The sequence below is a fragment of the Winogradskya humida genome (genome assembly GCF_016862215.1).
Taxonomy (GTDB): domain Bacteria; phylum Actinomycetota; class Actinomycetes; order Mycobacteriales; family Micromonosporaceae; genus Actinoplanes; species Actinoplanes humidus.
In genome coordinates this window covers 56,109-113,779 of record NZ_BOMN01000113.1, presented here as the reverse complement: position 1 = coordinate 113,779, position 57,671 = coordinate 56,109, and the positions used below count along the sequence as shown (strand labels likewise).

General features: G+C 67.8%; 49 protein-coding genes and 3 pseudogenes (2 of these 52 cut by a window edge). 13 read left to right on the top strand and 39 right to left on the bottom strand.

The genetic code is table 11. From position 1 onward, the window contains the following. The 11 genes from Ahu01nite_RS39500 to Ahu01nite_RS52150 form a co-directional block, all read left to right on the top strand. Window positions 1–328, top strand: the 3' end of a protein-coding gene (locus Ahu01nite_RS39500; RefSeq protein ID WP_203841870.1) for a hypothetical protein. The gene continues 344 nt to the left of window position 1, outside the view; the window shows 328 of its 672 coding nt (coding positions 345–672); the start codon falls outside the window, past its left edge; the stop codon is at window positions 326–328. Continuing rightward, a complete protein-coding gene (locus Ahu01nite_RS39495; protein ID WP_203841869.1) occupies window positions 325–627 on the top strand; it encodes a hypothetical protein in 303 nt (100 codons plus the stop codon). Before Ahu01nite_RS39500 ends, Ahu01nite_RS39495 begins: the two co-directional genes overlap by 4 nt. A 2-nt stretch (window positions 628–629) precedes the next feature. After that, entirely contained in the window at window positions 630–869 is a 240-nt protein-coding gene (locus Ahu01nite_RS39490; RefSeq protein ID WP_203841868.1) for a hypothetical protein, read from the top strand. 98 nt (window positions 870–967) lie between these two features. After that, entirely contained in the window at window positions 968–1,333 is a 366-nt protein-coding gene (locus Ahu01nite_RS39485) for a hypothetical protein (RefSeq protein ID WP_203841867.1), read from the top strand. Then, complete coding sequence (locus Ahu01nite_RS39480; protein WP_203841866.1) at window positions 1,330–2,388, top strand: NlpC/P60 family protein; 1,059 nt, start codon at window positions 1,330–1,332, stop codon at window positions 2,386–2,388. Before Ahu01nite_RS39485 ends, Ahu01nite_RS39480 begins: the two co-directional genes overlap by 4 nt. Before the next feature lie 134 nt (window positions 2,389–2,522). After that, window positions 2,523–3,746, top strand: coding sequence for an alpha/beta hydrolase (locus Ahu01nite_RS39475; protein ID WP_203841865.1), 1,224 nt, complete (start codon window positions 2,523–2,525; stop codon window positions 3,744–3,746). Window positions 3,747–4,335: 589 nt separating this feature from the next. Beyond that, window positions 4,336–4,839, top strand: coding sequence for a MarR family winged helix-turn-helix transcriptional regulator (locus Ahu01nite_RS39470; RefSeq protein WP_203841864.1), 504 nt, complete (start codon window positions 4,336–4,338; stop codon window positions 4,837–4,839). Between the two features lie 22 nt (window positions 4,840–4,861). Next, window positions 4,862–5,560 carry a DUF981 family protein gene (locus tag Ahu01nite_RS39465; RefSeq protein ID WP_203841863.1) on the top strand — a complete coding sequence of 233 codons (699 nt, stop codon included), beginning with the start codon at window positions 4,862–4,864 and terminating at the stop codon, window positions 5,558–5,560. 979 nt (window positions 5,561–6,539) lie between these two features. Further along, window positions 6,540–7,004, top strand: a complete 465-nt coding sequence (locus Ahu01nite_RS39460) for a hypothetical protein (RefSeq protein ID WP_203841862.1) — start codon at window positions 6,540–6,542, stop codon at window positions 7,002–7,004. Between the two features lie 48 nt (window positions 7,005–7,052). Beyond that, window positions 7,053–10,832 (top strand): DUF4365 domain-containing protein, encoded by a 3,780-nt coding sequence (locus tag Ahu01nite_RS39455; protein WP_203841861.1) that lies wholly within the window; start codon window positions 7,053–7,055, stop codon window positions 10,830–10,832. Between the two features lie 22 nt (window positions 10,833–10,854). Continuing rightward, the gene (locus tag Ahu01nite_RS52150) at window positions 10,855–11,637 is read left to right on the top strand and encodes a DUF8453 domain-containing protein (RefSeq protein ID WP_498370811.1); all 783 of its coding nucleotides are present in this window, start codon (window positions 10,855–10,857) and stop codon (window positions 11,635–11,637) included. 381 nt (window positions 11,638–12,018) lie between these two features. On the opposite strand, the gene mobF is transcribed toward Ahu01nite_RS52150, so the two are convergent. Beyond that, entirely contained in the window at window positions 12,019–16,314 is a 4,296-nt protein-coding gene (gene mobF / locus Ahu01nite_RS39445; RefSeq protein ID WP_203841859.1) for a MobF family relaxase, read from the bottom strand. Window positions 16,315–16,525: 211 nt separating this feature from the next. On the opposite strand from mobF, the gene Ahu01nite_RS51540 reads away from it, so the two are divergent. After that, the gene (locus Ahu01nite_RS51540) at window positions 16,526–16,996 is read left to right on the top strand and encodes a hypothetical protein (RefSeq protein WP_203841858.1); all 471 of its coding nucleotides are present in this window, start codon (window positions 16,526–16,528) and stop codon (window positions 16,994–16,996) included. A 17-nt stretch (window positions 16,997–17,013) separates the two neighbouring features. Here Ahu01nite_RS51540 and Ahu01nite_RS51535 read toward each other — a convergent pair whose 3' ends face one another. From Ahu01nite_RS51535 to Ahu01nite_RS39380, 13 genes are all read right to left on the bottom strand, one after another. Continuing rightward, complete coding sequence (locus Ahu01nite_RS51535; RefSeq protein WP_275411815.1) at window positions 17,014–17,145, bottom strand: hypothetical protein; 132 nt, start codon at window positions 17,143–17,145, stop codon at window positions 17,014–17,016. 554 nt (window positions 17,146–17,699) lie between these two features. Continuing rightward, window positions 17,700–18,041, bottom strand: a complete 342-nt coding sequence (locus Ahu01nite_RS39435; protein WP_203841857.1) for a hypothetical protein — start codon at window positions 18,039–18,041, stop codon at window positions 17,700–17,702. A 533-nt stretch (window positions 18,042–18,574) separates the two neighbouring features. Continuing rightward, entirely contained in the window at window positions 18,575–18,739 is a 165-nt protein-coding gene (locus tag Ahu01nite_RS39430) for a hypothetical protein (RefSeq protein ID WP_203841856.1), read from the bottom strand. A 635-nt stretch (window positions 18,740–19,374) separates the two neighbouring features. Further along, window positions 19,375–20,520: an FAD-dependent monooxygenase gene (locus Ahu01nite_RS39425; RefSeq protein WP_203841855.1), complete on the bottom strand. Its 1,146-nt coding sequence runs from the start codon at window positions 20,518–20,520 to the stop codon at window positions 19,375–19,377. Between the two features lie 483 nt (window positions 20,521–21,003). After that, window positions 21,004–21,540 carry a hypothetical protein gene (locus tag Ahu01nite_RS39420; protein ID WP_203841854.1) on the bottom strand — a complete coding sequence of 179 codons (537 nt, stop codon included), beginning with the start codon at window positions 21,538–21,540 and terminating at the stop codon, window positions 21,004–21,006. Window positions 21,541–21,832: 292 nt separating this feature from the next. Beyond that, entirely contained in the window at window positions 21,833–22,120 is a 288-nt protein-coding gene (locus tag Ahu01nite_RS39415) for a hypothetical protein (protein WP_203841853.1), read from the bottom strand. A gap of 7 nt (window positions 22,121–22,127) precedes the next feature. After that, on the bottom strand, window positions 22,128–22,652 hold the full coding sequence (locus tag Ahu01nite_RS39410; protein ID WP_203841852.1) for a hypothetical protein: 525 nt from the start codon (window positions 22,650–22,652) through the stop codon (window positions 22,128–22,130). Window positions 22,653–22,702: 50 nt separating this feature from the next. Further along, window positions 22,703–23,254, bottom strand: a complete 552-nt coding sequence (locus Ahu01nite_RS39405) for a hypothetical protein (RefSeq protein WP_203841851.1) — start codon at window positions 23,252–23,254, stop codon at window positions 22,703–22,705. Between the two features lie 173 nt (window positions 23,255–23,427). Beyond that, the gene (locus Ahu01nite_RS39400) at window positions 23,428–24,027 is read right to left on the bottom strand and encodes a hypothetical protein (protein ID WP_203841850.1); all 600 of its coding nucleotides are present in this window, start codon (window positions 24,025–24,027) and stop codon (window positions 23,428–23,430) included. 1,315 nt (window positions 24,028–25,342) lie between these two features. After that, a complete protein-coding gene (locus Ahu01nite_RS39395; RefSeq protein ID WP_203841849.1) occupies window positions 25,343–25,531 on the bottom strand; it encodes a hypothetical protein in 189 nt (62 codons plus the stop codon). A 954-nt stretch (window positions 25,532–26,485) separates the two neighbouring features. Further along, entirely contained in the window at window positions 26,486–26,956 is a 471-nt protein-coding gene (locus Ahu01nite_RS39390; protein ID WP_203841848.1) for a hypothetical protein, read from the bottom strand. A 77-nt stretch (window positions 26,957–27,033) separates the two neighbouring features. After that, on the bottom strand, window positions 27,034–27,462 hold the full coding sequence (locus Ahu01nite_RS39385; RefSeq protein ID WP_203841847.1) for a single-stranded DNA-binding protein: 429 nt from the start codon (window positions 27,460–27,462) through the stop codon (window positions 27,034–27,036). A gap of 492 nt (window positions 27,463–27,954) precedes the next feature. Next, window positions 27,955–29,004, bottom strand: coding sequence for a bifunctional DNA primase/polymerase (locus Ahu01nite_RS39380; protein ID WP_239159494.1), 1,050 nt, complete (start codon window positions 29,002–29,004; stop codon window positions 27,955–27,957). Between the two features lie 721 nt (window positions 29,005–29,725). Here Ahu01nite_RS39380 and Ahu01nite_RS39375 point away from each other — a divergent pair. Next, window positions 29,726–30,130 carry a hypothetical protein gene (locus Ahu01nite_RS39375; protein WP_203841846.1) on the top strand — a complete coding sequence of 135 codons (405 nt, stop codon included), beginning with the start codon at window positions 29,726–29,728 and terminating at the stop codon, window positions 30,128–30,130. Window positions 30,131–30,221: 91 nt separating this feature from the next. Here Ahu01nite_RS39375 and Ahu01nite_RS39370 read toward each other — a convergent pair whose 3' ends face one another. The 25 genes and pseudogenes from Ahu01nite_RS39370 to Ahu01nite_RS52080 all read right to left on the bottom strand — a co-directional run. Further along, window positions 30,222–30,503, bottom strand: a complete 282-nt coding sequence (locus Ahu01nite_RS39370; RefSeq protein ID WP_203841845.1) for a hypothetical protein — start codon at window positions 30,501–30,503, stop codon at window positions 30,222–30,224. 75 nt (window positions 30,504–30,578) lie between these two features. Next, on the bottom strand, window positions 30,579–31,427 hold the full coding sequence (istB, locus tag Ahu01nite_RS39365; protein ID WP_275411814.1) for an IS21-like element helper ATPase IstB: 849 nt from the start codon (window positions 31,425–31,427) through the stop codon (window positions 30,579–30,581). After that, window positions 31,424–33,085, bottom strand: coding sequence for an IS21 family transposase (gene istA / locus Ahu01nite_RS39360; RefSeq protein WP_203841844.1), 1,662 nt, complete (start codon window positions 33,083–33,085; stop codon window positions 31,424–31,426). The genes istB and istA overlap by 4 nt, the downstream gene beginning before the upstream one ends. A 416-nt stretch (window positions 33,086–33,501) precedes the next feature. Further along, entirely contained in the window at window positions 33,502–34,314 is an 813-nt protein-coding gene (locus Ahu01nite_RS39355) for a hypothetical protein (protein WP_203841843.1), read from the bottom strand. A gap of 310 nt (window positions 34,315–34,624) precedes the next feature. Next, on the bottom strand, window positions 34,625–36,421 hold the full coding sequence (locus Ahu01nite_RS39350; protein WP_203841842.1) for a ParB/RepB/Spo0J family partition protein: 1,797 nt from the start codon (window positions 36,419–36,421) through the stop codon (window positions 34,625–34,627). A 333-nt stretch (window positions 36,422–36,754) separates the two neighbouring features. Then, window positions 36,755–37,669: a DUF4192 domain-containing protein gene (locus tag Ahu01nite_RS39345; protein ID WP_203841841.1), complete on the bottom strand. Its 915-nt coding sequence runs from the start codon at window positions 37,667–37,669 to the stop codon at window positions 36,755–36,757. A gap of 229 nt (window positions 37,670–37,898) precedes the next feature. Continuing rightward, window positions 37,899–39,293, bottom strand: coding sequence for a hypothetical protein (locus tag Ahu01nite_RS39340; RefSeq protein WP_203841840.1), 1,395 nt, complete (start codon window positions 39,291–39,293; stop codon window positions 37,899–37,901). Between the two features lie 91 nt (window positions 39,294–39,384). After that, a complete protein-coding gene (locus tag Ahu01nite_RS39335; protein WP_203841839.1) occupies window positions 39,385–40,536 on the bottom strand; it encodes a DUF932 domain-containing protein in 1,152 nt (383 codons plus the stop codon). Between the two features lie 420 nt (window positions 40,537–40,956). Continuing rightward, window positions 40,957–41,556 carry a hypothetical protein gene (locus Ahu01nite_RS39330; RefSeq protein ID WP_203841838.1) on the bottom strand — a complete coding sequence of 200 codons (600 nt, stop codon included), beginning with the start codon at window positions 41,554–41,556 and terminating at the stop codon, window positions 40,957–40,959. 108 nt (window positions 41,557–41,664) lie between these two features. Next, window positions 41,665–42,063 carry a hypothetical protein gene (locus Ahu01nite_RS39325; RefSeq protein ID WP_203841837.1) on the bottom strand — a complete coding sequence of 133 codons (399 nt, stop codon included), beginning with the start codon at window positions 42,061–42,063 and terminating at the stop codon, window positions 41,665–41,667. Between the two features lie 218 nt (window positions 42,064–42,281). Continuing rightward, complete coding sequence (locus Ahu01nite_RS39320; protein ID WP_203841836.1) at window positions 42,282–43,733, bottom strand: ATP-binding protein; 1,452 nt, start codon at window positions 43,731–43,733, stop codon at window positions 42,282–42,284. A 486-nt stretch (window positions 43,734–44,219) separates the two neighbouring features. After that, entirely contained in the window at window positions 44,220–44,621 is a 402-nt protein-coding gene (locus Ahu01nite_RS39315; protein ID WP_203841835.1) for a hypothetical protein, read from the bottom strand. A gap of 5 nt (window positions 44,622–44,626) precedes the next feature. Continuing rightward, complete coding sequence (locus tag Ahu01nite_RS39310) at window positions 44,627–45,130, bottom strand: DUF5983 family protein (protein ID WP_203841834.1); 504 nt, start codon at window positions 45,128–45,130, stop codon at window positions 44,627–44,629. 226 nt (window positions 45,131–45,356) lie between these two features. Then, the gene (locus Ahu01nite_RS39305) at window positions 45,357–45,671 is read right to left on the bottom strand and encodes a hypothetical protein (protein ID WP_203841833.1); all 315 of its coding nucleotides are present in this window, start codon (window positions 45,669–45,671) and stop codon (window positions 45,357–45,359) included. A gap of 111 nt (window positions 45,672–45,782) precedes the next feature. Beyond that, window positions 45,783–46,730, bottom strand: a complete 948-nt coding sequence (locus Ahu01nite_RS39300) for a DUF4192 domain-containing protein (protein ID WP_203841832.1) — start codon at window positions 46,728–46,730, stop codon at window positions 45,783–45,785. A gap of 355 nt (window positions 46,731–47,085) precedes the next feature. Further along, window positions 47,086–48,057, bottom strand: a pseudogene (locus Ahu01nite_RS39295) (DNA-processing protein DprA); the annotation flags it as partial. A 246-nt stretch (window positions 48,058–48,303) separates the two neighbouring features. After that, window positions 48,304–48,870 carry a GGDEF domain-containing protein gene (locus Ahu01nite_RS39290; RefSeq protein WP_203841831.1) on the bottom strand — a complete coding sequence of 189 codons (567 nt, stop codon included), beginning with the start codon at window positions 48,868–48,870 and terminating at the stop codon, window positions 48,304–48,306. 435 nt (window positions 48,871–49,305) lie between these two features. Further along, window positions 49,306–49,653: a hypothetical protein gene (locus tag Ahu01nite_RS39285; RefSeq protein WP_203841830.1), complete on the bottom strand. Its 348-nt coding sequence runs from the start codon at window positions 49,651–49,653 to the stop codon at window positions 49,306–49,308. Window positions 49,654–49,656: 3 nt separating this feature from the next. Then, window positions 49,657–50,340 (bottom strand): annotated as a pseudogene (locus tag Ahu01nite_RS39280) (GP88 family protein); the annotation flags it as partial. Window positions 50,341–50,584: 244 nt separating this feature from the next. Beyond that, the gene (locus tag Ahu01nite_RS39275; RefSeq protein WP_203841828.1) at window positions 50,585–51,571 is read right to left on the bottom strand and encodes a patatin-like phospholipase family protein; all 987 of its coding nucleotides are present in this window, start codon (window positions 51,569–51,571) and stop codon (window positions 50,585–50,587) included. Further along, entirely contained in the window at window positions 51,568–53,820 is a 2,253-nt protein-coding gene (locus tag Ahu01nite_RS39270; protein WP_203841827.1) for a protein kinase domain-containing protein, read from the bottom strand. The genes Ahu01nite_RS39275 and Ahu01nite_RS39270 overlap by 4 nt, the downstream gene beginning before the upstream one ends. 123 nt (window positions 53,821–53,943) lie before the next feature. After that, window positions 53,944–55,197, bottom strand: coding sequence for a hypothetical protein (locus tag Ahu01nite_RS39265; RefSeq protein ID WP_203841826.1), 1,254 nt, complete (start codon window positions 55,195–55,197; stop codon window positions 53,944–53,946). Between the two features lie 851 nt (window positions 55,198–56,048). After that, window positions 56,049–56,387 carry a helix-turn-helix domain-containing protein gene (locus Ahu01nite_RS39260; RefSeq protein ID WP_203841825.1) on the bottom strand — a complete coding sequence of 113 codons (339 nt, stop codon included), beginning with the start codon at window positions 56,385–56,387 and terminating at the stop codon, window positions 56,049–56,051. Then, window positions 56,384–57,463 (bottom strand): tyrosine-type recombinase/integrase, encoded by a 1,080-nt coding sequence (locus tag Ahu01nite_RS39255; RefSeq protein WP_203841824.1) that lies wholly within the window; start codon window positions 57,461–57,463, stop codon window positions 56,384–56,386. The genes Ahu01nite_RS39260 and Ahu01nite_RS39255 overlap by 4 nt, the downstream gene beginning before the upstream one ends. Window positions 57,464–57,668: 205 nt before the next feature. Beyond that, window positions 57,669–57,671 (bottom strand): annotated as a pseudogene (locus Ahu01nite_RS52080) (GP88 family protein); its annotated part runs 207 nt beyond the window's last position; the annotation flags it as partial.

Sequence of the window (57,671 nt, the reverse complement as noted above, 5' to 3'; positions counted from 1 at the left end):
ACTGACCGCCCTGGCAGCGGCGTGGCACGACGCCTACGACGACGCGGCACCCGCGGACAGCCCGCTGCTGTGGCACGAACGCTTGGCCCGTGCCCGGATCCGGTTGCGCGACTTCGACGACTTCACCCGCTGCCGTACCGGCGTGCACACCGACCGGCGCACGGACCTGACGTGGCCCGACCAGTGGCTCACCGATGCCGAACAGGCCGCCCTAGCTGACCTGGCCACCCGGCCTTTGCTAGATCCCAGCGATCAGCAGCCAGACGACATCGCGCCCGAGCCGGCCGCCGACGGCGGCTCGTCGGCAGGTGGGGAGCCGACGTCATGACCCAGCCCGCCGAGATCACCTCCCGCGCCGACTTCGAGCTGCTGCGCCTGAACCTGCACGAGGTCAACCAGCAGATCGACGCCCTGTACCTGCGCATCACCAATGCTGACGACGAGAACGCCGACAAGAGCGACGAGAAGGAGGAACCCGTGGCCGATCCCAGCACCGACCTCGACGTGGCCGCTGAGGAGGAAGACGAGCGTCAGCGGCGCGTGGACTACGAGACCGATGGCGAACTCGATGGCGATTACGACATCGACCTGGACCTTGACGGCTATGACGATCCTGACGCGGAGTGACAGTGAACAATCTCAACCCGACCACCACGGCACTGCCCGCCACAGACTTGTACGACAGCACTCTGAGCGACCTTCGCATCCGCATCCTGGCGCTGTCGGAACTCCTCGACGGTGCGCAGTCGCAGCGAGGGCCGATTCGCCGCCGATCTGCGCTCGGTCAACTCCATACGCAGATTCGTGGCATGGCGGCGGTTGCCAATCACGCCCTTGGTGGCTGGCCCGACTCCCCGGACCCGCAGTGAACCGCCGCGCCGCTGTAGGCGGCCTGGCCATAGCGCTTGCTGTGGCGGGGTGCACGTCGCGGACACGGCCTGATCCGGCAGCGGCCAGCTGGCCACCCGTGCCCTCGATCAGCATCGACACGGGTAACGGCCCGAACGCACCGATGGACATCGCGCCGCCACGGGCAGCACTCGACGTCGCGCTCCGGTTCGTTCACGCGTGGTCGAGGCCCGGCCTCAGCCAGCCAGTCTGGTACGCCGGCGTCCGGGACCTGGTAACCCCTGCCTACGCTCGCCTGCTCGCGGCGACCGACCCGGCGAACATCCCCGCCCACGCCGTGACCGGCCCACCGGTAGTGCGGTCATCGACCACACAGGCGGTGATCGCTGACATCCCTACCGACGCCGGAACCCTGCACGTCACCGTCATCGCAGCCGATCGCCGATGGTGGGTCGCCACCGTCATCGGGATCGGTCTGCGATGACGATCAAGACCTGGCTTGCTGTCGCCACGGTCGTGGTGGCCGCGTTATGCGCGCTGCCGTTGCTGACAGTGGTTGCCGACACCACCGCCGCCAGCGCATGCGGGCCCACAGCCGCCGGCGGCAGTGGCCGGGTCGTGCTGCGTGAACATCCCGGCCCGGTCGGGAAATGGACAAGCAGCCAGGTCGACAACGCGGCGACCATCGTCGCCGTTGGCCGGCACGAACAGATACCGCCGCGGGGATGGGTCATCGCGGTCGCGACCGCGATGACCGAATCACGGCTGATCAACACCAGCGAGGTCACCGACCACGACTCAATCGGACTGTTCCAGCAACGCCCCAGCCAAGGCTGGGGCACTCCCGAACAGCTGGTCGACCCGGTCTACGTCTCGAACAAGTTCTACACGGTGCTGCAGAAGGTGAAGGGCTGGCCGACGTTGCCGCTCACCGAGGCTGCGCAAACCGTGCAGCGTTCCGCGTTCCCCGACCGGTACGCCGACTACGAAGCCGACGCCGAGACCGTGGTCACTGCCGTGACTTCCGGAGACGCTCTGGCAATTTCCGGCGGCCGGGACCAGTGCGTAAGCGTCTGTACGGCGGCTACGTCGTCGTCCGATGGTGACAGGAGTTCCTGTGTCGGCGTGAGCACAGTGTTCGACCGGGCGAAAACGTGGCTGACGGCATGGCCTGGCGGCGGCCCCGTGCCGTACCTGTCCAGCAACGTGCCCGGCGATCTCCTGCATGGATACCGCCGCGACTGCTCCGGCTACGTGTCCATGGCTTTGGGACTATCCGGCCCTGGCCTGACCACCGTTGACCTTGCAGAACAGTCAGCCCGCATCGCCAAGGCCGAGCTGCGCCCTGGGGATCTAATGATCAACCCGGACACGGATCTGCGCGGGCATGTGGTCCTGTTCGCCGGCTGGGTGGACGCGTCGATGAACCGCTACTACGGCTACGAACAAACCGGGTCCGGCGGCACCCACTACCGATCCATTCCCTACCCGTATTTCGGCACGTACCCGATGACGCCGTACCGGGCCAGGCCGTCGTGAGGACCGCGCTGCTCGACCGCGAGCACCGACAAACAGTCACCGAAACTGCTGCTCGCCGCAACGCTGTCCCTGGTTCACGCCGCATCGGCGACGCCGGCCCGAAGAACCGTCCGAACGTCGGCCATCCATGCGCGATGCGCCCTGGCTACGCCCGGCAGTACCGAGCGACGCCTGCCTGGCCCGGCCCGTTCATGAGCGACCCGGCCCTCGCAGGCGGGATCACCCCTGCACAGCTGAAGGAGAACACCATGCACACGTCCACCACCGCCCAAGGGCTTCAGCGGCTGAGGGTCGTCGCATCACTGACGCTGCTGCTGATCACCGCTGTCCTAGCCCCGACGTCCCCGGCCCATGCGCATTCCCGCTCATCACCGAATCCCGGGCCAGCGGCCTGCAAGCGTCACGACACCAGCATCACGCTCACCCCAAAGCGCACCGCACCGCGCTACCGGGTCGCCGGGTGGCTCTGCGTACCTCGAGGCGGCGCCCGCACCGTGCAGCTGCTCGTCTCCGGATTCACCTACGACCACACCTACTGGACCGGGCTGAGCGCGTCGACGAACTGGACCGCCGGCGCCTTCGCGCACGGTGACGCCGTGTACCTGATCGACCGGCCCGGTGTTGGCGCCAGTGACCGGCCACCCGCCGCACAGGTGACCGTCGACAGAGAGGCCGAAGCGCTGCACCAGATCGCCACCGGACTCCGCGACGGCCGCATCGGCCGGTTCGCGAACGTCGTCGGCGTCGGGCACTCCTACGGGTCCATCGTTCTGGCCGCCGAAGCTGCTACTCACCGTGATCTCGACGCGCTTGTGCTGACCGGCAAGCTGGTCGACTACAACCAGCCCGGCTTGAAGGCGTTCCAGGACAGCCTCTACCCGGCCAGCTCAGATCCGAAGTTCGCCCGCTCGCGGATGCCGGCCGGCTATGTGACCACCCCGCCCGGCACCCGGGCAGGCTTCTTCCTTGACACCTCGACCGCAATACCAGGGTCGGCCCGCTGGCAGGAGATCACCAAAGCGGTCGGCACCAGCGGCGAGCGCGCCACGATGACCGCGGACGCCTACATCGCCGCCAGCCGGCAGATCACGATCCCCGTCCTGCTGATCGTCGGCAGCCACGACTCACTGTTCTGCAACACCAGCCGGCCCTGCGGCACCGGAGCGCAGCTGTGCCAGCGCACTCACGGCTTCTACTCGCCCGGCACACCGGTCGACACCCTCGTGGTGCCCGGCGCCGGGCACGCGATCGACTTGCACCGCGGCGCGGCTGCGGTGTTCACGGCGGCAAACCGGTGGATCAGCCGGACGGTGACGCGCACCGGGCCCCGTCCTGCTGTCACTACCTGCCGGCGCTGATCACCACGACTGCGGGGCCGTCCCGCGGTCGTCGCGCAGCCTGCCCCCGAAACCGAGAGGATCAAGGAGAAATCACGCCATGCACACCAACCCCGCCACCACCCATACCCATCGCGCCCGGCAGGGCTCCGGACGGCGCCTCGTGGCCTTATCTGCCAGCGCGAACACACCGCGTTCCCGATCGGCCCCCGCTGGCCGCGGCGATCATCTCTCGGACCGGGCCATTCGATCAATCTGCACCGCACGGTACTGCTGGCGTGCATGGCCATCACCACCTGGCTTGACCACCGGCACACCGCCCCCGCTGGTCGCGTCGTGCCGGTGATGACCGGCGCGGACCTGCAGAGCCACCACGACAGGCGAACTTCTCTTGAAAGGACCCCATGATGCACGCACATGCGGCTAGTCACCGGGCCGCCCGGCATACCCGACACCTGCCCACCACCACAGGCGGGCTCGACGATGCGCACCAGTTCTGGCCCGTACGCCGGCTGGCTGACTGGACCAGCGGCGATCACCACCGCCACGGCAAGACCCGGGCACAGCCGGATCCGATGGCACTCCTTGAGCAGGGCGCCCGGGACCGATGATGAGCGAAAAGCCATCGAGTGCCGCCGGCATCGCCGAACCGGCGATGCCGGCGGTACCGGATATCGCAGCCGCCGAGGCCGGGTTGGGGCAGCTGGATCGCCTCGCGCAGCTGTGCCGCACCGCGAACTTCGCCCGCCACTACCTCGAGGCCGCCGTCCTCCGCGACGCCAACCTGACCTGGACCAGCTACGACGTGCTGCACCTGACCGTCATGCACCGACCCGTCGACACCGGCGTGGTCGCCGCCCTGGCGCAGGTGTCCAAAGGCTCCGTCACCCGCTACGCCGCTGCTTTTATCAGACGCGGTCTGCTACGCCGCAGCGTCCCCACCAAAGACCGCCGCCGGTCCCTGCTCGCGCCTACCGCCGCGGGATGGGCACTCAATCAGCAGCTACGCGGCCAGCTCATCGCTGAGCTCAACACCCTGCTCGACACCCATGCTGGCGCCGGCCGGAACGACATTGACGTCTTGCGGCTCCTCATCACCGCACACCACCGATGACCTCCACCGGCCAGGAGTCAACATGATCATGTACAACACAACCATCGGCGTCGCCGCGGGCGCAGCGCTGATCCTCGTCCCGCGCTACTGGGCCTGGCTGCGCAACGAACGCATGCCCCTGCGCCTCGTGCGAGCACCGGCCGACCACCACGGCTGGGCCGCCGCGTTCGGTGTCCTCGGCCTGCTGCTGACCGGGCTCGGCGGCACCATGACCGTCACCCACCCGCTCGCCGAGGCCAAGCCCTATATCGACACCATCTTCGGCGAACCTGCCCTGATGCTCGGCGTGCTCTTGCTGGCCGCCGCTTGGCGGATCAGCCGCAGCAAACCGGTCCTGGACCCCGACCGGCTACCGGATGCGTTGGGTCCCGTCGGGGTCATCGTCTTCATCCTCGGGCTCGTCATGACCTGGTGCACCCTGGCCATCGTGCGCTTCGACGTCATCAGCGCTGCACCGTCCGAGGAACCCATCACCGGGCTGCTGCACCATCACCCCGCCATCGAGAACACGTTCTTCGCCGTCGTGCTCTACGGCCCCGCCGCGCTGGGTTGCCTGCTCTTCCCTTTCGCGGCCCGGCCCGGCAGCCGCCGCAGTTGGCAGGTGCTCTACTGGGCCTGGACCGTCGCCGGCATCGGGTTCGCGCTGTTCTCCGCGATGAACTTCTACACCTACACCGGCATGGTCGTGAACCTCACCGACGGGAGTCACTTCAGATGGTGAGGACCGGGGGCTTTCCGCCGGGAACCCAAGGGCTCGTTCTCGTATTCAGGCTGTCGCAAGTTCGTGGGTTCTGGTGATTCCGACGGTGTCCGCCAGCTCCGCTCCAGCCGTCATGGGGTTCGCAACCGAGCAGCGTCCTGGCCGGGCGGTCACCCGTAGAACGTCCGGTATTCTGTGTCGCGCTCACATAGCCGACCGCTTGTGCGACTCGCGCGGCGGTGTCCTCGCCAGCGCAGCGTCCGGCCGGCGTCGTTGATCAGCGGCACCATCCGCTCTCGCGGGCCGGAACCCCGCGACCTCTTGTCGCATCGCACGGGCAGCTTGCCGAACCGACCCAGATCCCACTTTGAGATCTAGACTTCGTACCTCGTTCACCCGCAGGCCTACGTCGGCCATCAGCCGGGCCGCTGCATAGTTGCGAGCCACGGGTGCGAACTTGCGGCAGGTGGTCGGGTTGCAGGCCCAGCCGGTGAACAACTGACGATCTCCCGCTTCGGTGGGCGGGACCCGCAGCCGGGCGTCCTTGCGCCCGCGGGGCCAGTTCATCTTGTCGAGCGGGCACTCGATCGCCCGCCCGGTCATCGCCTGCAAACTCGTTGGCTCGCGTCGGACGGCCTTGCTGACTCGACGATCCGTATCGACATCGGGCAGCTGGAGCAGATTCGAGCCTGGTTCGGCCGGCCTCTGTGGGAGATGGATCCACCGGACGCGGACGTGTTGTTCGGACGGTAGTTGCGCGGCGTCTCCAGCGGCACCAGATTCCCCCGTGCGCAATCCTTGACCGTGTATTTTTCGTTTCTTGAGCTGCGGCACAAGGTCGTGCCTACAGGTGGTGACGCCCGACAGCTCGCCAGACGCTCTCACCAGCAGCCATGCGACGTAGACGGCAGGTCAGGAGCACAACGTCCGAGAGGCCCTACATGACCATGATGGTTGTCCACCTCGCAGCGACGGCCGGCGACCAGGGTTCCCGGACCGCATGCCTGTCCGGGAAGCCGACCTAGTCAGCTCGCTCGTCTGCGAGCTGGCCGATCTCTCCGAATTCATAGCCGTCACAGCGAGCGCCGCCCGCTACGCCGATGACGTCGACATGACCGGTATCGAGCCCGCTGGGGCTTGCAACAACGGCTGCGCAGCCCACTGCCTCAACCCGCACATGGCACTGCCCTTGTTGGATGCCGCCGCCCGCGCGGAACCCACCGGCGACGACCTGACCGCGAGAACCGACCGCGCTCAAGCCGTCCGGAAGACGGCCGGCCACCTTGGTCCGCCGCACGCCGTGCACCGACGACTGCGCGAAGAAGTCCGCGTTCGTCAGAAGCGCGTTGGCCGGCAGACCCTGGACGACCGGCTGGTGGGGGCCTGTAGCGATCGGCGAGCTGAGGAAGGCCGATCCGGGGATTCCGCTCTCGAATTGCCGGACCGGCTGCACCTGTTGAACTAACGTGATGTGGCGCTCACCAATCCACGGGGCGCGTAATACCCTCGGTCGGTGATTAGTTCTCTACCCGCACCCGTCAAAGGCGACATTGGTGTTAGCGGCGTTGCTCTGATCGTCTATACGCAGCTTGGCTGGCATTTCAGACCACAGCCGATCGCGGACGTGGGGATCGACGCTCAGGTCGAGACGATGGTCGACGAGGTGCCCACTGGCCGTCTGCTGGCATTACAGATCAAGGCGGGCGGGTCATGGTTCGACGAGCTGACGCCTGAAGGCGACGGATGGATCTTTCGGGAGAGTTCGCAGAAGCATCGCCGCTACTGGCTGCGTTACCGCCTACCCGTGATCTTGGTGCTCTACGACATCGAGGCGCACGCCGCGTACTGGCAGTTGATCACCGCGGACACGGCGGTGCCGACGGGCGCGGGTTTCAAGGTGATGGTTCCTCGTGATCAGAAACTGGATGCCTCCGCAGCGGAGCCTCTTGCCGCCTTCGCAAGGCAAGCCCCGGACGATCCCTTCAGTACGTTGAGAGCGGACCTGCCTCCTTCGTGTGCGAGCTCGCTGGAGGTGCTGGCCGACACCGCGCCCGTTGTGGCGCAACAGATCGCTGAAATTCTGATAGACGGTAGAGACGACCCGGGGGCGGCCGTCCGGCGGATCCTGAGCAGCGACACACCGGTTTGGCCATGGCTGGCCTGGTCCGCCGTGAGCGAGTACGCCGGCGAGTTCGGACTGACTACGCTCGCGGCGGACTGCATGCTCCGAGCCCTCCACGCTGCTGACGATGATCCGGTATCCGGGCGGCTCGCGGCGTACGCCGGATTTCATCTGGTCAACGAGCATCCCGACCGGGCTCAGGACCTGTTCACCCAGGCTGTTGATACGCCAGACGCAGCCCTGCTCGCCGCGCTCGGCCTTGCTGCAATCGAACACGGTCAACAGAAGGGGCCTATTCCTATCCCCGCGATCGTGTCTGAGCGGTCAGAGCAGGCAGCGACTGATGCCACGATTCAGCGGTTCCTTGCCGACCATGCGGGACTCAGCGGAGACGCCGAGAGGGCGATCACTCACCACGAACGTGCCCTAGCGTTGGCCCCGCACTCTGCGGCGCAGATGCTTGCGCTGGCCGAGGCCCTACTGCGGCGGTCACAGCCGGAATCGGGCACGACGAACCTGAACGACTATCGGCGGGCCGCCCAGCTGGCATCAAAGGCCCGGGATGCGCGCCGCCGGTGCTGGGCCGACAGCGTGCCAGCCGCGACGATTCTGTTGCAATCCCTCGGGCTCAGTGGCGACGAACGCTCCGCGATCCGAGTTGCCACTCCCGGCCCCGACGGTGAGGCGACCGAGACGGAAGCGGCGTCACCGGCCCTGGCCTTTTACGCTGCCCGGCTGTGCTACGAACTCGGTGACACTTCCTCCGGTGACCAATTTGCCGACGTCATCGCTGCCGCTAACCTGCCGTCGTGGATCGCTCACTGCGCTGCGGTCAAGGCGTCGAACGGCGACACGAGCGCCGAAGAACAGATCGGACGTTGGAACGAATTTCTGGCGACCGACGCACCGGATGACCAACGCCTGGTGGCGCTCAACAACCTAGCTGATCTTGGAGTCTGGCCTCTCGCCGAACTCGACCGGCTGCAAGTCGCTGGCTATCTAACCCCGGGAACCTACGACACCATCCACGCCCAAGCTCTCTCCGTCTCCGGCCGGCACGAGGAAGCGTTCATCCTGCTGCGCCGCAACCATCAGAACAGCAGCATCACCGCCGAATCGTATGCCCGCCAACTCGCACAGCGAGACCTCATCGACGAGAGCATCCGCGTGTGCGAGGAAACGGCCCACCGGTTCGGCGACCCGCGCTTCGACCTGCTCGCCCTGGACATCCTGAACCAGGCTGGACGCATCGATGAAGTCATCGTCCGGGCCACTGAACTACTCGGCCACGACAACCTGCCCTTCAACATGCGCCACCGGCTACGGCTCAGGCTGATCGACGTCCACGGAAATCGTGAGGACTGGTTCAGAAGCGAACGCCTCGCGGCGACCGGACTCGCCGAGATACGACGCCACGTACACGGTGAGACCACGTCCGCGAGCCTCGAAGAGCCCCTCATCCCCGCTCGCGCGGACCTTGACGCCCGTCTACGCGACTACAGCTGGGCACTCATCCTCAGCAAATACCGGCGTGGCCAGATTGACGAAGCCACCGCGAAACTCAACATGCTCCAGGCATCTCCCGTCACCAGCATAGAGATCGCTACCTGGGCGGACCTGCACCGGACTCAAGGCTGGACGACAGCGACCGCGGAACAAGCGCTCTCCCTCGCTACCCAAGACGGCATCGTCACATCGGTGACCGGGCCGATTCTGCTGTCTCTTCTGCAGTCCTGCCACGACCCGTCCGCTACCGACGACGAAACCGGCGAGGTTGGTCACGGAGCCGTCGCGGTACCCGTGAGCGAAGACTTCTTAAGTCGACTCGGCGAAGCGTGGGCCAGCTTTGTCGCCCGCAACCCTCCCGGAGTGCTCACCCTCAACCTCGACGATCCGCAGTTCACCAACAAGATCGGCGATCTCTTACGTCCGCGAACCATCGGCCTCGAACAGGCGTTGACTGCGGTCCGTGCCGGCCAGTTCCCCCACGGCATCCTCAGCGCTGTAGCACGCCGGCCCTATCTACACAGCTTGGTTCAAAATGCAGCTGGCCTGTTCAATGCCGTCAACCCGCTAGCTGAAGTCCAAGACCGAGAAGTCGAGGCCGCCCGGGACGCTCTCGGACACGCCATCTCTATCGAGGGCAGCGCCCTCTATCTGGCTGCGGCGGCAACCCCGCTCTGGCCTGTCTTACGCGACGTCTTCCTGGACTTCCGCATCGCTCAACCCGCCGCGCGCGATATCCACATCAGCCATATCGCTGCCCGCGACACCGCCAATTCCGCCGGGACAATCGGCGCCGACCCACGTAGCGGAACGCTTTTCCTCGCCGCCTCTGATGACGCCACACGACAGCACGAGCTAGAAGCAAGCGCCGCGGTCCTGCGCGCGAGCCAAGAGTGTCGACCCACCGGGGTAATAGAACCCGTTCTTAACCGCGGTCCGCAGCCCGAGACGACCGAGCCGTGGCTGGCGCCGATCGACGTTGCCCTACAGCACAACATCGCCCTTTACAGCGACGACGCCGCACTACGCGCTATCGCCACATCAGTCGGTGTCCACGCCTTCGGCAGCCTCGCCCTGCTTGAAGTCCTGATGGAACGCGGACACACCGACGCCACCACAACCGAAACGGTCATCGAGAAGCTATTCCTGAGTAACGCGGTAGACCTGCCCAACATCTGGCCGCTGCTGCTCGCAACTGCCCGCCGTCCGGGCGGCACCATCACCCGACCAGTGTTGATGAACCTCACCCGCTCAGCGTTCTGGCGAGACATCGGGCAGGACCGCTTCGTCAACGCCGTCTCCGTTCTCGCTCAAGAGGTTGGCCGCGCACCGGAGCACATCGCCACTCTGACCAGTGCCATGGCCGCCGGGCTGACCACCACCTTCGGACCACCGGACCAAGTTCTCGCAATCCTGGCGACAGTGATGATCGTGCAAGCAACTGAGCTCACAGCTGACGCCGTGGCCCCCGTACTCCAAGCCGTCGTAAAGGTCGCCGGCCAGCACAGCGCTGATGTCTCAGGCCCTCTCCGACAGAACCTCGTCGCGACCTTCACCGATCCTGAGGGCGACTTCGTCATGTCTACCGGCGAAGCGGAAAGGCGCACGGACGGATTGCTCGTCTCTATGCGCGACGGCAGACAACTTGAGACAGACGATCAATGACGGCTGAATATTTGCGGCCCGCATGCGAGCCACCAGCTACATGTATCTCATCGGAGAAATTGTGATTCCGACGCATGGCCGTTACGGCAGTACGTCGCGGGTCGTAGGTGTGGTCGTGCTTGGTCTGCTGCTCCGCGCGCCATCGCCATCGCCGACTGATGGTGGTGACTCGCCGACCTGGGCGGACCAGCTCGAGGCGTGGGCAACGCTGGGCGGTGCGATTGTTGCGCTGGCCGCTGCCATTGCGACGTTCTGGCTGCTGATTCATCAGATCCGCGAGACTCGGCTGGCCCGTGGAGCGGCGCATCAAGAACGGGTTGAGGCTGCAGCCGACCGAGAACTGGCCCGTCAAGATCGCGAACTCGCTACAGCGGAAAGGCGTGATGCCGAAGCTGCCCAGGCGAGAACTGTCATCGTGGGTGGCATTTCAGCTGACGCTACACGAAAGCGGCACCAGGAAGCTCTCATCCTGCAGCGGGCCGCTGCTTGGATTGAGAACTTCGGGGCGGAGCCGGTGACGGACGTAACGTTCGTCATCTCTACGGTCAGCACGCCTAGCAACCCTGTGGATGCAACAACCAATGAGCACATGTCTGTCCTCGCCCCGAGAGAGCGGCTAGATATCTCTTGGGAGAAGCCGCGGAAGGGGGAGGCGCCACCCATAGGCATAGCTGATAGCTACTACCGAGATGAGACTGGCGGGCATCTCATTCGAGTGGAGGCGAGGTTTACAGACATTGCGGGACGCCGCTGGGTTCGTGTCAACGGCGGACTGCCGGCCCGAGTATTCGATCGGCAACCGTGATCTCATCGAACGATGGCTGGTCTCCGAACGGTCTGTGGCCGCCGACCTTCCGATGGGGTCGGAGGCCGCTAATTCCTGGCGTAGTCCGCAAACGGCATGGGCTTCGGTGGTGTCGAGCATGTCTTCGATGGGTTGAATGTGGCCGCGGCGGTAGAGGTCACTAGCGTGGGGGTCGGCGGCGTAGCGGGTGGCGTCGATGACATCATGCAGGTCTTCGGCATCGACGAAGACGGCAGCGAACAGGCACGTGCCGGGGTGCTGGTGCACGCGGATGAATGCTTCGTCGACGAATGCGACCGGGTGTGCGGTCATGGCCGGATCCCGTTCCGCCGGCAGACAAGCACGGTGATCCAGCAGGTCGTGCGGTCACGCAGGCGGGTTTCAGGCATGGTCTGCCTCCGGCTCGGAGCGGTCGAACGGTGGGTCGAGCTCGGGGTCCTCGAGGACGCGTTGCTGTGCTGCCTCGGCGTGCGCGGTGAGGTCGTGGGGGACGGGCCGCGCGTGGGGTTGCGGGCGGGTGGCGTCGATAGCGCGGACCCGGGCCGCGGTCGCGCGGACAGTGTCGGCAAGGCTGCTTGCATCGTCGGCGAGGTTCTGTGCACGGCGGGCGGTTTCGGCGGCGGCGGCGAGTCCGGCGTAGCGGGTGGGTAGCGCCTCGGTGTACCAGCCGGTCCACGTCTGGTGCTGGCCTTCGAGGTCGTGAACGCGGTCGCGGGCGGTGTCGATGCGCCCGCGCGCGGAGGTAAGCCGGCCCTGCAACTCGTCGACGGTGGTGTCGGCACGGAGTGCATCGGTCTTGGCATGCTGGTGGCTGATCGCAGCCCGGGTCTGCAGGGGACCGGCGTGCCACCACCGCGGCTTCATGGTGTCGGCGTGGCGGGCGGCGGACGCAGCGGCGGTCTGGGCGGTGGCCAGGTCAACGCGGGCGTCGCGTAGGTGATTTTCGGCGCCGACGAGTTGGGTGTGGGCCATACGGAGCTGCCCGGCCACGTATGTGGGAGCGCTCTGATCGGCCTCGCGTTGCGCGGCGATGAGCGCGCGGAGCTGGCCATCGGTGGCGGTACTGATCTGCCCGGAGAGTGTGGCGACCCCGAGGACGGTTTGCGCGCGTTGCCAGGCGCCCCAGCGGCCGACGTCGCGGGTTGAGGGCTCCGGGCCGATGGGGTCGTCGCTGGTGATGGTGTAGCGGTCGCGGTAGGCGGCGATGACGGCGGCACGGCTAGCCCACTGCCGCCGCCCCGGGTCGTCGTCGGGCAGTGGTCCTAGCGCCGTGGCCCAGGCGGGTTGGTCGGCGGCGGCTTGCTGGGCGAGGGCGTCGATGCGGGTGTCGCAGATGGCCGCGACCTGCTGGAGCTTGTCGCCGATGTCGCTACTGGCAGCGGATATTCGCTGGGTGTAGGTGCCGGCTTGGGTTGGGCTGAGGGCGATGGATGGGTCGGGTACGACGTCGCCGTATTTTTCGTGGATGCGGTAGCCGAGTACGGCTGCGACGTCGCGGGCGCTGTGGAGTTCTCGCTCGGCTGCTGCTGTGGCGAGGACATATTCGGGGTCGTATCCGGCAGCGGCGAGGGTCTGCAATCGGAAGGCGAGCACGGACATGGCCGGGTCGGCGGCGAGGTTGTCGGCGACGGCGGGTCCGGCCACGCGCCGGACGATGGCGGTGTATTGGTCGGTGCTGGTGCGGGCGGTGAGGTCGTCGTAGATGGGTCCCCAGTGCCGCAGGGTGTCGGCGTCGGCCCACAGGGTTTGTTCGGTTTCGGTGCCGGAGCGGTCGGTGCCGTCTCCGCGCAGGATCTCGGCGAGCACGGTGATCCCGGCGGTGACCGGTGCGGGTGGGTGCGCTTCGGGGGGTTCGTCGGCGGTGACAACGGCGAGTTGGTTGAGGAGCCGGCCGCGGGTGGCCATGACGTAGAGCCGGGCGCGGGTGGTCGCAGCGTCGATGATGGCGCGGGCGACGTCGACGGTGCGGCCTTGCGCGGAGTCGACCGTGGCGGCGTAGGCGAGCTGGACGTGGTCGGCGACGTAGTCGCCGGGGAGCACGGTGGTGGCGTGGTCCGTGGTGTTCTCGACGAGGAGAGCGCCGTCGGGACCGAGTTGGAGGATGCGCCATTGGGTGCGGTTGGCGACGAACGCGTCGCCGGCTTGCAGGGTGCGGTTGTTGCGGCGGGTGACCATCAGGTCGCCGGCGCCGGCGTGGGTGCCGTCGGCGAGGGCGACGGTGGGCCCTGGTTGCACGATCCCGGCACGGATGAGCAGGCGCCGGGCCTGGGTAGCAATGTCGGCGGCTTCGGCCTCGGTTTCGACGAGGATGAGGCTGGTACGGCCTTGCAGGACGTCGGCGGCCCACCCGTCGAGGACGTGTGAGATGAGGTCGGCGCGGTGTCCGGCGATGACTCGGCCGCGGCGGTCGTATTCGGCGAGGACGGTGGTGTCGCCCTCGCGCAACCGCAGTGAGGCCGGGCCTTCCCACGGGTCGGTGAAGCGGCGAACCTCGCGCAGCTGCGTGGTTGTCCCGAGGGAGGCGAGGTAGCGGAACATGCCGCCGGGCCCGATCGTGGAGATCTGTTCGGGGTCACCGACCAGGATGAGCTTCCCGCCGACGGGTGCGAGGAGCTGGCTGAGGCGCACGAGGTCGAGGGTGGAGGCTTGCGAGGCTTCGTCGATGATGACCCACTGGCCGGGTTGGAACGCCCAGTCGGCTGGGGTGGTGCCCTCGGGTGGCATCGTCTGGGCGTGCAGCCACATGGCGATGTTCTCGGTCCGGATGCCGGGCTGGTCGCCGTCGCGGGTGGCGTCGGCGAGGACGAACGCGGCGTTCTGCCCGACCGTCAGTCCGAGCACGGGTATGCCGGCCTGGCGTGCAGCGACACCAACAGCACGTTGCAAGTAGGTTTTGCCGGTGCCGGCCGGGCCGACGATGCCGGTGGCCCGCCGGTCGTCCCCGACGGCAAAGTGCAGTGCGGCGCGTTTCTCATCTGACAGGTCGAGCCGGTCAGCGACCGCCTCGAGCAGCGCCCGGGGTGCTGCGGCGGCGCCGTGGCCGGTGGCGTAGGCGATGAGTTCCTTTTCGGCGGCCAGGACCGGTTCAGTGGATAGCTTGAGGTCCCGGTGGCGGCTGTAGATGCTCTGCCGATCCGAGCTGCGGATCAGCGTTTCGCCCCACTCGAGCAACGCGGGCGGGGTCAGCACCCGTAGTCCGCCGGCCCGGGTCTGGACGGCATGGGCGGCGTAGCGCTGCACTTGCTGCCAGTCGGAGCGGCGGTCCGTGGTCGGGCTGACGTGCAGCTGACGGCCAATAGCTAGTTCAAGGTGGTCGACGCTGAACACGGCCCGTTCGGCGCTGAGTTCGTCGACGGCACGTTCGATGGCCAGGTGCGGCAGACGCCGGACCGCGGCGGTGACAACCGCGGACCGCTGCTCGTCGCGCTCCAGACCAAGCTGGACCGCGGCGGCGTCCAAGTCCTGAAGCCGTACGCGCTGGCCGGTGCGATGGCGTTGCGCGAAGCGGATGACCTGCCGTGCTTGCTGGCCAACCGGGTCGACGGTGCGGCCTGCGGCGATGCGACGTACCTCAGCGGCGGTGTTGAAACCCGCTTGCCGGTCCTCGCGCTGCCACCGGGTGACGGCTTCGAGGGTGGATTCGGGACCGTCCTTGGGGCGACGGGTGCGCAGCGTGGCGTCCTGCGCGGAGCGCCGCCATCGGCCGGTGGGGATCCATTCGCGGCCGGTGCTGGGGTCGCTGTGGCGGCCGTCGAGTTCGGCCTCCACGGCGCCGCGCCGTTTCGAGTAGTGCAGGATCGCGCGCGGGTCGAACCCAACGATCTCGCGGATCGGCGAGCCGGCGCGGGCGGCGAACCGGACCCCAAGGCGTCGGCCGAGTTGGTGTTCGACGGCGCGTTCGTAGGCGATTCGGGCGCCGATGGTTGCCTGGTAGAAGGCTTTGCTGTCGAGTGCGAGCCACGTCTCGCGGCCGTCGCGGACGACGCGGACCTTCGAGCTGACGATGATGTGGGAGTGCAGCTGCGGGTCTTTCTCCCGGGACATGCGGTGGTCGAAGACGGCGGCGGCAAGGCCGTCGGTGTCGACCTGCACAATGCCGTTAGTACCAAGCCGGGTGAACGCCCCGTGGGCTCGCAGGTGCTCCAGGGCGGCGCGCACACCGTCGTGGTGCGACGCCATCACGTCGCGTTTGACCTGGTCGTCTCCGAACGCCCACAGCAGGCTGACGCTCTTGACCGGGGAAACAGTGACGTCGAACCCGGCGACCGGGTGGCGTTCCGGGGCGGTCCAGATCCGCAACCACACCTGGGCGATCTGCTCGTAGGTGGCATCTTCGGGCAGCGCTTTCCACGCCTTTTCGACGGCGGCTTGGCGGCCATCGTCGTCGAGTGCCTCGAATTTGCGCCACAGCCGGCCGAGCTGTTCGCCGGTGTCGGGGTGGCTGCCTTCGCCGATGAGGTTCTGCAGTTGCTTTTCGGTGACCTGTCCGTGCACGCCGAACAAGGCTGGGCTTTGGCCGGCCCACCAGCCGGGCGCCTCACCGTGCGCGCGAGGGTCGGCGTGGTAGGCCACCGCGGCGCTGGCTCCGGCGGGCCGGAAGTCGTGTCGGCCGGTGGCTACCTGCTGGGTGAGGTAGGCGATCCCGGCCCCTGGCGAAATGCGGGTTACCGAGAGCATACCGCCGAGCGTAGGCACCCGGCAGACGCCTTTGCGACATTGGAATGCCAGGGGGTGTGCTAGTTCTGAGAAGGGGTTAAGAGTGACCTGATATTTGAGCTGATCAGAGATGGTGTGAGCAATGTTGAACGATTTGGTGACCATTTACAACTAACATTCAACGATTGCTAGGTGTGGAGGGCTGGCCTACAAAATAGGTAGCGTCGATGGCATGGCTAGCAAAAGCACTAACAAAGCTATTGAGGTGTTGGAGCGGCGGCACGTGGCGGAACGTACGGCGCTGAAAGCGGCGACGGATGCCGGTGCGGCGGTCCGCCGCGCGCAGGAGCGACGCGCGGCGGAGCTCGCGCGGCTGGATGCGGTTGTGGTGGAGGCGGAGCAGGGCGCGGATATCGCGTTAGCGGTGCTGGCGTCGCTGGTGGCTCCGGATGTGGCGGCGCTGCTGACGGAGGAAACTCCGGCGCGGGTGCGGCAGGGGCAGCAGCGGGCGTCGGCGCAGGATGTCGCGGCGCGGGTGGGGGAGCTGACTGATTCCGTGGTGCCGGTGGCGCGGCGGCGGGGTCGTCCTCCGGGTGGCGCAGTGTGGCCCGGTGGCGGTGACGTCGCGACCTTGGCGAGCGTTCCGCCGGCGGGAATCGAGAGAGCGGGCGCGCAGGTGGGTGAGCAACTTGAGGCGGGCTGAACGAGTGCTCGGACTTCTCAGCGCAGCAACGCGAAAGCGGCGATCAGCAGTAAGGCGGCAACGATGGCAAGAGCCGCGCCACCGAAGGCGAGTATGTGACCGATGCGTGCCACGCGGCGGCCGGTCTTGTCGTTGTTGATCAGTGGCATGGTGTCTCCCGGTCCGGCGCGGCGGGCGTGTCGGTAAAGGCTATTCCGTAGCTGGCGAAGATCGCTTCGATGCGGCGGGTGGTCCGGGTGTTGCCGGGATTCGCGGATCGGGTGAGGGGTTGGATGCGTGCGGCGATGGTGGCTAGGACGTCGAGGGTGATCGTGGCGCACGGCTGCGGCGTGGTGGACGTGGTGGACTCCCGATGGTGAGTGCCTGTCGGTTGAACGGGGAGGCGCGGCGCGCTAATCTGGCGGTTGGTCTTCAGACCAGCGCGCGAGCGCTGGTGTGTTGCCTGGTGTTGGCCGACGGACCTTGCCGGGTACATCCCGCGAGGGGTGTCCTCCTTCGGGGGGCCGTCGGCCTTTTACGTGCGCGGGTCCGGCAGGGATGCGGGCCTGAGTGGTGCGGCGGTGAGCGGTCGGCGCGGCAGCCCGGAGCAGCGTGCTCGATGCGCGCCGATCCGGCCGCAGTCGGCGCATGACTGCTCACCTCGGGACTGGGGGCTAGACGTGCGGCGGCCGGGGAGTCAAGGACTCCCCGGCCGGTGCACGGGTTAGAACGGGATGTCGGCCTCGTCAAGGTCGTACGCGGTCGACGCGCCTTCCTGGATACCGAGGATGGCGGGCAGGTCGCAGATGCCTTCGGTCTCGGCGTCGGCCGTGAGGATGTCGGCGAGGTCTTCGGGAACGTGCGCGTACGGGCGGACGAAGTCGATCACGATCGCGGGGTCCTTGACTTCGCGGAAGTCTCCGCCGATCTCCAGGCTCGGGCAGGGGAAGCCGCTGCCGTCGCCTGCGAGGTAGACGTGTGCCCAGAACGAACCGAAAGCTTTCTCCCACCCAATGACAACGCTGTTGACGGTCTCGCTGCACACGTCGATTTCGTGAGTGCTCACGCTTGGTCTCCTGTGGTTTTGTGTTCCTGGTGTGTCAGCGTTTGCCGTCGCTGACAAATAGAAGCCTATCAGTATTTCATTGTATTTGTCTATGCTTAACGGGGAAAGGAATGCTATTTCCCCGTTGTTCTTTCGAATAGCGCAAGTCGCAATCCGTGCTGTCTACGCAGCTGGGATGGCGTGGGCTTTTGGGGTTGAGGCGTTTTTTCGGCCGGTGGCGGCGAGCTTGCTCGCCAGGTTGCGTGGCGGCGGGAGCCAAATTCGGTGCGGGGGGTTTCGGGTAAAAAAATTCTGTGGGGTGTGCAGAATTTATTTACCCGCCCGCGGCGGATTTGGTGGACGTCGTCGCGCAACCTACCCTCCTGGCGTAGCCAGTGGCCGGGAAAGGTCTCTGCAGTGCGGCCGAAGGCCGCTCCGGTCTACCGGCCCGCTAGGGCCGGCCGGGGTAGGCGGGTCCAGGCGCCGGCCTGTATCTGCGGCTTGTTGTTGCCCGGCAGTCCGCGGAGGGCCGGTGGCCCTCCGCGAAGGCACGGCTATCGGCGCCCGTAGCCCATAACGACGCGGTACTCCCGGTAGTCGGCGGGGTCGGCCGGGTTGAAGAACTCCTTCTCACCGACCAGCACGCAGCGGCTGTGGTGGCGCTCGGGGCGGGCGTCCTGACGCTGACGGCGGTCGGCGAAGGGCAGGCTCTGGTACATGGCGTCGCCTCCTGGCGGTGCGATCGGTATGCGACGGCCGCCGGTGAGTGCCCGGGGCTGCCGCGCTGACGGGCCGGTGTGGGATCGGCGTGCGCGGACGGCGGCAAGCCAGCTCCTGAGTCAAAAGATCTTGGAAGCGCAGCACTCCTGGCTGACGGTGAATGACGGTGCTGCGCTTCCACGATGTTTTGCGGGCTTGCCACCGCCGGGCGGGTCGGTCATCGCTGCGGAATCGACGAGCGCGCCCCCGGGCACTCGGTGGCCGACCGCATCTCGATCGCCGCTAGGCGGCAGCCAAGGAATCGACTGCCTCGCCAGCCGTCAGCGCGGCACGGCCGCGAGCGCCACCTCTGCTGCGTGCCGGGCGGCGAGGTACGCGGGTCGCGCCCGGTGACCCCGACGGCCAAAGTGTTCCGAGCCGTGGCGGGCGACCGCCTGCCCTGCCGGCGTAGCCGGTGGGCCGGGAAATGGTCTCTGCAGTGCGGCCGCAGGCTACGCGGCCTACCGACCTGACAGGCGCTGCTTGGTGGGCTCGTTCGCACCGGACGCGAGGTCGTGAGTGCGGGCCCGGTCGGCCCAGACGTGGCAGCGCCATCAGGCACCGCCGTGTCCAGGTCGACCAGACCCGGAAAGTTCTAGGCGTCGAGGCCGAATTTGTGGCCGAGCTCCGGGCCGAGTTGCACGGCGGCGACTGCGGCGGGCAGGTGGCGGTGTTGCCACCCGTCGAGGGCGGCGGTCAGGTTGGCGCCGTATTTGCGGTGCTGGGTGAGCGCGGCGGTCAGACCGGCTGCTTGCTCGATGCCGTTGTTGGCCCCGCGTGCGGTGTGCGGGCGGACCGGTGCGAGGGCGTCGCCGAGCAGCACCGCGTGGCCGGCACCGACGGGCCACACCATGCGGGTCGGGGGGTCGATGTCCATGACCGCGGCAGCCATCCGGGTGCCGGTGGCGTGTACGAGGGCGGCTTGCTCGTCGGGCAGGTACTGCTGGGCGCTGGTGTCGACCGCGGCGCGGGCGGTGTCGGTGACGTGCTGGGGCAGGGCGAATACGCGCCGGGTCGGTGGGGCGCCGAAGAAGTCGCTGTACTGGGCAGCTGTGGCGCCCAGGTAGAAGGTCCAGTCGACGCCGCCGGGGATGGGCGCCACGTTGAACTGCATGCCGCTGCGGGAGGGTTCGAAGCGCAGGAAGTCTTGCAGGCCCGGCTGGGTGCTGCTGGTCTGGCCACGGTGCGCGACGTAGCCGGCGTAGCGCAGCTGCCGGTGCGGGTCGAGCAGCCGCCTGCCGGTTGAGGCGCGGCCGTCGGCGAAGACCACCAGGTCGGCTTGCGCGGTGTCGCCGTCGGCGAAGTGCAGCAGCGGTCGTCGGGGTTCGCCGGTCATGCCGGTGACCCGGTGGCCGGTGTGCAGGGTGCCGGCGGGCAGGCGGCGGGTTAGGGCCGCGTGCAGCAGGGTCCAGGTGGTGTTGCGGCCGGCGTACAGGTGGCGGTGTTCGGATTCGGGCCGGCGCCCGCGGACGGTGATGTCCATGACCGTCTCGGAGTCGTAGCGGACGAACTCGTCCTGGGGGACGCCGAGCTGGTCGAGGATGTCCAGCGACGAGTGCTCCAGGCCGATCAGCCCGCCGCCGAGGGGGGCACTGGCCGGGGCGGCCTCGTAAAGGGTGACGTCGTCGAATCCCGCGTGTTGGAGTAGCAGTGCTGCGGTCGGGCCGGTCAGTGATCCGCCGACGACCGCGACGCGCAGCCCGGTGCCGGTGCGGCTGCTTGCGGTGGGGTGCGTACTCATGCAGTGGCCTCCGTGGTGCGAACTGGCGCGACTCGCGCCGGTTGCACCGGCGCTGCCGCGTTGACGAGGCCACGGGGGGAACGGCGCGGGCGGTGGCAGGCAAGCCAGTCCTTGGGTCAAAAGATCTTGGAAGCGCAGCGCTGCTGCCGGCAATTGATGACTGGTGCTGTGCTTCCAAGATGTTTTGCCGGCTTGCTGGCCACTGCCGGGTCGGTCATCACTGCGGACCGGCGAATGCGGCGGCCCGCAGTGATGACCGCCGCATTCGCCAGTTCTGCTGTGCAGCGCAGAGGCCTACGCCGATGCACCGCGTCGGCCGGGCACCGCGCCTTGCCGGATGTGCGGAGTCGCACGGCAGAGCGGTGTGCGGGATGTTCCAGCGGATGGCCGGTGCACGACATAGCGGCGCGGGTCCGCACCCGCTACTGGTCGTGCGGCGTTGAGTTTGCGGCTGACGGGTACGAGCCTGGTGGGGACGCCCGGTTAGTACGCACGGTCGATGCGGTCGGCGATCACCATGAGTACCGCGTGGGCCAGGTCGATCCCGCTGCCTCCGCGGCCGGTCCGCACGAGGTCGTCGTCGTGGACTGGCTCGCAGCCGATCCAGAACCCATCGACCTTTACGGCGGCGACCATCCCACCGGCGTCGTCGTCACCGCCGCCGTCGTCGACGTGGGCGAAAAGCTCGGTGACGCCATCGCCGAACGTCCACCCGAAGGCGGCCGGGTTCTTGGCGACCACCTGCATCAGGTCGCAGACGGTTTCGACCGTCGCCGTCCACTCGGCGCGTTCCTCCGGGTCGGCGCCTAGCACGTGGCTCCCGGTCAGCCATGCCTGCTGCTGGTCTTGGTTGACGATGACCAGCGGTTTGCCGGTCCGGTCACCGGGCAGCCGGTCGACGATCGACTGCGCCCACGTGCGCAAACCTTCGCGGCTGCTGTAGACGACGACGTTCTCGACGGCGGCGCCCCATTCGCCGTTGCGCAGGCGGCCGTAGCCGGCCAAGTAGCTGGGGGCCACCAGATGAGCGCGTTGACTCTCGACTGCACCCCATTCGATGTTGTTTATGGCGGGACTCCTGGTTCTTGTCCGTGGCCGGCCGTGCGCCGAAACCACTCGACGCCCGACCCGCGATGGGATCGAGCGCCGAGAAGCGTCGGGACGGTCTGAGTTCGGTTGTTACGGTGTTGGTCTCTGCCGGTCTGCAGCCGGGTGCAGCTGATCTGACCACCAGCGGACGACGCGGCGTCAGCGCGGCACGATCTCCTCACGGCGCGACGGACACGACTGCTTCGCGCGACCGTGGAGCTGGTCAGGCAGCTCTGTCGTCACGCTGGGCGCGACGACGTAGCTCACGCAACGACAGCGGGAAGCTGACACCGGCGCGGCGTTCCTTCAGAATCGCCACGTCACCGAGCAAGCGCCGCAGCTCGTCTTCGTGGGCTTCGGCTACCAGGTACCGCTCGGGCGCCACCTTCAGCAGATGCAGCCATTGGCGTTGCCCAGCACGTACGCAGACACCGAAACAGTTGTTGTGCGAGAAGCCCTGTGCATACAGCCGCGGTGGCGTCAGGCCAACAGCCGTCGCCCACTCCAGCATCTGGTCCTTACTGAGATAGGGCGGCTCGCACAACGGGAAGCGAACGGCCCACGGGGACCAGCCCCGCGCGATGGCAGGCACCCGGCGCCGCCGTCCCCACGAGCTCTCGGGTGGGCTGCTCGCTCCAGTCGATCCCGACGTACAGCACGGTGCGGTCCGGGTCGGCGTGCTCGGTCAACCATCGCCGACAGGGTTTTTGCTTCAGGTGCACCGAGCAAGGAGCTATGCGGGAATTCCCGACGAAGCGCTGATCGGCGAAAACCTGCCACGGGGTGCGGCCGTCAGCGACGATCACCGGCTCGACACCGAAGTGGGCCCCGGCGTCTGCGACGAAGCGCCACAGATCGGGGTCCTCGGCTTTGGTGTCGGCGGCGAGCAGGATGAGATTGTCGGTGCCGTGCTCTTCAGCGACGCGCATGGCGGCGGCCCAGCTGCCGATGCCGCCCGAGAACTGCACGACGTGCAGAGTGCCTGCCGGGTGCGGTGCCGCGCGCGAGGTCGTTGGCGGTTCGCCGCGAACGGTCAGGCTCATGTGGGCAGAACGCTCACCGTGTCCGTCAGCGGCGGGTGACGTCGTCTCGGTCATGGCTTGACCGCGGCGAGGGTGCGCAGCTCGACGGCGCGGGTGAAGACGCCGCGGTCGGGCACGCTCCAGCCGTCGCCGCACCGGACGTGCTCTCGCCCGTCCTGGTCGACCACGACGTACCACCCTTGCTCGCCGCGCGTCTGACGCTGGGGGTCCACCGGCCCGTGCTCGTCGAGGTAGGCCGCGACTCGAGCGGTGGCCTGCTCTCGTAGACGCGTGGTCCACCGGCATGCGGTGCTGGTCGACCAGCCAGGGTGTTCGCAGGATTGGCAGACGAGTGAGTCCGCGGCTGCGGCAACGACGTCCGGATCGACCCGGCCGGGGTAAGGTCGGAAACGGTAGGTGTCGACGTGCCGGTCGCGGAAGTCAATCGGGCCGGGCCGGTCGCCGTCGCGGTCGTACGGGTAGCGGTAGGCGACGCTGGCGAGGTTCTCTCTCCACAGCATTCGACCGGTCTTGTCTGCCTCGCCTGGCGGGGTGATCTCCCACGCTAGGGCGGCGGTCAGAAGCAGGTCGAGGTGGTCACGGCTGACGATCCAGGCGCTCATCAGTGATCCTTTTCGTTCTGGGGGTAGCGCGGCTCGGTGACCGCGGGACACGTCTTTGCGGGGGCGGCGCATGAGACGTGGTGGGCTGAGGGTTTCGGCGCCCTGGTGGTGGTCAGTCATTGGGAAGTTGCCCGGCCGGTGTGAACCGGCCGGGCAATCTGTGATGACTACGGCTACAGAGTGGGCAGGGCCTGCTCTGTGGTTTCGGTCGTGACGGTGAAGCCGTTCGTGATTCCGGCACGCAGGGCATCCGCCACGGCGTCTTCGTCAGCCGTCTGTCCGTGCAGCTGCTCGTCGGTGACGGTGAAGGCGACTGTGTACGTGGTCACGGGAAGCGGGACCTCGTCCAGCTCGTAGGTGTCGATGAGCTCTTGGTAGAGGCGGCGGTACTCGCCGTAGCCAAAACCGAGGTCGTAGGCTTTCCTGATCGCCTTCTTCAGACGGGCTTTTGTGACGAACGGGTCGACGCCCTCGGCCGCGGTGAACCGCTCGGAGACGGCGTCCGGGGGGCTGCAAAGCTTGCAGGACGGATCGTTGCATCCGTCGTTGGATGTGGAGCGGACGGGCTTGAAGGACAGCCCGTCGTTCAAAGCCTGCCTGGTGATGTTCTCGGCGGTGGAGCACCAGTTGTTGTCGCTGGCGTGTCGGCGGATCCTGGCCAGGACGTCGGACAGGTAGACCGAGCCCTGCGGGGCGGCCGGCCGCCCGTCACCGGCGGAGGTCTGCTCGGCCGGGGTGGCGAGCGTGTTCTGGTCGATGATGTTCTCGGTCATGCTGGGTGCCTCCATCAGGCTGGAGCTGATGCGGCCCGCCCTGCGGGATCGGGTGATCCCGGCGCTGGGGGTGCCGCGCTGACGGGGCCGGTCAGAGCCCGCACATGGGCTGAGGGGTGCAAGCCCCGTCCGAGTCAGAAGATCTTGGCGTCGAGCAGCGCGAGACGGTGTGGGCCAAGATGTTCTGCCGGGGTTTGCGCCCCCGGCCTGGGTGGGCTGACCTTGGGTCCCTCAGCGAGCGGCTCCAGACGCTCCGGGGTTTGCTCGCTGCAGGTGTGCGCGACGTGCAGCCGTCGAGGCTGCTGCTGCATGGACGAGGGAGTAGCGGGTCGGGCAGCCGGAATTGCCTGCCCGCCGGGGTCGAGCTCCTCGATCAGCGACCGGTGGTGTCGTGAGTCAATGAGGGCTGTCATCGCGTTGTCCGCCTGTGCACGTGGCCTCGGGTGGCAGAGTGCGGACGAGGCGGTACAGCGACGGGCCGTCGGGATAGCGGCGGTAGAAGCCCTGCAAGGCGGTCTGCGCTTCGGCCTCGCGGTGCGAACGGGTCGCGAGCCGGTGCACCGAATGGATGACGTGGTTGAGGAAGTAGGCCGGTCAGGTGACCATCCGCATCGCGGCGCTGCGCCTGGTGTCGGCGTGCACCAGGAACATGAACGCCCGGCTATGAGTGCCGCGCGGTATCGGCTGAGCAGTGAAGGGTCCGGTGCGGGGCTGAACGGGTCATCGTTCCACGGTGAGTCGCCGTACTTGAACAACAGGAACCCGTTGACGTCCTGCTCGGTCCAGCCGAAGCATGGTGTGCCGGACTCGACGGCGGACATCTCACGCCGGCCTGTGTCGGTCAGGAAAATGGCCAGCCGGGTGTCACCGTCAGAGTCCAGCCACAGGTGCGAGCCCTGCGGCCAACTGGTGCGGTCGGCATCGAACAGATCGCCGACGCGGTAGAGGTGACCCTCGTCCCCGGCGGTGCCCTGGGCGGGAAGGTGGGTTGGGCGCGAGGCGTCCTCGTTGTGGTGCCAGCCGCGGTGAGGGTCGGTGATCAGCACCATGGCTGGCCGGGTTCGAGCCGGTGTCCCACGGGCGTCGCAGTGCCGCACGGCGGGCGATGAGAGGTAGGGGTCGGTTACGGATATGGCGTTGTCCGTCGTCTTTTCCTTGCTGGGTCTGCGTGACGGCGGTCTGGTGGTAGTGCCGGCAACGCGGTGTAGCTGCGCCGCTGTGATCGGGGTGCCGTTGCTGATGCGGTGCGTGCACGCGTGTAGGTCCTGGTGGGGGTGCTGCCGAGGCGGCACCCCCACCAGGACCCGCGGGGAGATCAGTGCAGCGAGAGCAGGGCCAGCAGCGGCGTCTTCTCCAGCACCGCCAGCGCAGCGACGTGAGCGGCGAGGAGGCCGGCGACGTGCACGACCGGGTGGGTCAGGTGACGGGTGGTCGTGCGCAGCGACCGGCGGTCGGTGGCGGTGGTGGTCGGCTCGGTGGTGGTGGCCTCGGTGTTGTCGTTCATGGCGCTGCCTTCCGGATAGCGGAGGGTGCGGCGTCTGCCGGTTGGCACCGGGGTTGCCGCGCTGACAGGCCATTGGGGGAACGGCACGGCGGCGGCTGGCAAGCCAGCTCTCAGGTCAAAAGATCTTGGAAGCGGAGCACGGGAGGCGTGAGTGAGGGTTGGTGCTGCGCTTCCAAGATGTTTTGCCGGCTTGCCTGACCGTTGCCGGGTCGGTCATCACTGAGGACTGGCGAACGCGGCGGCCGGGTGTCGCCACCGCGTTCGCCGGGCCGGCTGCGCCGGTCGGTTCGCCGAGCTGACACAGCTGGTGAGGCCCAGGGCGGCTGCATCGGGCGGCGTCGGGTCCGGCACGGGCCTGAACCTCATCGCGGTGTTGTGGGCGGCGCGGACTCTTATCGGTGGGTCGATCGTGGCGACGCGCAGATGCCGTAGGGCCTGTCACCTACGACGCGGGGCGCCAGGGTGGATTGGGTTACAGTGTCGCGCCTGTGACGGTGCTCCGGCGAGCGGCGAGCGGCGAAGCCGAACAGGCCGATCGTTGGCGACGAAGGGCGGGCTACTCGCGAGGGGGTGGCCGGGCCAGCGGGCAGCATCGGGCCACAGCGACGCCTCAGCCGGACTCTCGACCGGTTCGACATCGAACCAGGAGCAGCACGGGTAGATGTGGCAGCTGCCGGGGTCGGCGTAGCAGTCGCTGCACGGCCCTACAGTGTAGGGCGTACAACACTCGGCGCTGTGCTCGAAATACCAGCCGCGGCAACAGGTCACCACTCGCACATGGACCGGCGTGAGCTTGCGCGCGGCAGCGGTGGGTGGCCGGGGGCCCGGCCAGCGGCGGCTGCACGATCGAGGCCTCGGTGCATGGCGGGTTGGAGCTTTGGGGTCATGGGGGCGGACCTCCTGAACGACGAAAGGCCGGCCCGCGTGTGCGGGCCGGCCTTGGCGCGGATGGGCTCAGCGGCGATGCACGAGCTGCGGGTCGGTGACGGTGTCCGGCCAGGCGTCCGCGGCGATCTTCTCGCCGTGCGGGCTCACGACCAGGTCGCCGCTGCGCTGCCGGCGCGGTGCGCTTGGGGTGGGCGCGTTGCTGCTGGGCAGGGGCGTGATGTTGGCCGGCGTGATATTGATGATGGGTTCCTCGCCCTGGTCGAGGTACGGAGTCATCTTCTTGACCGTGACGAGGACGTCGGTGCCGGGGCGCAGGGAGCGGGCGAGCAGCATCTGCTGTTCCTCCCAGCAGGTCACCTCGAACTCCATCGGGGCGGTGGCTACCCACTTGCCGCTACTGAAGTAGCCGGTTCGGTGCACGATGCGGAACTTGACGAAGGCCCGGCCGCCGCTGTTGGTGTGCCCCTGCTCGCTGCGGCCACGGACGGTGCCTTGGATGAGACTGCTGAAGATCTGCTTCGACGGTTCCTGGCTCATGACGAAACTCCCCGGAATGGATCGGACGTGTCAGTGGGAGACTGGGGCCGGCCGGGTGACCGGCCCCGGGAAGGCGGTCAGGCGGCCTGCAGCTCGCGCTCGGCCTCAGGCTCAGGGGTGGCGGGATCCCATGCGTCGCCGGCGGGGTGGTTGCTGGCCACCGGCTGGGCTCCGGTGAATCGCAGGGACAACGACACGTTCTCGGCGGTGACCTCGAGGATGCCGCCGGGGGTGCCGTCCTGGCGGATGAAGGCCCACGTGCCCAGGTCGTCGCGGCCCTTGACGAGCACAGTGTCGCCCTTGTCCAACTTGGCGCATCGTTCCGCGAGGTCGTCCCAGGCGGTTACATGCACCCACATCGGGGGAGCGTCCACCCATTGGCCTTCGACCTTACGGCGGCGGCTGTGGGCGACACGGAGTCGGCTCAGGGTCTGCCCGCCCTTGGTGATCTCCAGCTCGGGCTTGGCGACGAGGTTGCCCTCGAAGGTGAAGTTGAACTCCGACATGTGCTGACTCCCGTTCAAGTGATGCGGTGCGGCCCATGCACGCCGTTCGGATCGGGTGATCCGGGCGCCGCGGGGCCGCGCTGACGGGGCCGGTCAGAGCCCGCACGTAGGCCAAAGGGGTGCAAGCCCCGTCCGAGTCAGAAGATCTTGGCGTCGAGCAACGCGAGACGGTGTGGGCCAAGATGCTCTGCCGGGGCTTGCACCCCTGGCCTGGGTGGGCTGACCTTCGGGTCCCTCAGCAGCGGAACCAACCGACGTCCACGGACCGGCCCAGCCGGCATGCCGGGACCGCAACGCGCCCTATCGCGGAGCAGCTGTCATTGCCCACCGTCGGGCGCCGACCTTGCATCGGCTCGGACCACGCACCCTGGGTTCGGGTACAACGGCCGAGTGGCGCGTCGGACCGCAGCCAGCCTCGAGGGGCGGGCGGCATTCCATCGTTGGCCAGACCGAGCTGGTTGCTCACCGCGGTGACGGCCGAGCAGGAGGGCGTCAGCTGTGCGGTCCCGGCCAGGTGTGCACCGGTGCCCTCCTGACATGACGTCCGGCGGCACTCTGTCGGTCACCGAGACGCCGGGGATGACGCAGCCCGGCTCGCCACCCGGACGACAATGTGCGCTGGACCTCAGCGCGTCCCAGCCCCGTGCTGAGGGCGGCTTCGGTGAGTTCGCGGCGCACGGCCGTCTCGTCCATGGGGGTCTGCGCGGCCAGTTGCCCGAGCCGGAACGCGGCCCGGTTCAGGGCGTCGTTGCGGCCGCCGCCGCTGATGCGCCGGCCGTCGCTGATGACCGGCCGTGGCGCACGGCGAATGCGTTGGGCTTCGCCCTCGAGCGCTGCTTGCACGTAGCGGTCCAGGTCCGCGATCGGGGCTGCCGGTGGGCCGGCCAGTGGCTGCGGTGCTGGAAGAACCAGGGCGCGTAGCTGCGGTGGGCAGACCGGCAGGCCGGGGTGCTGCCAGGGCTGCTGGAACGTGTAACGGGTCCCAGTGGTGTGCAGCGACGGCGGGGCGACGACCAGGCCGCCGCGACCGCGCCAGTCCACCCCGGGTGCGATCGCTACCCGGCTGGGCAGCTCCCCGGCGGCGTACCAGAGATGCCACCCAGAACCGGTACGGATCAGTGGACCGGGCGGGCGGATGACGTCGAGCAGGTCGAGAACGACGTGCAGGCCGCTGGCGGTGTCGATGTCGCAGACGTCCAGCACCGTTCCGGTGACCAGGCCGACGTTCGCGTCCGGCCACCGCGCCCACCACGCCCGGATGACCTGCGGCTGCCGGGAGGCGTCGTGCAGGCCGCGACGCAGACGGGGGTGCTTGCCCGGCGAGCCGCAGGTCGCACCGGCTCGGCAACTGCAGACACTGCTGGCGCTGGGGGTGTGCAGCGGCAGCACCGCTATGCCAGCCGCGGCGTAGCCGATCGCTGCGGCCACGAGGTCCGCCGTGGTGACCGGTGGTCGCGGATCACTGTTGGCGATCGGATCGGCCGGCCAGGAGGCGTTCACCACCCACCTGCACAACGCCGGCACGGCCGGGAAGTAGTGCACACCTGCAGAGTCCGCCTGGTGGTGTTGTCACGGTCGGGTGGCCGGCGACCGGTAACCAGCAGGCGGGGGGTCGAGCGCGCCGGTTGCTGGGGCCGGCCGGCGAGGCGCATGTGGGACACGACGTTGCCGTAGGGCGCGGCGGGGCGACGGTGACCCGACCGCGGCGCCGGCGCCGACCGCGGATCACAGATGCCAGGTCTGCGTGCAAGACGGGAAGGGTGACGCACGACGGCTCCTTGGGTGATGGCGGTGCGACGACCGCGGAGGCGGACAGGCCGATGGGGATCGTTCGTCCGCCGGTGCGGCTGGTGGACGGTGGTGGCCAGCGGTGGAGGCCGGGTTGGCGACGGTGACCGGCGGCTGTTTGTAAGAACCTGTTTCGGCCCCACCGGACGAACTTCTCTTGGGACCACCGCTTGATCGAGTAGAACTTCTCTTGGCTCCACTCGGGCGATGATCGAGGGCGTTGACGGGTCGTGGCCGGGGCCGTGATTCCAACTTGTTTTGGCTCCACCCGGCCTTGGTGGGGTGTCGCTCGAACGTGGGATGAGAACTTCTTTTGGCTCCACCTGAGCGCTGCTGATCGAGCTGCCTGAGGTCGTAGCATCGAGGCAGGACCGGGTCGGTCTGGTTCGCCCCCGACAGGTGGACCGACGGGCCCGGCTTCTTTATGCGCGGGTGTCCTGGTCGGTGGACGGAACTGCTGCGAGAGCATGTTGCTGTGGAAGCGAGCGGATTTCGTCCAGTTCTAACGATCAACGATTACGGCTTGGCGTTGGGCATCGCCGATGGCACCTGGGTCGTCGGCGGAGATTCCTTGCCGATCGGTCCTGCGCAGGAGCGCACCCGGCTGCGCTCGCTCCTGCCCTTGTTGGAGCGGCCGTTTCGCGAGGTAGAGGCAGAAGTGACGGCACGGACTTCGTTTGAACCAGACCCGCCCTGGTTGGAGCTGATCACGATGGCTCTGCGCTGGCCGACGGAGTACTGGGCCGACCGAGCCCTTGACTGGATCGAGGGCGGCTATGCCAACGATGAGTTGAGCAGCGTCCTTGATGAAACCAGCCAGCTGCCGACCCGGTCGCAGCGCTTTCGGCACCGGGCTCTGCGTGTGCGTCAGGACAAGTAGAGCGCGTTGGGGATATCAGATCAGGTGAGACCGTGACCGGCCGGCTGCGACAGGGCATCGGGCTGCAGAGCCGGGTCCGGTGCCGCAAGACTTAGCCGGGCCGGTCGTCGGCGCCAGAGTGGTCGGCGAGGGAGTGCAGCAGCTCGGCGGCCTCGCCGAGCTGCTCGAGCAGAACGGCGGCTTCGGTGACCGAGTCCGTGGTGTTCTCGGGGCCGTAACGGCCGACGAGGAAGCAACCGAGCCGGGAGCGTGTCGCGAAGTCGGTGCTGGTGAAGAAGTCGTTGAGCAGGTCGAGCAGGTCTGCGGTGGCGTCCAGGACGGCTGCGTTCACCGGAACTTCGGTGAGGGCATCGGCCGGGCCGGGATCGCTCACGGGTGCTCCTCGCCAGCGGGGCCGGGCAGCCGGACGCGGTTCGCGCCGCGGCCGCCGGGACGGGGGTGCGTGTGACTACTTCTTGCCGCGTTTGCGGGTGGTGGTGAGCAGCCGGAACGACTCGTTGCCGGTCTCGATGATGTGGGCGTTGAACGTGAGCCGGTCGACGATCGCCTTGCAGAGCCGGGCGTCGGTGAAGGTGCGGTGCCATTCCGAGAACGGGGCGTTGGATGCGACCGCGATCGCCCGGCGTTCCTCACGGTCGGTGAAAATCTGGAACAGCAGCTTTGCGCCGGCCTTGTCAAGATCGAGGTAGCCGAACTCGTCCAGGCAAAGCAGATCGCAGCGCCCGTAGCGGGCGATGACCTTGGTCAGCTGCCGTTCGTCGGCGGCCTCGGCCAGCTCGTTGACCAGGTTAGCCGCGGTGGTGTAGCGGACCTTGTAACCGGCCTCGGCGATCGCAGTGCCGATCCCGATCAACAGGTGACTCTTGCCGGTGCCGGAGTCACCGATCAGGCAGAGCGGCTGACCAGCGACGACCCAGGACGGGTCGCAGAGCGTGTTGATCTGCTCGGGCAAGACGTTCGGGTTGGCGCTGTAGTCGAAATCCTCGATGCGTTTGGGCCGGGAGAAGTTCGCCTCACGGACCAGCCGAAGCTTGCGGCGCTCATCGCGGTGATCGACCTCCGTGCCCAGCAGGTCGGCAAGGAACTGCTTGTAGGTGGACCGCTCCCGCAGCGCGTGCTCGACGGCCTCTTCGTAGCCGTCGCGGATGGTCGGCAGGTGCAGGGTCCGGGCGGCCTGCTCGATCGCGGCATCGACCGGGTCCATGCCCGGGGCGACGACCCGTTGCCGCGGTGCCTTGGCCGGCGGCCGGGCGGGTGTTGTGGTGGGCGGTCGCGCCTCGCCGGTAGTGGCAGTCATGCGGAGCCTTTCGAGGATCGGAGCCTGAGCAGCTGGTCGTAGGCGGCCACTGACGGCAGCGGACGGTTGTCGTCGAGGACCGGGTTGCGGATGGGCAGGGTGATGACGTTCGTGCTGGCCGGTTTCCCGGGCGCGGTCTGTTCGCCCGGTCCGGGCACGGCCAGCTCGGCCAAGTCCTCGTCGTCGAGCAGCGTCTCCGGCCGGTGCTCGGCTTTGCGAGCCTCGATCGCGACCAGTTCGGGGCTGCTGGACCCGGCGTTCAGCGTCGCGGTGATGCCGGCCAGGACCGCTTCGTGCGGCATCCGGCGGTGCAGGAGCAGGACTTCGATCAGCGCGCGGGTGCCAGCGGCGTCACCGTGCGCAGTGCGGGCCGCGGCCCAGAAGGCGTCGTGGGTGTCGGTGAAAGTCCCCGCGGCGCGGGCCTGCGCCAGCCCGGTCGATCCGGCCAGGGCGCCGGGCTTGACCATCAGGATCTCCAGGTAGTGGTCCAGGTCGTCGCGGTAGGCGTAACGGCGGGTCAGCCGCGGGTGCCGGGCAACGACCCGGTGCCGGTCGAAGACCAGCAGCTCGTTGGCGCGCAGGCTGACCCGCACCTGCCGACCGATGAACCGGGCCGGCACCGAGTAGTAGCTTTGGCGCACCACGATGCGTGAGTCCCGGCGGACCTTCGGCGTCAGGGTGATGCCGCACTCGAAGTCGTCAGCCGGCAGTGGCGCCAGCAGCGGCGCTTCCTCTGCGAAGTTGAACCCGATGCTGGTGTTCGCGCCGTGGACGTGCCGCTTGTCCTCGACCTCGTCGATCTCTGCCAGCCGCTCGTTGAGTTCCTCCAGGGTGTCGACCTCGGGGACAGGAACAAGGTGTGTGCGCCGGAAGCGCCCACCCTCGTGCTCGACGCCGCCCTTCTCGTGAGCGCCCTCTTGGCCAGGAATGCAATAAAAAGGATCAAAACCGTAGAACGATCTGAACGCGGTCCAGCGTTGTGACTCCACGCGGGTGCGGCCGAAGCAGACCCGGTTCACCGCCGGCTTGAGGTTGTCGTAACGGATGTGCCGCGTCGGCACCCCGCCCAGCACTCGGAACGCCTCGACGTGGCCTTGCATGAACGCCTCTTGGCTCTCCGAAACGTAGACGCGGTGCACCGCCTTGCCCGAGTAGGACAGCCGCAGCGTGAACAGGTGACACTGCACCGGCTCACCGGCCAGGCGCACCCACACGTCAGCGAAGTCGACCTCGGCTTCGGCGCCGGGTGCGTGAAGCTGCGGGACCGTGCCTTCCAGGTGCATCCGGCCCTCACGGGCATCGGCCAGGATCTCCGCGCGCCGCTTGTTGACGTAGGTGCAGATCGTCGAATAGCAGGCCATGTTGAAGTCGTACTCGACCCGCAACCGGTCGTAGATCCGCCGGGCGGTATGGCGCTGCTTGCGTGGCGCGCTCAGATCCTCGCGCAGCATCGCGTCGATCCACTCCATCGCCGGCTCCAACACCGAAGCGCGAGCCCTGGACGGCTTCTTGCGCGGCGGCGGCACTGGCGAGTGCAACGCCTCCCGCACAGTCCGGCGATGAACGCCATACCGGCGCGCCAGCGCCCGCTGGGAAATCTCCGGTTCCAACCGGCGATCCCGGCGGATCCGCTCGAACAAATCCACACGCGACAACACCAACGGCCTCCCGACATGACCGAAGGTGCACAGTCGCACCCACGCCAGTCGATGCGCCAGCAAGTCACCCGGCTGAGGGAACCCGCCACGCCGCCGGACCGGCCGGACCAGGTGGGGCAAAAGAAGGCCACCGACCCGAATCGGTCCTTACCAACTCATCGATGACCCGGTGGAGCCAAAACAAGTTGGAACATCGCGCACCGATCCACCGGTGGAGCCAGAAGAAGTTCGACTACTGGGACCAGAACTACCTCTTCAAATCAGGCGGCGGTCACCGTCACGCGGGCGCCGTGGTCGCTGGCCGTACACGGTCGGCGAGCACGGCGCGGGACCGCCGTGGCGGTGTCGGAGTGCTCGCTGCTGCGGGTACGCCGCAGGGCAAGCGGGTCGCCGGTGGGGTGTTTATCGGCGCGCGGTCAGGGCCGGGTTGTCCACCGGCCGGGCTGCGGGCCGTCGGCAGGGTGGCTGGGCTGGTGTTCGTGGTCGATCACGACGGCATCGGGACAGCTGGGCTGCCACTGCCCGCCTGCTGTGGTCACCGCGTGGCAGCCCGCGACGGTGCAGTGCCGGGCGAGGGGCTCGAAGACGATGCCGTAGTGGTCAGCGTCGTCGGTGCTGACATACAGCGAGAGCGGCCCGTCGGGGTGCAGCACCCGGTGGACGCCGGGTGGGGCGCTGATCAGGGCGGTGAGCTGCAGCGACCAGCTCGCGGCGGCGTTGCGGTAATGGTCGCTGTCGGTGCCGTAGGCGTCGGCGAGTTCGATCAGGTGCTGTTGGCAGGAGGCGACGGTGGCGGCGGCCTCCCGGCTGATGTCCAGGCGGACCAGGTGGGAGCTGCCGCCGATGGGCCGCAGGAGCGGGGTGGACACGGCCGGGTCGTCGTAACTACCGGGTAGCAGCGCGGCGAGGTTCATGCCGGTGGACGTGGCGGCGCCCCACGTGTAGGCGCGATCGGTGACGGTGGTGACGATCGCGGTCCACTGGCTGACCGGGATCGCGTAGCGGCTGCGGTCGAACAGCGCATCATCCTGGTGGTCGCGGTACGTCCGACCCTGGTCGGTCAGCAGGGCGTCGAACACTGCGGTGACGACAGCGGTGACCAGCTCCTGCGGGTCGGCAGCGTCACTGTGGATCTGCCGACGGAGCGTGTCCAGCTCGGCGGGGGTCAGAGGACGCCGAACCGTACTGACGTCCTGCGTGGGGGTGGTAGCAGTGAACCAAGGATTCATGGCGCAACTCCGAGAAAAGGACGGTCCCGGCCCGCCAAGAGCGGGCCGGGACCGTAGATGTCAGGTTCTGGTGGGCGGGTCAGCGCGAAGCGCCCCCCCGACGGGAGACTGTCGCGGGACGCTGATGGCTAACAGTTCAGCCGGGAACCGGGCCTGGCGCCCAGGCAACGGGAACCAACGGCGTCGGCCGTGGACATCGAAGCGGCCAGGACGCCTACCCCCGGTCTTGCGGTACCAAGGCGCGGTTGCTGGTGAGGCACCGCGCTGCGTCCCCCGTCGTCCGGGCCGCGGACGCAGCGCGGTGCTCGTATCAGGCTGCGTCGGAGAACTCGTCGGCGTCGTGCCGCTCGTGGGTGCCGTCGGCGCCCACCGGGGTGCGGTTAAACGGGGCCTCAATCACCACGCCACCCGCGTCCCCATTCATGGCGAGCACCTCGATGACCTCGTCCTGCTCGTCGGCGCCGGGAATCTGTTCGGTGTCGGTACCCAGCACGACGTCAGGGGTCAACACCTCGTCCGCAGTGCCGTCCTCCGCTTCGTCGTCGTCCTCCTCCGTGGCCGACTCCGCCGTCCAGCCCTGGTAGAGCTCCTGCTCGTCCTCGGTCAGCGGGTACCGGCGCTGACGCAGCTCGTCGTACCACGCGACGGCCGACTGCTTGTCGATCCACATCCGGTACGGCTGGGTCAGGCTGTCCAGGTTGTATTCCAGCGCGCAGATGTACTTGGCGACCAGGCTGCGGCGCAGCCGGTCCTCGCCGGCGCCGGCGAGGGTGTCGTTGTCGGAACCGCCCAGGACCTGGTACAGCTCCTCCAGGTCGGCGGAACGACCCATCGCCGTGCCCAGCGTGGCCGCCCGCAGCGCCGCCACGAAAAGGGCGCGTGCTCCCTTGGCCGTGCCGAACTTCTCGACGATGAATTCCCGGCGTACGGTCGCGGCCAGCTTGAGACGCTCGAGGCGGTCCTTGGCCTCCTGCTCGGCCAGCTCCTTGGCGGCGATCTGTTCCGGGCTCAGCCCGCGGTACGCCGCCGTGACCTCCTTGCGGCGGGTGTAGCCGCGCTGGTCCGGGTCGTCGCAGTACACGACGGTGCGGGCCTGGCCGCCGTCCTTCTCCACGAAGGCGTGGAAACCCGGCTGAGTCTTTACCGCCTCGACGTCGACCGGCTGACCGTCGGCGTCCAGGAGCAGATCCGCAGGTACCGCAGTGCCGTCGTAGCCGAAGCCACGCGGCTTGGGCGTCACGTCGACGCTCTCCAGCACCAGACGCGCCTTGGCGACGTCGCGGTTGCGGCCGTAGGCGCGCTTGTCACGCAGCCGCGACAACTCGTGCTTGAAGGCGTACTCGTCACCCAGCTTGTCCAGCAGCTTGCGCTGGGCGTCCAGGTCGTCGGCGAACTCCTCCAACGCGAGGGCTTGGTCCAGAGTGAGAGTGCCCAAATTGAGGGCGCGCTGCGCGGTGGCCGGCAGGGCCCGGGCCTTGACCGCAGTGCGGACCTGGCTGACGTCGGTGCGGCGGGCGTCAGCGATCTGCTGTTCGCTCAGACCCAAATCGAGCAGCATCTGGTAGGCGTCGGCCTGTTCGATGCCCTCTAGGACTTTGTGGTGGTCGTTGAGTTCCAGGAACTGCAGGATGAGCTGGATGTCGTCGTCGGTATCGGCGATGAAGCATGGCAGTTCGAAGCGTTCAGCCGCGATCGCCGCGTTGCGGCGCCGCAGTCCGTCCACGACGGCGAAGTGCTCGACGGGTTCGCCGTCCTCGACCAGCGCACCCTTGGCGTCGACGGGCGGGAAGAGCCCAAGAGAACGCACGACCAGCGGGGCACGGACGCCGAACAGGCGCACCGAGGCGATCAGGTCGCTCAGGTCGCCCACCTGCCTACGCTTGAAGACTTGGGACTCGTGCAGGTAGCGGGCGTCGAGCAGCCCGGCGCGGAACGGCAACTGCGGGCCGTCCTCGCCCGTGTTGAAGTGCACCGGCCCGTCGACGATCTCGCCGATCAGCGCGGGCTCGGTCGCGACCAGTTCGGTGCTGGCGGCGGCGTCAGGCGTGTCGAACCCGGTGACGTCGTTGTCCTGAAAAGTCTCGGTGTCGGTGATGACGGTGGTCACGATGGATTTACCTCCACAAAGTGCAGTGATGAGCGCTGCGCTCGGGCGGGCGCCCGAGCGGGGCTGGCCTGATCCGCCAAGGGCCGGCCGATCGGCGTGAACCCGCAGGGCACACCCCGGTGGTCACATCGACGCGGTGGTGGCTGGTGGGGGTGGGCTTGCGGGGCGCGACGCGGGCGGCCAGGATCAGCGGCCAGCCCTGCCGGCACCTGCCCCGTCGCAAGTTGACGAGACGTCCGGCTCGTAACGGCACGTCGTTCTGGGCCGGCACTCACGGCGCAGGAAGGCTGGTCGCCGGTCCGCGCGCGGTCAGCGCCGCAGCCACGGCAGGTGTCAGTGGGTGGCGGACCGGCGTAGGCGGTGCGAGGGGATGTGGGTGCGCACGACGCTGGTCACGAGCCGCGTCAACCGGTCGCCGGGCCCCTGGTGGATGGCGAGTTTGCATGCCACGGTGGCCAGGGCGTGTTCGTTGCGCAGCCAGGCGCACCAGGCGGCCAGTGTCGCCGGGCCGGTGACGTAGCGGTCCGGGACGCGGCGGGTCACATCCAGCCACAGATCGCGTTGCCACATGCACGCGCACACGGCGTCCCACGCGGTTTCGAGGGCGTCGTGGTGGGTCAAGGCGAGCGTCAGCGGTGCCAGTTGCTCGGGGGTGAGCCGCTGGCCCTTCTTGGCCGTGGCCCGGACGTCGTCGAGCAGCCTGGTGGCGGTGACATCCGGTGCCGGGACCGCCAGCGCGGCCTCCGTCTCGGCCTGCGACACCAGGTCCGGGGCGACCAGCGTGGTCAGGGCCTGCCGCGAGGGCAGGGCCACGATGCCGTCGACGGTGAGCTGCGCGGCGACCGGGTTGATGGCCGGGTTGATATCGATGCCGCGGCTGGCCGGGCACAAGCATCCGTCGAGCAGGCACACGCACCGGGAACCGGTGACCCACAGCAGGGTGTGCAAGGGCAGGAACAGGTCGATGATGCGGCCCATCGTGGCCAGGGTGGGTCGCATCGCCGGTGGGCCGTAGCCGATCACCGCGACCTGCGCACACGGTTCGGCAGGGGCCCGCAGCATCAGGTGCTCGCTGAGCGTCTCGGCGGAAAACCGGATGGGTTCGGCGGCCACGGCGAGGATGCGGTGATCGGCGCCGAGATAGACCGCGACGACCTCATCGACCGGGTGGTAACCCAGCAGATAGGGCACGGCGCCGAGCAGGTCCTGCGGGCTGCGGTAGGTGGTGTCGGGCAGCGGGTCGGTCATGATCGAAGGGCTCCTTTCGTGAAGCGAAGGGGATGGCAGGGGTGCGCCGGGGGTCGTCAGCGCTGCTGATGGGCGGCGTTGACCTGCTGGCCTTCGGCGTCGCGCTGATGTAGTTACGCCCGGTGCGGGCCGTGACCGGCCAGTCGGCTGCGGTTGTTCACCCCCTCCCACCCGGCGGGGAGGCCGGCGAGCCTTCACCGGACCGGCGTCACGGGGCTCCGGTCGGCACCTACGCGGTGAGGTCAGGCCGTGGCGGGAGCGTGCCGAGCACCCGCACGGTGGTGGTAGCCCTGATCGGCTTGTTCTGCGGGCCTCGCAGATGCGGCCGGACCACGATCCAGTCCCGCAGCGACCGGCCCGTCCCGTACGGCTGATGGCGCCAGTGCGGCGTCACCCACCAGCGGAAATCGCGTTCATGCTCGCTCCCCGTACCGGCATTGCCGGGCAAGGCCGGCGCAGACGTCGATCGCGTGCCGCGGATCCGCACCAGCGCAACCTCAGGCTCCGGCCGCCGCGCGCGCTGGTAGGCCCGGCGAATCGACGTGTCGACCTTCGCCGGGGTTGACTCGGCGAGGCGCTGGCGGATGAGCCGCCACGTCGTCACCAGCGCCGCCGCGGGATGGGTGGCGGTGACGGGCTGCCCGGGGCGCAGCGTGACCGCGAAGGCGGGGATCAACCAGCCGACCTCGGTGCGCAGCTGCTGCAACGGCACGGGCGCGAGGCCGTCACCGATGCTGCGGTAGCCGACGAGCTGCACCGCGTCGCCGTGACTGCTCCACGCCGCCGCCACGCACTTTCGGCCGCCGTCGACCGGTTGGGCCCATGCGACGAAGCCGTGCGCGGCCGGCAGGTCACCGGGCACGAACCCCAGCCGCGGGAGGACCTGGGCGGCGTTGCGCGTCAGGACGGTGAACTCGTCGTCGACCCAGTACAGCCGGGCGATCGCCAGACTTTCCGCCAGCGGTGTGCGCACCGCGTCGTGGCTGAGCCCGAAGGGCAACGCGACATCACCGGCGATCAGTGCAGCCAGCCGGTCACGCACTTTCGGCAACGTCGTAGCCGGCACCGGGGAGGCCTCCCAGCGCCCGTTGACGCTCAGGGCCCGGCCGGGCCGCAGCGTGGACAGGACCTGTCGCAGCATGGCCGACAGGTGCGCCACCACCTCCGCGGCGAAGTTCATGCCGTGCGTAAGGATCCGGTCCAGCAGGCCGGTGAGGTGGCGGGCTTCGACCAGGGCGGCGCACTCGACGCACGCCGCCCAGCGGGTGCCGTAGTCACGCACTACCGAGCCGCCCGGAGTTTCTACCTGCACCAGGACCCGCTGGGTCGTCGCGTAGACGAACAGGATTTGGGGGTCGGTGCAGAAGTCGCAGACGTAGGTGGCCTCGACGGCGTCGGCCGCCACCGGCACGGGCGGGTGGTCGGCGTCCTTCCAGATCGGATGCTCGAAGGACACGGTGCCGGAGGGCAGCTCGGCGTAACGGTCGAGCGGGCTGCCGCAGGTGCCGCACGCGAACCGCGAAGCCTGCGCACCAGCGGTGCGGTGGTGCTCGGGGCCGGTATGGCCCGGTGGTATTCGCGAGGCGGTGACCGCAGACGGGGTGTGGTGCCGTTGGGGCGGCATGGGATGACCTCCGGAACGCACGGCAGGGCGCCCACCGTGTCGGTGGGCGCCCTGCAAATGACGAGCAACGAAAAGGCGACGGGCAGCTACATCAGGCGGCTGCGGCGGCCAGCTGCAGCGCCTTCGACGCGGTGGTCTCCATCCGGTAGGCCGCGTCCGCGTTGTCGATGCTGCGCGCCACGGACGTAACGGCCTGCATGATGCCGCCGGCGCTCAAATCAGCCCCGGCGATGAAGTGCGCGAGGATCGCGTCCTGCTGGTCCTTGGTGTAGTGCAGCTGCTGGGACACGACCTTGATCGTGGCCTCCGGCTTGCGGACCGTGACGCCGGCGGCGCGTTCCAGATCAGCGACCGCGCGGGTAACGAAGTCGACGTTGAGGTAGGCGCGGATCGTGTCGATGGTCTGCGCGGTGATCAGATCCAGCAGCTTGCGCATCGTCTCGGCCGAGGGATCGACGATGCCGTCGGAGTCGGTGATGCGGGCACCGATGTGGGTGCGCCCGACCGCGCCGCGTTCAACGGTCTGGCCGTTGCGACAGACTTCGATGCGCAGCCACGGGGCCAACGAGTACCGGCCCTCCCCGGTTTCGGAGTTCTGCAGCAGGAACCCGCCGGAGATGACCGGCAGGTCGCTGCCACGGCGCCCGTCGAACGGGCTGCGGTAGTTACGCAGCAGCTCCGGCGCCATGACCTGTACGTCGGGGGAGACGAACCGCACGTACATGCGCCGGTCGGTCAGGTCGCAGGAAGCGATCTGCACGGCGACGCCGGCCTGCTCGATGCCCTTGATCGCTGCCATCAGCACGTCGAGGTTGTTGATCCGCAGGTACCGGTCGGACAGGAACGCCCGTGCGGTGCCGTCGCCGCTGGTAGGGGTCCAGCGTAGGCAGCGCACCAGGAAGCGGCGGTCGTCGCGTTCCAGCCAGCTGTTGACGTTGGTGTCCAGCAGCGGCACGTTCTCGGCGGCCAGTCGGCGTAGATAGGTTCCGGGGATGTCGAGCTTCTTGGCGACGCCGCCCAGCGCGACGTCGGACAGGGCGAAGCTACCCGCGGTCAGGTCCACACCCGCCGGGGTCAGGACCGGTGCGGTGCGGGCGATGATCAGCTTGCCGCCGTCGGCGTGCATGGTGTCAGCGCTGGCGTAGACGTCCACCGACCGGGCGTGTTGATCTCTGAGTTGGGTGATCAGGCTGTTCATGCCGATGTGGCGGTTGGGTGCCACGGCGAGCGTCGGCTGAGTCATAGAGGGTGCCTTCCAGGCGGGACCGCCACCGTGACGGTGGCGGTCGGCGGGCACGCCCACAAGGCCGTGGTCGGCCGGGGTGAGCGCGTGCTGGCCCGCCGGTGCCCGGGGCCGTGCCTGGCGGGCCGGGGCGGCAAGGCGGCAAGGACGAGAAGATCTCTGGCCGAAGGCCAAGATGTTCTCGGACCGCCTTGCGCCCGGCGCCGGGTCGGCCACCGTGCCCGGCCAGCACCGCCGCCCCGCCTTGCCACGGGATCAGGCACCGGAGAACCTGACAAGGCGGTGGTCACTCACGAGGACTCACCGGCCAGAAGTACGTCTTCAACGGTGTTCAGCTCCCGTCACAGGCGGTGACCGGTGCCCGGGTTGGCCATGCACTCCAGGCTTCCCTGCAACCCCCGTATGTCTTCGATCGGTGGCTCAGGACGAGCGCAGAACCGACGCTCCACGAATCCCTACGGCGCCGACCCGGGCCGGAAACTGTCCACTGCTGGTCCGCCACCCCGGATAGGACGACGGTGAGGGGTCGTCGGTGCGGGGGCGTCGACGCAACACCCGGCTCGGACGAGGGCGAGTCCCTGCCGGACAGGCGAGGTAGCGCTCTGAGCGCCGCCGGACGTAGTCGACCTGCGAGCAGAAGGCGACGTACGTCCCGTCCAGGACGATGCCGCCGAGCCGGTCACAACAGGCGACCGACACGGGATACCAGCCGGTAACGGCATAGGTGACGACGTGACCGCAGGACAGGTCGAGGTCGAACACGCAGCGTCGGTGCTGTTCCCAGGGGCCTTCCGGCGGTGTGTTCGCCTGCGTGCCACCGGCGTTCTGACAGGGCTGGCAGATCGGCCCGAGGCCGGCGTCGTAGCCGGCGCCGCAGCTTTCACACACGATCCGCAGGCAGCTGCGGCACTCACCGGAGGCGGTGGTGCTCAGGTCGGTGTCGCAGAAGCCGCACATGCCGGTCATGCAAGCGGTGGTGTGCTGGCCGGTCCGGTGCTGGAGACACGGATGGTCAGCCATGATGACCTGCGCTAACCGGCGCGGAACGGTCAAGGTCACGAGGCTGGTCTGTCTTATTGGCGGGAGAAGCCAGACGGAACCGGGCCCAGTCACGGGGCTGATGGGTGGTCATGCCGGGATCCCGGTGAGGGAGGCCGCGGTGTGCAGGAATTCGCGGTACGTGTGGTCGGCGACGTCGACGACCACGGCAAGAGCCGCGACGTGAAAGCCGCCGAGGACCTGTCGCGGCAGATCGTCAGCGTCATGGAACACCCCGGAGAGCAGTTGGCCGGAGGCCAGGGTGATCCGGTCGGCGATGGTGACCATGACCAGGAAACCGCCGTCGCGGTAGTCGCCGTTGACGGTCGCCTCAATACCGACGGCGGTGACCGGTGCGGCGATGCGCAAAATTTGCTGCTCGCAGCAGTGGTCGATGAAGGCGGCGACGTCAGTGCCGAAGTCACGGCTGCGCGGGTCCATCAAGGCGAACAGAGTTGGCACGTCATCGGCGTCGGTGCTGTCGCTCAAGAATCGATCGAGCCGGGGCAGATCAGCCCAAACGCTCAGTTCAGGGGCGGCCACACGCGCCGCCCGGGTGTGGCCGTGCAGCCACGAAAGTGCCTTACGGACAGAGGATGTGAGGAACATGCGGACTCCTGAACATCGAAAAAGGGCGCCCACCGGTTGGGTGGGCGCCCTGAAAGACGGGATGAGTTATGGGCTTCGACGACGGTGGAGCCGGAGGATCAGTGGTTGTCTCCTCGCGGGAGATAGAGTTCGACGGCGGTGTCGACGGCTTCCTTGTCGGGTTGACCGGCGCCTCGCAGGTCGCTGACCGTCCACGCGAGCCGTAGAACCGCGTGGTACGCCCTGATGCTCACCTGGCCGACATCGACCAAGCGCCGCAGGTTGCTCGTGGCCGGCACCGGTAGGCGCAACGCGGGCTGCCGCAGGACGTCGATAGGAACCTCTGCGTTGGTGGAGTGGCCCTGCTGGGCCCACCGCTCGGAGGCAGCCGCTCGGGCCGCGACGACGCGCGCCGCGATCGTTGCGGATGACTCACCTACGGACGCGTCGCCGGATGCGGAAGCGTCGATGCGGACGGTGATGGCCAGGCGGTCGGCGATCGAGTGCATCTGGTTGCTGTAGCGCCGCCGGGCTGGCGCAGTGCACCCGCCGGTTCTGCTGTGGGCCGTCGAACAGGGGCACGGCCTGGACGTGGCGACCAGCTGAACGTCGGCCGGGAACGTCATGATGCCTCGGGCGCGCGCCACCTGGACGATCTGCTGATCGAGGGGCTGACGTAACGCGTGCAGGACCTCAGGTGCGAAGTCGGGAGCGTTGTGCAGCAGCAGTACGCCCCGGTGCGCCAGGCTGGCGACGCCCGGTCGTCGTCCGCCGATCATGGTGGTCACCGACGTCGCAGGCCCTGGAGCCTGCAACGGCGGGCGCCGGATTAGCGCGTCGACCTGGCGCCCGGCGGCGGCGTGCAGCGCACTTACTTCCACGGCCTGACGGTCGTCAAGGTCGGGTAGCAGAGACCGTAGGCACTCGCCGATCAGCGGTACCGGAACCTCCGGTGTGACGGTGAGGTTGAGGTGGTGCCGCCCTGCGGTGGCGACCTCGAGGGCGAACCGTGCCGGCGACAGCCACCCCGGCAGGAAGGTCGGGACCGCTTCAGCTGCACCCTCACCTGCGCTCGCACCGTCGGCATGCAAGGCGGGTAGCGCCGGTTGCCTGCCGGTGGTGGCCCAGGTGACGAGTTCGGACAGGGATTGGACCGCGACCACGTGCACCCCGGGCACCAGCATCGCGTGCCGGGCGTTGGCGGCCGGTACCATGACCGTGGGGTATCCCCGGTCAGCGGCTGCGGCGACCAGGGCGAGCGTGTCGGGGACCGGGCGTACTGCGCCGTCGAGCCCGACTTCGCCGAGGAACATCGTCTCGTTCAGCGCGGTGGACGGAAGGTGGCCGGTGGCGGCGAGAACCGCTGCGGTGACCGCCAGATCGGCGCTGGGTTGCACTGAACCTTTCCCCGGCCCTGGCCCCTGCGGAGTGAGAGTGATGTGGACGTGGCGATCCGGCCAGGTCAATCCAGTGTTGGTGACGCCGGCGTACACACGGTCGCGCAGCTCGGGATAGGAGGCGCCGTTCGGGCCGACCGCGATCAGGCTGCGGCCCCCGGGCGTCGCGCTCACCTGCACGAGCACCTCTCGAGGAACGCCACCGTGAGGCGTCAACGTGGCCGTGTTCACCGCCGTCATGCTGACCACCGCGCCGGTCGGACGCTGTGGTGTGCGGCTGCCGAGCCGAGCGGGCCACCGAGTGATGGATTGGCACGGGGACAGGGCTGATCCGCGAGTGCATCGCGGGTGTGGTCATCGTGGGTGGGCAAGGTCGGCCTCCGTGGTCAGTACGGGGTCCCGGCCGTCGAAGCGTTGCGGTGACTGCCGGGAGGGACGGCACGAGCCGCCCCGCCCGGCGTGGTGCCGGTGTCCAGCCCCGGCCCCCGGCCTGGCTACGTCGGTGCCGCCGTTGACCTCTGGGGCGATGCTGCATGGCATGCAATGGCCGGTGGCTTGACGCTGACGCGCGCCGGGCGGGACCGTGCCAAGTCCCATCCCGCGCAGTCGCCCGCACACGAGACGTCGTGGCCCGGCGCTGATATCACCGCCAGTCCGCGGCTACGGCACGCCGAGGATGACCTCAGCGATGCCCAGGGCCCGCGCGCGTAGCTCGTCGGCGGCTTCCCGGACAGCGAACTCGTCGTTCTCCAGCCCGGATTCGGTTGCCTCGTCACATAGCCGTTCCGCTTTGTCCTGCATGGCGACGGCCGCCGACACCAGCTCGAGGAACTCGGTGCGCCGCGTGCTGTACACCATCGCGCGTAGCCCGGCGATGAACGCACGCGCCTGACCCGGATCATGCAAGAGGATCTCCACGTTGCCGGTCACCACGACGTAGCCCTTGGCAGGTCCGTGTGGACGCCACCGGCGGATCAGCCCCAATTCGGCGAATTGGGTCAGCTCGGCGTCGATGTCCTGGCCAGGGACGGGAGATCCATCTGACTCGATCGGGAATGTCATGTCGGTCACCAGTCCCACGAGGCAAGAGCGTCAACGTGGTCGGCGTCAGCGTCGAGCAGGACGTACTCGGCGGCGAAGCGGTGCGCATACCCCCACAGCGCCCACACCACGGCAGGCACGCTGGCGGGATGATCGGTGCGGTGCCTCACCAGGTCGCCGGGTACGGCCAGGAGCCAGCCGTAAGCGGTGTGGTGAGCAGTGACACCGGCGTAGGCGTTCAGCTGATCGCATACGTGCTCCGGGAGGTGGTGAGTGGACAGGTCGAGCACGTTCATGATGCGTGGCCCGCCGGTGGCGGCCCTCAGCTGTCCGCGAGCGCGGGCGAGCCAGCCGTGCAACTGCTCTTCAGCGCCGGCAATCTGGATGCCGTCCTCGCCGTTGGTGGTGATGATCGAGTACGTGCCGTCCCGATCGGGCTCGTCGACGCCGTTGGCGATCGCGAACGCCTGCGCCGCATCGTGAACGGTGACGTCGTCTCGTGCTTCGACTCGTTCCAGCCTGAGCAACATGTTGTCCTCCGTGCTGATGTGAATGATCTGGTCGGGTGAGGTGGGGACTGGGTCGAGGAGTCGCCCGCGCGGCTGTTGCCGGGCTGCAGAGCGCCAGGAAGGAGGCCGGTTGCCTCTTTCTGGCAGTCGGCGATGCCACCGCGTCGCGCAGCGCGCCGGCTTCAATGACGGTCCGGTCGCGGTTCTGCAGGCACTTGGCGTCCAGGGGCAGGTCGTAGGAGGCGAGCTAGCCCGTCATGGTCGAGACCAGCACACCGCCGATCCACACCCGGCCCGGCGTTCCGGCGAGCATGCACGCGCCGCAACCGGGCGGCTGCTGGTAGCCGGGTTCGCTTAGCGCTCGGAACCGGCTCGTGGCCTCGTCGGGGAGGTCCTGGGAACAGGCGATGGTGAAGACCGTGCCGCGGGTTTGGTCGCTGCGGTGCAAGCGGTAGACAAGGACTTCGGTGCCGGCGGTGGATCGCGACGGCACGATGCCGCCGAGCAGCCGCCGGCTTTCGACGGCCGGGGTGAACCCGTAGCCGACGGTGTCACAGCGCACTAGACCAATTCCGGGGGCGCGGGCGGCCGAATAAGGTGCCGGTGGCCGGACTCGGGCGCGGCCGGGGCCGGTGTCTCAGCGCCGTGGGCGCTGAGACACCACAGACGGCCGTTACCGCAAGAGGTCCTCGAGATCAGTACCGTCGGGCAGCGGCCAGGGCAGCGTCGCCGGATTGATTCCAGAGGCGAGCAGGATTCCGATCAGGTGCGACATGGCGTTGTCCGGCATGGCATGGATGGCCTTGGACAGGGCGGCCCAGGCCAGCGCCGGTTCACTGCGTCGCCAGGCGCTCCAGGCAAGCAGGTTCGCCGGCACCGCCACGCAGTGCTCGGGTACGCGACGGGCCAGGTCGAGCCACAGGTCCTGCTGCCAGATCTCGCCCGTGGTCGCCTCCCATGCAGTGCTGCGCCCCTCGTTGTTACTCAGCGCCACCGCCAAGTATGCGGCTTGCTCGTCGCTGAGCCGCTCACCGGCGGACGCGTGTTCCAAACTGGATCGCACGATGGTCACCGGCTCGGTCGGTGGCTTCGGCAGACTGGCCATGGCGGCTGCGGTGCGGGCCTGCGCATCGGTGTCGGGCTCCAGGAGTGCGTCAAAGTGTTCCCGCGACGCCAGGACCGGGCGGCCCAATAGCGTCATCTCGGCGGCGATGACACTGCTGGCAGTTTCTAGGACAGCGCCGTGTTCGGGTGTGCACAAGCATCCGTCTACGAGGCAGTAGTACCTTCCGCCGTCGACCAGTAGGCAGGCCTGGACCGTGACCGCCACGTTGATCTTGTCCGCGACCCGGGCGATCTGGTGCCGGTCCGACAGGGGCCCGTAGCCCACTACGACGGCGGTCCTGGCGTTCGCGTGGGACGCGGCGGAACTGCTCTGGGCGACGATGACCGCGTCCGGGGTCTGCCGATCGACGCTCAGCCCACAGGTGAGGCGTCCCTCGTTGGTGATGAAGACGACGACGCGGTTCTGAGGGTGGTATCCCAGAATGTAAGGGATGGCGGTGAGCAGGTCAGCCGGACCGTGGATGGCCAACGGCGCGGGGTCAAGCACGACGATCACACTCCCTGAGGTGGTGCAGGTGTCGCGAACCCTTGCCTGCGGCGACCCGCCGGACGGATGACCGTCCTTGGCGGGTGCCCAGGGTCGCGCTGACCCCAGGCGTGGACCGGCCCTGACGGCCTGGGGCAGGCCAGGGCCCAGCCCGGCACCCCGCCCGCGGCTATACCTCCGCCTGCCGTGGTTGCGAGGCGGGCGTGCTGGGCGCAGCGCCCTTGCCGGCCCGGGACGGGGCCAGTACAAGCGCGTGCGGGCAGCGACGGCCCCCGGCTGCCCGTGCTGGTCGGCACATCCCGCTGGTCGGGCATGGCATGCGGCCTACCGGCGCGTGGTGTCCGTCGTGCGATGCGGTTCATCTGCCGCCTTGGTGTAGCTCCGTGATCACCTCCCCGGCCGAGGTCACCACACGGGCAGCAGCGCTGGTGCGCAGGATCTGGTGACAGCCCAACGACAATGCTGAGGTCACCGGACCGGGGACAACCATCGCAGGCCGGCCCAAACTCAGCACCCGGCCCATCGTGTGTACCGCTGCACTGCGCGCCGCAGCCTCGACGACCACGGTGCCGTCAGCAGTCGCGATGATCCGGTTGCTGATGGCGAAGCGGTGTCGTAGCGGTTCAGCGCCGGGCGGCCATTCACTGATCAGCACACCATGCGCGACGATCTGATCGAACAGCGCGGAGTTCCCGACAGGATAGGGACGGTCTATCCCGCAGGCCAGCACGGCGACGGTAAGGCCGCCGGCGGCCAGAGCGGCGCGGTGCGCTGCTCCGTCGATCCCGAATGCGCCACCGGACATCACGGTCCAACCCCTGCTGGCGAGCTCGGATGCTAGCTCGGTACTGACGTGCAGGCCGTAGGCGGTTGCCGCTCGGGCACCCACGATCGCCACCGACCGGGTGAGCGCGTCGCACAACGACTGATCACCGCGAACCTACAAGCACAGCGGTGGCTTGGTGTGCAGGGCGACCGTGCCGCGGGCGCCCGGTTCGAGCCGGGCGAGGTCGTCCACCGATGCTGGCCATTCATCGTCGCCGGGCACCACCAGCCTCGCGCCGATCCGATCCGCGCGCCACAGGGCGACCTGCGCGAACCGGCGGACGTCACCGCGGGCCGCGCGGACGGTCACCGCCGCGCGTAGCGCTGCGTCCGGGACGTCACCGGCGAGTAAGCGGTCCAGTGTCGCTGGTGCGCCGTGCTGGTGAACCATGGACCAGACCGTGGGGTGGCCCGGTTCGGTCAGCGAGGTCAGGGCGACCCGGGCGAGGCGGTCAGCGTCATCGGTGGTCTTCGGCGCCGGGCGGTCGGAAGGAGTGTCGTGGCTGTTCATCAAGGTTGCTTCCCCCTATATGAGTGCGGAGCCGTTTCGGCTATAACGGGACTTGGGTACGTCGGCTGCCCTCGGGGCTCGCAGCCGACACGGATGAGCTGAATGACGCGGGCTGCGACGGCATTGCGGCACCGGCGGCGCGGGGGATTAAGCGGGATGCCCCGGTGCGGTCCGAGTCGCCGAGTCCTGCGGTTCCTACGCCCTGCACCCGCGGCACACGGGGCAGCGCGGTTCTGGTGCTGGCTTCTAATTCGTGGTGCGCGCGTCGCGGGCTCGCCGGCGCGGCGACGGCCGCTGGGGGTAGGTCATGCCCGCAACGAACAGGGTGACGTCGCCGCGCTGTTTGGCGTGGTAGAGCGCGATGTCGGCGTCCGCGACAGCGCTCGACCATGAGGTGGTGGCTGCCGCATAGGCGATGCCGGCGCTTGCGCGTACGTGTACCGATCCGCTTCGGCTGGTGGTGATGATGGGTGCCGTAGCGTGCATTGCCACCTGCTGCGCCACCGCCGCGGTGCTGCCCGGCAAGATGAGCACGAATTCGTCGCCACCGAGTCGGCCGGCCCATCCGTGGTGTCGTGACGCCAATTCCGCCAGCCGAGTACCGAGTGTTGTGAGCACCGCGTCGCCGGCGGGATGACCGTGGTCATCGTTCACCGACTTGAACGCGTCGAGATCCACGACCATCAGGAAACGGCCGTGAGCATTGGTCGCGGCGTACGCCTGCTCAAGACCGACCCGGTTCAACACACCCGTGAGCCCGTCGTGGCGAACCTGATCGGCCAGCACAATGTTCTGCTGGCGAAGGCGACGCATGGTCGTCGCCGTGCTGAGCCGCCCGCCGAGAGCACCGGCGAACGCCGCAGCGACCAGACCAGAGACCACAGTCATGTCCACGGAAAAGTCACCTTTCAGAACAGAGCCGTCCCACGTTGCGCAGCTACCGACAGCGCGCCGATCAGACGAGCAGAGACACGGATGCCAAGAGGCAATGAGACGGCCCCGGAGGCAGCACCCGCCATGCTGTGCGGCGAACGGGTGCTGACCCCGAAGACCCGAGGCCGGCCCGAAAGGGGATCGTGGGCAAGGCTTAAGGGACGAGAAGATCTCGGGCCGAAGGCCATGATGTTCGTGAAGCTCCTGGCAGTCATCCCGGGCCGTGCCATCGTGCCTGGCCAGCACCGCCGGCCTGCTAGACCTGATGCAGATGGACGCACGGCGGCGGGCGGGTGTACCGCGCTGATGCTGGTGTCACCAGGGGGCATAGCCGAAGAACAGCCAGCCCTCTGGCAGCAGTGCATCAGCTACACCGTCGGCAGTCATGGAGCGGGGAGTCATCTGTGTGACGGCGATGGCTCCGGCGGGTCCTCGGCTGTCGTTGATGCGAGGGTCGTGGTCATTGATCAGTGCTCGTGCCGTCGCTGTTGCGTCGGGGTAGGGCAGTGCCTGATCGGTGAGGACGATGTACTCGGTCTTCTCGGCAATGGTGCCGGTATAGCCGCCGTGGCCGTTCTCGATGAGCGCCTGATCGACGAGGCGCCAGAAGACGGCCTCCGGGTCGCTTCCCGTGCCGTAGACCGCGAAGGTGGCAGCACCCATGTCCTACCCCACATCCTTTCTCCGAGGAGCCGGCGGTGTTCGCCCGCCGGTTGGTTCCTGCGGCAATCGCGTTTGTCGGGAAGCGGGTACCGGCCGAAACGCTGCTTGCCCGCCAACGGCAGGTGATGGCGGGCGAGTGTGGGGAGCCCGGTGGGTGGCTGCCTGCCAAGTGCTGAACCTCCGGCCAGCCATCCGCTTCAGGAATGCCGGTATGCGGCTGGCGGACATTCCCACCAGCGGTGGTCCGAGCACAGCAAGCAGGTCGGAGGCACGCTGCGACGACCAACCAGCCCGGTCGATCGATTCCTCGTCGGGAAATACATCGGCGACCCGGTCGACCCCCGGATGCAGCGTGGGGTCTTGAGTGCCGCCGTAGGAGTACACCCAGTGCAGATTGCCGGGCGGATTCGGCTCGACCAGCCGCCGGAACCGGTCAACTTCTTTGGTGTAGCAATAGAAATGGGTGTCGGGACAGGCTCGGCAGATCCTGATCCATGCACGCAGGTAGTCGTCGGAGAAGAAGTCACCCGCGTCGTGGATCCTGACCCACTGGTCCGCGAATCGGGGTCTCTGCACCTCAGCAATCATCATTGTCTGCCAGCCGGGTAGGTCGTCGAGCACCATGCGCAGGTTGGCCTCGTGCCGGCTGCGGACGACCGGCCACAGATAGGAGCCATGATATTGGTAACGACGGAAGTTGAAAGTTGCGGAGTTCGTCGTGAGCCAACGACGAGGTTCGGCCGTGCGCTGCTGCCGCAGCCCGATCCTGCACAAGCTGTTCACGATCGGGCTGCGGACGAGGCTGCGTCAGACGGGGCCCCTCTTTTGGCTGCTCCGGTACCAAGCGACGCGAGTCCACGGACCACTTGTGGGTCGTTGGCATTAAGGCTCGGGGAGCTACGGTTACGACGTTGGATCCGGGCGGATGCCGTCAGCCGGCCGTGAATTTCGGTATCACCGCTCCAGTGTCCCCGGTCAGTGCGATGCGCATGGTCCGGTACGCGTCGCGGGCTGCCCAGAGGATCCGGCGTCCTTCAATCGCATGCCGCTTAAGGGGTTCGGCAGATGGTGACGGGCACAAATCGAGGACGTACGGCTGCGGAGTCGGATGCAGACGCATGGCGTTGATCTGCTGCCGCTCGTGACGATAGGCGTCGATGGCATCGCGATAACCTGAGCCGAGTCCGACACGCATGCGGTTGAGGCGATGGGCGACGTACCGCTGGAAGGGGGTGGGCGTCCGGCGTACCACCGTCGTGGGCCGAGTGCTCAGTGACAGGACATGCGTGCATCCCCGGTCGGCAGCAAGCCGCCACGGGTGGGCCGTCAACACCCCGCCGTCGATAGCAGGCCTCCCTCTGAAATCGGCGGTCCCTACCGTGGCTAGGGGTAGCCAGGCGCCGGCGCGCATAGCGCTTCTTAGGTCGGCTCGATCGAGGAATTGGTGCGGCGTCTCCGTTTCGAGGGTGTCCACCATGGTGACGGAGACGTAGAGGGGCGTGGGTGACGCCAGTACGGCCTCGTAGTCCAAGGGCTTTTGCTTGTCGAAGACCTCATCGAAGGCGAAATCTACGTTGAAGATCGCCTGTGGGCCCACTAGGCGCCGGAAATCGATGAAGTCCCGCGAGGCGAGATCGTCGTAGTAGATCGACAGATTGCGCCACAGTTCCCCGGCAAGGAAATAAGCCGCGTTGACAGACCCCGACGATCCGCCGAACACCATGTCGAACGCGTCTCGGTATCCGCAGTCCTCGATCGCGCTCAACATCGCGCAGGACGCGACGCCGCGCATGCCGCCGCCCTCGACGGCCAGCCCGAGGACGGCGTCGTCGAGCCGTCGGCCAGGCTTACTGCCGTCTTCGAGGCGCTGGCGCATGAGAGTCAGGACAGGATGGTCCTCGGCCCAGAATCTCGTCATCCTGCACCCTCCGTAGATGCCCGGGGCTTGGGCGCAGGTCTCGCCTTTTCGGCTGGAGGATCGTCGGCTGACGCGGGTCGAAGCCGAGGGGGCCAGTTTTGGATTTTAATTCCATCGCGGGCTTGGATGATGGCCGTCCTCTCACCTACAGACAGGGCACGGGCCAAGCCTGCGCGGACGCCGTAACCGGCGCCCACGAACTTAGACACATACTGAATCCCAACGCTGATTAAAACCAGGCCAAAGACGTAGGCGTAGCGGTCGTGCATCCAACCCGTCTGTAGTCCGGTGGCGATGACGATGATGACGACGGCGTACATCAGCATCGACCACCACCACTGCTCGAAGCCTCTCGCGATTCGCCGACCCTCCGGTGGTACTGTAGATAGCTTCGCGGCGGCGCCGGCATCGAAAACCCTAGCGCTGAGGATGAGAAGCAGCAGATTCGTGGCTGAGACGGCAACGGCACCGAATGCGCAGCCCCACGCCCAGAGCGAGTTCTTCCAGTAGACCGAAAGCAGCACAGTCGGCAGGGTGACAATCGACATCAGCCGGATCGCGATCTCGGTAACCCGCGCGAGCATTCCAGGGATCTGTCGGGCATTCAGTCGGGCCAGGATCATGGAGTAGAACTTCGCGCCGGTGAGGGCCTGACTGAAGGCAATGATCGTGGCGGCGAGTTCGTCACCTTTGGGCAGGCCATCCCATTCGCCTGTTACAACGTCGTCGATCTTGAAGAGAGCAGTCTTGGCGAAGATCCACCACCAGCAGAGTGTCATCACGAACGAGAACGTGAGGAGATAGGCGTCCAATTCGCGCTTCTCGGCCTTGGCCACCTTCCGTTGCTTCCACTGGGTACTGAACTCTCTTGAGGTAGGTAGCAGTCGGGCCCGCATCCGCTCCCAGCCGTTGCGGCTGGCCTCCGACTCCACTGCCGCGAGATCGAAGCTGTACTCCAGCTCAGCGCCGAGGGCGTCGAAGCGGAACGGTTTTGCCGGCAACAGAAGCAGTCGGTTCCTCGGGTTCTCGTCGATGAGGTCGTCTAGTGTGCGGCCAAGGAGGGGGCTGATCTCGTAGACCTGGTCGGGTACACGGCCGTCGCGGGGAGGATGACCGACGAGAATCTGTATAAGGATGACCCCGACGGAATAGACATCAGCCACGGCTGATTCACCGTGGTTCTTGATCTCGGGCGCGATGTAGACGGCGTCGTCGTGCTCGGCTATCCCGATCTGCCGGCTGTACAAGTGGTTCACGCCCAAATCGATGAAGTGCATCTGAACCGTACGTCCGACGCTGACGATGATGTTGCCCGGAGAAAGGTCGAGGTGCTGACGTTCCCGGTGACCAGGGTCCACCGGCTCGCCGCAGGCGAGTTGGTGGAGGGCGTCGATGAGAGCGATCCCGATCTGCCGCGTCTTGTCCACCCGTTCGCCGGGTGACGGATGTTTGGCCTCGAACGCTCGCAGATGCTCGGCCAGCGTCTCGCCCGGCTGGAACGGCATGACGACCCACTGGTCGGTGGACGCCTGCGGGTGCACGACCACTGACGGCGTCCGGGCGCCGCCGTACATCCCAGCGTAGTCGTCGGTCGCCCGGGCGACCGCCGCCAGTCTGCTCCAGGGAAATAGAACGCATTTGATCACGAGATCCGGCTTCAAGCCGGACTCGTCGACCGCCTCGCGCGGATTTATTCGCAAGATGAAGGACGTCGTACCGGCGCGGTAGTACCTGCAAGACTCGAAATCGAGCTCCTCCCATTTCTCCCGCTCAATGGGCGATGGTGAATAGCTCGAACTGAGACGTCCGCCTGGACGATAGAGTGCCTTAACGGCTTTCCAGACTGGCGTCTGCTCGAACAGCCTCTTGCAGTATTCGTCCGCTTGGTCCTGCTGTTCGCGGTCCGGCGATTCGAAGCGACGCTCGAGCAACTTGATGTTGAGCCGCAGGAAGGAAAGGTAGGCGACGATCGGCGTTGTGCCAGCGTCCTCCGGCTCAAGGATCTCGGCCGCCGCCCGCTCACATCCTTGGAGGAACGAGCCGATCTTGCGATTGTACTCGAAGTCGGAGATCTGATCTAGGAGGTCGGCCAGCAATCTGTGCATGGCGGCAAGCCGCTCATCCTCGTCGGAACCCAGCAAACGAGTGCGAGTTCCTGGAGTGCTTTCCCCCTTTATCTCGGACAGGAGCGATGCCAGCACCTCGGCGGCTGGGTCGTCGATCGTGGCCGGCCGAGGATTGCTGCTCATTCAGTGAAGGTAGGACCATGTGGACGGTCGCGGTAGTCGTCCTTTCGGCGTATTTTCGGCACAGGCGGAACCGGCAGACACTAATATTGTGCGATTGACTTCAGGGCGGTGTTCTGCGGTTGATTACCCCTGCTGCGGAGAAGGTCGGGCAGTACGGCGGCGCGCGAGATCTGCCGCGTAGCCGGGCCGGGTGTTGCCCGCGTCCTGGGTCCAGCGCGTCGCCCGGTTAAGACTGATCCCGAGCAGCCGTGCGATCACGGCGGCTGGCATCTCACTGGCCATCTCCATCAGCGCGGTGTTGCGGCCGAGCGTGGGTGAGACGCCCAGCAGGCGTAACCGTCGCAGCAGGTCTCTGGGGGCGAGGGGTTGCCCGAGCCGACGGGCCGGGTAGAGCCACGTGCGGTCGTCCGGTCCGGTTGCGGTGGCGTCACTACGGTCGTGGAGAAGTTCCATGATCAGTTCGCCGAGAGCCGAGGGCACGGCGATCGGTTGTTCGCCGAGCAGCAGTTGTACGCCGGCCTGGGTGACGAGGATGTGCTCGGTGGTCAGGCGTGTGATCCGGACGGCGCGTTGGGCGTAGAGCAGTACGAGCAGCCCGGCGACGCTATCGGCGACGGCGATCGAGCTGTCGCTGAGGAGTCGGCGGGCCAGGGACCATCGTTGATCGTGTTCGGTGAACACCTCGCGAACGGATTCGTTGTTGAACGGTGGGACCTCGATGCCGTGCGCGTGGCCACGTTTGACGGCCCAGCTGACGAACCCGCGTGATCGAGAAAACGTGTCGACGGTGAGCCAGTCGTCGATGTCGGTCTGGGTACAGGTAGCCAGGTTCTGGCCGCGTCCGTGCAGCCAGTTCAACAGGCTCGCGGCGGCGGTGAGCGAGTTCATGGAGTAGACGACCTGATCTTGGGTCAGTGGCTCGCGGACCGCGAGCGTGCGCAGTCGCCGCAGGTGGTACCAGGTGGCGAAGCTCCGCAGGATCTTGCGTGCCGCGGGTTCCTTGACGCGGACGATGCGACGCTCGACGGCGCTCTCCAGGCGGTTCAGACGCTCGTCGCGTGCGGGCAGCACGCCGGCTTGGATCAGGATCGCGCGAAGGTGTGTCGCCGCGCCGTTCGGGGTCAGCCCGTCCAGGAACTGGTGGGTGACCGGGCACATCCCGATCGCAAGCTCGGCGAGCATCTGCTGAGTGCGGGCTCGAGCCACCCAGTTCAGGCCGGCAGCCGCATCGGTGGCGGCCAGTGCGACGAGAACGGGTTCGATCGCCGGTTGAACGGCGCCGTCGGGACCGGTGAGCAGCCCGCGGGCCACCTCGGGCCAGGCGCAGTTCGTGCAGAGGCCGAAGTGGTGCAGCCTCTCAACACTGCCGCACCGCACGCAGGCTCGGTGCGATGCGCTGTCGTTCCTGTAGCAGCTCTGGCAGAAGATTCCATGTTCGGTGCGGGCGCGGATCGGCCTTCGGCGCCGGCATCCGGTGCAGGTGTCCATGGAGCCGCAGCTCTTGCACAGCGGCTTGCCGGAGGAGGTGCGGCGGTGGACGGTGCTCTGTCGTCCGCACTCCGAGCAGGGTTCGACGCGAAGTCTGTCGGTACAGGCCTTGCACCGAGGGGCGTCGGTGCCGGCCAAGGCGCACGGCTTGCGGTGACGGCAGACAGAGCAGGTCGCCACAGGCGGCGTGCAGCAGTTCTGGCATTGCACGATCTCGCCGTCGCGGCGTGCGGGCAGGGCCTTCCGGCCGCAGCTGGTACACGTCTCGGCAATCGACGGCTCGGTCCGGCAACACGCGGCGCACAGCGACTGGCCGTCGCCGGTGCGCCGAGTCATCACAGCGAGCTCTCCACAGCGGGCGCAGCGTTTTACGTGTGCCTGGTTCCAACAGCTCTTGCAGCAACGGAGCCCGTCGCGGCTGCGGGAAAGGCGGACGAGGCGGTCGCAGAACGGGCAGGCAGGGATCACGACACCAGGCACGCCACGCTCACGCAGCGTCTGAATGAGCGTCACGACGCTCGCCGAACCGTAGGCTCCCGCGCCGGTGAGCAGCTCGGGCCGGCTCGTCAGCTGATCGGCGATCTTCTGCCGCCAGCGCGGGTAGGGAACCATCGCGCAGAGCAATGCGGCCAGCTCCGGGCGGTCGGTGGTGGGGTCGAGCCGGGCGACGACCGCCGCGACGACCTGCGCGGGATCAGCGTCGGAGACATCCTCCTTCCGGGAAGGACCCGTTGGCGCGGTCAATCGGTGATCCTTGCTCGCTTGGGTCGGAAGGTCCCGACGCCACTCTCGCGGCCGGCATCGGTGCCAGGACTCTCACCGACCGCAGTGGCGCGGCGTGCGGTGGCGGCGACCGGCACGATCAGCTCCTCCATGCGGCAGTCGAGGATGTCCATCAGCGCCACGAGGATCTTCAGGCTCAGCCGTTCGGGCTTCTCGGTCACCAGCCGCCAGATCTGGGTCGGTGACAAGGTGATGCCGCGATCGATGAGGTGCGGCCGGATGTCGGTCGTGTTGAACATGCCGCGAGTGGCCATGATCTCGCGCAGATTCCAGGTGTAGTCGAGCTTGACGGTCATGCCGTTCCTCCGTCAGCCGGTGCCAGGCCCCGGTCCAGGTGCTGGCGCAGTGTGGTGTTCATGAAGTCGCCCGACACTCCGGTGTAGATCGCCGTGGTGCTGGCGAACCGGTGCCCGACCTGGTCCTGGACGAACTTCGCATCGGCCCCGTCCTCGATCAGGTGCGTGACGTGACTGTGCCGTAGACAGTGCGGAACCAGGTCCGTGTCCATGCCCAGTGCGTCGCGGTAGGCGGCGAAACGCTCCTCGATCTCCCGGGGGCGAAGCCGGCCGCCGCGCTCGGTCACCCACATCGCCGGGTGGTCCGCCAGGCCGAACCGGGGCCTGGCGTTGGCCAGGTAGTCCTCGACTGCCTCGACGGCCCACGGCATTACGGTTGCCACCATCCGCCGCTTCGGCGGTGATCCCTTCGACCGTTTGCCCCAGCGGACGTTCAGCTGCCCGTACTTTCCTAGCTCGGGTGCCTTGGGGTTGCGGTACCAGTCCGTCCGGTCCAGCTTGCTGGCCTCGTTGCAGCGCAGCCCCCAGGCGTAGATCACCTTCAGGACGGTGGCGTCGCGGTAGGCGGTCAGCGCGCCCTTGCGCTTGAGCCGGACCGCCCGGTCGACCTGCTCGTCGGCGTAGTCGAACAGCGCCTGACACTCCTCGCGCGTCATTGGTCTGCGGCCCGGACCGCCCTCGTAGTCGACCAGGTGGGCGACGGTGTTCCACTCATGACAGATCTGCACCGGATGCGTACCGAAACGCGCCTCGCACTCTTCGGGCCACTGGTAATACGGCGAGGTGATGAAGTCGCTGAACATCCGGATCGCACCCTGGTAGTTGCGCATCGTGGACTCCGCCAGCTTCTGCTCCATCACCAGCTGCGCCGTCCACTCGTCCATGTGCGCCGCCGACCAGTGCCAGGGGTACTCGTTCGTGAACTCTATGAACCGGCGCACCACGCTCGTACGGGCGTCGACGGTTTCTCGCTGAAGCCGCCGTCCACCGCGCTGCTGCTTTTCCCAGCCGGACACCATCGCATCCAGCACAGCATCCTCAGGACGGAGAAGGAGTACGCCTTCGCGTAGCTCCATCCGCGCCGATCCGGGAGGCAGATCATCCCGAGCCCTCACTCCTACCCCTTTCGTTCAACGCAAGTATCTTCCATCAGATGAAAGGCGGTGGCAAACCCGCAGGTCCGCGAGCCGGCTCTACCCCCGCGGTAGGCTGACACGACCCAGCAAGGCCGCGAGCCGACGGCCGCAGCGCCTTTCACTTAACGCAATTCCGCGCAGAGAGGGC

Coding starts and splice junctions, on each gene's coding strand:
- Ahu01nite_RS51535 (WP_275411815.1), bottom strand. CDS start 17,145: ATGCCACTGATCAACAACGACAAGACCGGCCGCCGCGTGGCACGCATC.
- Ahu01nite_RS39405 (WP_203841851.1), bottom strand. CDS start 23,254: ATGAGCGCCTGGATCGTCAGCCGTGACCACCTCGACCTGCTTCTGACC.
- Ahu01nite_RS39410 (WP_203841852.1), bottom strand. CDS start 22,652: ATGAGCCTGACCGTTCGCGGCGAACCGCCAACGACCTCGCGCGCGGCA.
- Ahu01nite_RS39310 (WP_203841834.1), bottom strand. CDS start 45,130: ATGTTGCTCAGGCTGGAACGAGTCGAAGCACGAGACGACGTCACCGTT.
- Ahu01nite_RS39315 (WP_203841835.1), bottom strand. CDS start 44,621: ATGACATTCCCGATCGAGTCAGATGGATCTCCCGTCCCTGGCCAGGAC.
- Ahu01nite_RS39275 (WP_203841828.1), bottom strand. CDS start 51,571: ATGACGAGATTCTGGGCCGAGGACCATCCTGTCCTGACTCTCATGCGC.
- Ahu01nite_RS39260 (WP_203841825.1), bottom strand. CDS start 56,387: ATGACCGTCAAGCTCGACTACACCTGGAATCTGCGCGAGATCATGGCC.
- Ahu01nite_RS39255 (WP_203841824.1), bottom strand. CDS start 57,463: ATGGAGCTACGCGAAGGCGTACTCCTTCTCCGTCCTGAGGATGCTGTG.
- Ahu01nite_RS39425 (WP_203841855.1), bottom strand. CDS start 20,520: ATGAGTACGCACCCCACCGCAAGCAGCCGCACCGGCACCGGGCTGCGC.
- Ahu01nite_RS39430 (WP_203841856.1), bottom strand. CDS start 18,739: ATGTACCAGAGCCTGCCCTTCGCCGACCGCCGTCAGCGTCAGGACGCC.
- istB (WP_275411814.1), bottom strand. CDS start 31,427: ATGACTGCCACTACCGGCGAGGCGCGACCGCCCACCACAACACCCGCC.
- Ahu01nite_RS39465 (WP_203841863.1), top strand. CDS start 4,862: ATGATCATGTACAACACAACCATCGGCGTCGCCGCGGGCGCAGCGCTG.
- Ahu01nite_RS39355 (WP_203841843.1), bottom strand. CDS start 34,314: ATGAATCCTTGGTTCACTGCTACCACCCCCACGCAGGACGTCAGTACG.
- Ahu01nite_RS39400 (WP_203841850.1), bottom strand. CDS start 24,027: ATGACCGAGAACATCATCGACCAGAACACGCTCGCCACCCCGGCCGAG.
- Ahu01nite_RS39470 (WP_203841864.1), top strand. CDS start 4,336: ATGAGCGAAAAGCCATCGAGTGCCGCCGGCATCGCCGAACCGGCGATG.
- Ahu01nite_RS51540 (WP_203841858.1), top strand. CDS start 16,526: ATGGCTAGCAAAAGCACTAACAAAGCTATTGAGGTGTTGGAGCGGCGG.
- Ahu01nite_RS39480 (WP_203841866.1), top strand. CDS start 1,330: ATGACGATCAAGACCTGGCTTGCTGTCGCCACGGTCGTGGTGGCCGCG.
- Ahu01nite_RS39475 (WP_203841865.1), top strand. CDS start 2,523: ATGCGCCCTGGCTACGCCCGGCAGTACCGAGCGACGCCTGCCTGGCCC.
- Ahu01nite_RS39495 (WP_203841869.1), top strand. CDS start 325: ATGACCCAGCCCGCCGAGATCACCTCCCGCGCCGACTTCGAGCTGCTG.
- Ahu01nite_RS39390 (WP_203841848.1), bottom strand. CDS start 26,956: ATGAGCCAGGAACCGTCGAAGCAGATCTTCAGCAGTCTCATCCAAGGC.
- Ahu01nite_RS39385 (WP_203841847.1), bottom strand. CDS start 27,462: ATGTCGGAGTTCAACTTCACCTTCGAGGGCAACCTCGTCGCCAAGCCC.
- Ahu01nite_RS39345 (WP_203841841.1), bottom strand. CDS start 37,669: ATGACCGACCCGCTGCCCGACACCACCTACCGCAGCCCGCAGGACCTG.
- Ahu01nite_RS39415 (WP_203841853.1), bottom strand. CDS start 22,120: ATGCTGGAGTGGGCGACGGCTGTTGGCCTGACGCCACCGCGGCTGTAT.
- Ahu01nite_RS39335 (WP_203841839.1), bottom strand. CDS start 40,536: ATGACTCAGCCGACGCTCGCCGTGGCACCCAACCGCCACATCGGCATG.
- mobF (WP_203841859.1), bottom strand. CDS start 16,314: ATGCTCTCGGTAACCCGCATTTCGCCAGGGGCCGGGATCGCCTACCTC.
- Ahu01nite_RS39330 (WP_203841838.1), bottom strand. CDS start 41,556: ATGGCTGACCATCCGTGTCTCCAGCACCGGACCGGCCAGCACACCACC.
- Ahu01nite_RS39270 (WP_203841827.1), bottom strand. CDS start 53,820: ATGAGCAGCAATCCTCGGCCGGCCACGATCGACGACCCAGCCGCCGAG.
- Ahu01nite_RS39460 (WP_203841862.1), top strand. CDS start 6,540: ATGCCTGTCCGGGAAGCCGACCTAGTCAGCTCGCTCGTCTGCGAGCTG.
- Ahu01nite_RS39290 (WP_203841831.1), bottom strand. CDS start 48,870: ATGCGTCGCCTTCGCCAGCAGAACATTGTGCTGGCCGATCAGGTTCGC.
- Ahu01nite_RS39285 (WP_203841830.1), bottom strand. CDS start 49,653: ATGGGTGCTGCCACCTTCGCGGTCTACGGCACGGGAAGCGACCCGGAG.
- Ahu01nite_RS39395 (WP_203841849.1), bottom strand. CDS start 25,531: ATGAACGACAACACCGAGGCCACCACCACCGAGCCGACCACCACCGCC.
- Ahu01nite_RS39340 (WP_203841840.1), bottom strand. CDS start 39,293: ATGCCGCCCCAACGGCACCACACCCCGTCTGCGGTCACCGCCTCGCGA.
- Ahu01nite_RS52150 (WP_498370811.1), top strand. CDS start 10,855: ATGCGAGCCACCAGCTACATGTATCTCATCGGAGAAATTGTGATTCCG.